Source organism: Bradyrhizobium sp. SZCCHNRI3043, from assembly GCF_032377735.1.
Taxonomy (GTDB): Bacteria; Pseudomonadota; Alphaproteobacteria; order Rhizobiales; family Xanthobacteraceae; genus Bradyrhizobium.
Genome location: NZ_JAUHID010000015.1, coordinates 1 through 54,360 on the forward strand (window position 1 = coordinate 1; position 54,360 = coordinate 54,360).

Below are 54,360 nucleotides of genomic sequence, written 5' to 3' on the forward strand. Positions count from 1 at the left end.
CCGCCATCAGGCTGGATAGAGGACTTCCACCTCCAAGCTGTCGTTCATACTCGGCACACCACCCATGGCCCGCCTGCAGAAAAAAAGCAGGCGGCAGTCACCACAGGTTCAACCGGGCAACCGGCATTCCCCGCGCGATGATCTTAACGGCTGCTTCGCGCGCTCCCCGGTGCGCCGGGCTTTCTGGTCACCGTGCACGACAACGCGCTTTGGGCGCGCCACCGTGGGGGCATCAGCGTCGGGATGCCAGGACCACGCGACTTGACCGTACGCGACATCAGCGTTCGTCGGCGCAAAGATGCGCTGCGCTGCCATCGCGTCCACCGCTCCTCCCGCTCCACGTCCGTGACGACCGCGATACGCCCCTTGTGTACGCCAGATCTGCCAGAATGCGCGAACGGGCGGTTCTCGCAAAACCGCCCGTCGCTGGATCTGAGCCCGGTACGCCCCAAACGCGGCAGAGCCTGTATCAGAGCGAGGGACAGCTCCGGTGATCTTCCTCAACCCGAACAGTTGCAAGGGCTTCGAGCCCATACAAGGCAAGGAAGGGAGTGGATGATGACACAGATCGCAAATGGTGTCGCTGGTATCGATGTGGCCAAGGACAAGGTGGACGGCTGCATTCGGAAACTCGGAGTACGGCAGACATTCCCGAGCAGTTCGCTTGGGCATCGCCAGCTGGTGGCCTTGCTTCGCAAGCACAAGGTGACCAAGGCCGTCATGGAGGCCAGCGGCGGCTATGAGCGCGAATGGGCCAAGGCGCTGCGCGAGGCCGGGATAGAGGTGCGGATCGTTGATCCCAAACGGGTTCGCAGCTTCGCCTTGTCGGCGGGTCGACTGGCGAAGAACGACACGATCGACGCAGAGATGATCGCCTGGTTCGCCGAGACGTTCGACGAGGCACCGAGCCAGACCTACGATGCTGCACGCGAGGAACTGGCGGGGCTGGTGAAAGCGCGCAAGCATCTGATGGATTTGAAAACCCGTTTGCAGAACCAGACCGAGCATGTTGTGCCGGGATTGGCGCAGAAGGCCCATTCCCAGGTGTTGAAGACGCTCGCGGCTCAGATTGCGAAGCTCGAGGCTGCGATCTTCGCCATGGTCAAGGCGACGCCGGAATTTGCCGAGCGCGCCGAGATCATTGAAAGTGTGCCGGGGCTTGCCGTCATGACCTCCGCGCTCCTCATCGCAGGAGCGCCGGAGCTCGGCAAGGTGAGTGACAGGATCGCCGCTGCCCTGATCGGTGTTGCCCCTTACGACGACGACAGCGGCAGGCGCCGAGGCGAGCGCCACATCAAGGGAGGTCGGCGCTGGGTGAGAAACGGCCTGTTCCTTCCCTGCCTCGGGGCAGCGACGCAGCATAATCCGGTGCTTAAGACCTACTATGAACGCCTCATCGCCAAGGGCAAAGAGCCGAAAGTTGCCCTCATCGCCTGTATGCGCAAGCTGATCATCATCCTGAACACGATGATCGCCCGCGGCGAAAAATGGAATCCCAAGCAGCCGCGCGTTGCGATGAACTGATCGAGCGCCACACTGCGCTCGGTCCACGACCGAGTGCATGCCAAGCCAACAGGACGGCGAGCGGACGGGGTCAAGGCCTTCAGCCGCCGAAGGCGGGGGCGCGTCTCGCGCCAGCCTTGAGGCCGGCCGTTCGCCGGCCTACCTCAACAGCACAGTTGCTCTTGCGAGCGAGAGATGGCACGACAAAAGCACTGAATCCGATTTAGGAAAAGCGGAATATTTCTGACGATGGGACTGGACAGGCCAAATCAGCTTGATGGGCCTGCTGAAAATCGCTTCTGCGCGCATCGCTCTTCTCGTCGATTCAGCCTCTGGAGCGACGCCGTCAGATGGAAATGCCGCTTGATTTGCCCGGCGGGCAGCCGGTTTCTTCGTTGCGATGATCGTTGTTCGACCGAGAGCCGCGATGCGAGCGTATTTGTTAGTCGCCCGGCGCAGGCCAATCGCGCAAGGAAGCCGCGCCATCCAAGGACGCAAGATCGTGGCGCAAGGTCTGCGGCTGGCTTGATCTTTGATGCGGCGGTCGCTGTGGCTACGGTCGACACCGCTGGCCGATCGCATGCGTATACCGCGGTGCACGCGCGGGGCCGTCCAACATCATTGCGCGTCAATGGATCGGCGAGGCCCAGGTCGGGCTGCCGTTGGAGCAGTTCTACGAAGGCGGCGAGTGACTCTCGCTGATGCTGCGGCGCGGCGGCAGTATCAGTCGGCCATCTCGGCGGCGTCGAGCGCGATCTCCTCGCGCTCGGCCTTCTCGGCTGTCGGAGCGTTGGCGGTCTCGGTCGTTTCGAAATCGTCCTCGGCGATCTCCTGGACCGCAGCTTCCTGGACCTCGGCCGTCTCGACCTGCTCGGCGGCGAGTTCGGCGGCCACGATGGCCTCCGGCTCGGCGTCGTCATTGGCCGGCGTCGAGAACAGGTTGGGGGCTGGGATGGTGGTGGGCACCACCGGCCGCTGCTTGGCCTTGTACCAGGACGAGAATTTCTGCGAGATGCCAGCTTCGAACTCGGCGAGCGGCAGGCTGTTGCCGTCCTCGTCGGTGATGACGACCTGCCAGCCTTCCGCCTCCATCACCTGTGCGTTGGCGAGAACGATGAGGGCGCTTTCGCGCTGCTTGCGGATTGTCTGCTGCTCCCGCTCAGCCACCATCGTGTACGCCATGAACCTGACTCCCACACCTAAACTCGGGACACGTGATGGTCCGAAGCACCATCAGCACGCCGCCACTACGCCGTGAGAGTGTGAGCGCGGCTGGGCCGGATTGCGTTCGCCTAATGACAATTTGGCGGCGTCTCACGGGGGCCGGCAGCGCAAAAGGAGTCGAAGATGCAACAGGCCGCAAAATTGTGGTGCAGGAACGAGAGCGCTTGTTGAAGGCGCGCCGCGACGTGTCATCATTTGATTCTGCGGCGGCAACTGCTTCGCGACATCAGCGAAAGCAGCGGGTGAACCGGACAAACAGCGGGCGAATTGGGGACGGCGATGCGAACTCATCTGTTCAGGATGCGGAATTGGAATGTGGCAATGGCAGGGCTTGCGCTGGCGATGGTCGCCAGCCCGCGCGCGGGCCATGCCTTCACGGAGGACGACCAGCGGCGGCTGTGCACCGGCGACGTGTTCCGGCTGTGCTCGTCGGAGATTCCCGATCGGGACCGTATCATTGCCTGCATGATGAAGCAGCGCGCCAGCCTCAGCGACGGTTGCCGCAGCGTGTTCGGCCGGCCATCCGAGCGCTCCGCTTCGGCCACGGTGACGCGCTGAGCGTGCCACGCCTCGTTTCCGCCAACCACGCGCCGCCGGTCGATCGATCCGCGGCGTGACCATAATGACCTCGATGGCAGTGCGGCGTGGTAGTCTGGCGCGGATCGTCCGGCCAGGAGTTGACGCGCCATGAGCTTCCGCATCCTCGTCCTCTACGGCTCCTATCGCTCCGACCGGATGGGCATCCGGCTCGCGCAATTCGTCGTGGACGGGTTGCGCGCCAAGGACCAGGACGTCGAGCTGATCGACGCCAGGGCGGTCGGCCTCCCGATGCTCGACCGCATGTACAAGGAATATCCGCCCGGCCAGGCGCCAGCGGCCATGGCCGAGCTTGCGGCCAAGATCCGTGCCGCCGACGGCTTCGTGTTCGTCACCGGCGAATATAATTGGGGCATGCAGCCGGGACTGAAGAACCTCACCGACCACTTTCTCGAGGAATGGTTCTGGCGTCCGGCGGCGATCGCGAGCTATTCCGCCGGCCGGCTCTCCGGGGCACGCGCCGCCACCGCGTGGCACGGCACGTTGTCGGAGATGGGGATGGTGGTGGTGTCGAGCACGCTTGCCGTCGGCCCGATCGGTCAGGCGCTATCTGCCGACGGCAAGCCGACCGGCGATTCCGGCCAGGCGCTGGAGCGCGCGTTTCCGCGCTTTGCCGACGATCTGTTGTGGTGGGTCGAGGCGGGCAGGGAGCAGCGGGCGCGCAGGGCGCCGCCCTACTGAGCGCGGCACCAGCGCAGGCCGGAGCGCAGGCGCTCCGGCTCTCGTGCCAAGTCCGCTAACCACAAGTCCGCTAACGTTGTTCCGCGCTGCCGGCCCCGTTGGTGACCGCGCGCTGACGCGCCGGCGCGCTTGCGCCCTGGCCCTGACAGGGCCGCTCCATCCATGTCCCGTCGGGAGCCTGCTGGTAGGCGCGGCACGGCAGGGACGATGTGGCCTGATCATCCGGTTTGGGCGTCTGGGAGCTTTTCGCCAGTGCGGGGGCGGCCGTCGCGACGAGGGCTGCCAGCGAACCGACGGAGATCATTTGGCTGATCCGCATCTTGGGGGTTCTCCTGCTCGAAGCACTGCCGATTCAAAGTCGAATTGTGGAAACTTTTTGGCAAACGGCGGACTGCCATGGCCGCAGGCTTAAGGATCGTTTGCGACGCGGCTTGCCACGTTAAGACGTCCGCGGAGGTCGCTCCCGCGAGTGTGGCTTTCTCTGGGCTGGCGTTGCGCCGATGCTGACGGTAAGAGCGGCATGACGCGCGCAAGCGCCCTCGTGACCGCGATGCGGCGCTCCGCCCGGAGCGCCTCGTGCGGTCAACGGACGCCGCCAAGGCAGCCGGCGCTCCGACATCAGCCGCGCGACAGACGGATCGTGGCGGTTCCCGCTTGAGGGCGGGGAGGGGGATCGCGCAGGCTGAGAACTGTGCGAGCATGACGAGACCTCGATTGCCCTCCCTGATCGCGCTGCGTGCCTTCGAGGCCGTCGGCCGCAAGGGCAGCGTGCGCGCCGCAGGCGACGAACTCGCCGTCAGCCACACCGTGGTCTCGCGTCATCTGCAGAATCTGCAACGCAGCCTGGGCGTGGCGCTGGTGCGTGCCGAGGGGCGGGGCCTCGCGCTGACCGAGGCCGGGCGCCAGTTTCATGCCGAGGTCAGCCAGGCCTTCGACATCATCGCCCGCGCGACAATTTCGGTGCGTCCCGCAGCGCGTCCGACCCTGAACATCTGGTGCATTCCAGGCCTCGCCAATCGCCGCCTGCTGGCGCGGCTGCCCGAGCTGAGCGGCCCGCCGCGCAACTGGGACATCAATCTGCAGCCGACGCTGGCGCACCCCGACCTGCAGCGCGGCGAAGCGGATGCGGAGATCGTCTATGCCGAGGCGATCGACCGGGGCGGCGGCGTGGTCGCCGAGGAGCTGGTGCGCCCACGTGTATTCCCGGTCGCAAGCCCGGCCTATCTGGCAAGGTTTCCGGCGATCGCGACACTCCCGGGCCTCGCCAGGACCTCGCTGATCCACGAGGAGTCCACCGCGCAATGGGAGCAATGGTTCGAGCTGGCGGGGTATCGGGAGCCGGTCACGTTGCGCGGCCAGCGGCTGTGGCACGCGCATCTCGCCATCGAAGCCGCCCGCTTCGGCCAGGGCGTCGCGCTCGCCAACGAGGTGCTGGTCGCCGATGATCTGCGCAGCGGTGCGCTGGTCGAGGTGATCCCCTCGGCACTCCACATGGGAGCCTATCAGCTCGTCGCGCTCCGGGAGCGCTGGGACGAGCCCGCGATCGTGGCGCTGCGGGCGTGGCTGAAGAAGGTGCTCGCCGCGTAGCCGCGCGCTCATCCCGCTGGGTCTGGTGCATTGCAGGCACTTGTCATCGGGAACAAGCTGATTGATCAAGACGGCTCTCGGCGTAGCCTTCTGCTCGATTTTTCCCACGAGGAGTTGAGCCATGGCTGTAATTTCGGCTGCAATTTCGGCTGCGAACGAAGACCTGCTGGCGCGACGACACGAGGCCGTCGTCAGGGGCGTGAGCTATGCGACGCCGCTGTTTGCTGATCGCGCCCTCAACAGCGAGGTGTGGGACGTCGAGGGCAAGCGCTATGTCGACTTTGCCGGCGGCATCGCGGTGCTCAACACCGGCCACTGCCATCCGCATGTCGTTGCCGCGATCCGGGCGCAGCTCGACCGCTTCACCCACACCTGCTTCCAGGTGCTGCAATACGAGCCGTATGTGCGGCTGAGCGAACGGCTCAACGCGCTGGCGCCGATTTCGGGGCCGGCCAAGTCGATCCTGCTGACGACCGGCGCGGAGGCGACCGAGAACGCGATCAAGATCGCGCGCGCGGCCACGGGGCGCAGCGGCATCATCGCCTTCACCGGCGCCTTCCACGGCCGCACCGCGCTCGCCAACGCCATGACCGGCAAGGTGATGCCGTACAAGAAGCATTTCGGACCGCCGCTGCCCGGCGTCTGGCACGCGCCGTTCCCGATCGCCGGCAGCAGCGTGTCGGTCGAGGACACGCTGTCCTACATCAACTTCATCTTCAAGGCCGACATCGACGCCTCGCAGGTCGCGGCCATCATCATCGAGCCGGTGCAGGGCGAGGGCGGTTTCCACCAGGCGCCGCCGGAGCTGATGCGGGGCCTGCGCCGGATCTGCGACGCCCATGGCATCGTGCTGATCGCAGACGAGGTGCAGACCGGCTTCGGCCGCACCGGCAAGATGTTCGCGATGGAGCACTACGACGTGCAGCCGGACCTGATCTGCGTCGCCAAGAGTCTCGCCGGCGGCATGCCGCTGTCCGGCGTGATTGGACGTGCCGCGATCATGGACGCCGCGGAGCCGGGCGGCCTCGGCGGCACCTATGGCGGCAATCCGCTGGCCTGCGCGGCGGCGCTCGCCGTGCTCGACGTGTTCGAGCAGGAGAAGCTGCTCGACCGCGCCAATGCGATCGGCGACCGATTGCGCGCGGCGATCGAGCGCTTCTCGCGCGCCAACAACCTGGTTCCGGTTTCCGGGCCGCGCGGTCCTGGCGCGATGGTTGCATTCGATATCCTCAAGCAGCGCGGCAGCGACGAGCCGGATTCCGAGATGACCAAGCGCGTGACCCGCGTCGCGCACGAGAACGGACTGATCCTGTTGTCCTGCGGCGTCACCGCGAGCACCATCCGCATTCTGGTGCCGCTGACCGCGTCCGACGAGATCGTGGACGAAGGGCTCGCGATCCTGGAGAAGTGCCTGGCCGCCTGACGCGCGGCCGAGGTGAATGGGAAGGCTGGAGGTTTGAGACGTGACTGACGCTGCGGCGGCTGTGCCGAATGACGTGATGGAGCGGCTCGCCGCCGCTGTTGATGCCAACTTCGCCAAGCAGGTCGCCTTCCTGCAGCAACTCGTCCAGTTCCGCAGCCTGCGCGGCGAAGAGGCGCCGGTGCAGGACTGGCTGGCCGGCGAGTTCGAGACCCGCGGCTATCAGGTCGACCGCTTCAGCCTTGAAGACGTCGACCTGATGCGCCATCCCAAGGCGGCGCCGATGGACAGCATCGCACTCGACGGCTCCAAGCAGGTGGTGGCGACGCTGGACGGCGCGGGCAAGGGACGCAGCCTGATCCTGCAGGGCCACATCGACGTCGTGCCCGAGGGCCCGACCGATCTCTGGAACGATCCGCCCTATGAGGCGATCGTGCGCGACGGCTGGATGATCGGCCGCGGCGCGCAGGACATGAAGGCTGGTGTCTCCGCGATGATCTTCGCGCTCGATGCCATCAAGGCCGCCGGCTTCGTGCCGGACGGGCGCATCCATCTGGAGACCGTGACCGAGGAGGAGAGCACGGGCAACGGCGCGCTCTCGACTCTGATGCGCGGCTATACGGCCGACGCCTGCCTGATCCCGGAGCCGACCGGCCACACGCTGACCCGCGCGCAGGTTGGCGCGATCTGGTTCCGGCTGCGCGTGCGCGGCACGCCGGTGCACGTCGCCTATGCCGAGACCGGCACGAATGCGATCCTCTCGGCGATGCATCTGATCCGCGCCTTCCAGGAGCACACGAAAGAGATCAACGCGCGTGCCAAGTCGAACGCCTGGTTCGCTGCGGTCAAGGATCCGATCAAGTTCAACGTCGGCATCATCAAGGGCGGCGACTGGGCGAGCTCGACGCCGGCCTGGTGCGACCTCGATTGCCGGCTCGGCGTGCTGCCGGGCGAGACGCCGGCGCAGGCCATGGCCGGCATCGAGCAGTGTCTCGCGAAGGCGCAGGCCGCAGACAGCTTCCTGTCGGAGAATCCGGTCGAGCTGGTGTGGAGCGGCTTCCAGGCCGATCCTGCGGTGTGCGAGTCCGGCAGCGCCGCCGAGGCGGCGCTGGCCGAGGTACATGCACGGGTATTCGAGAAGCCGCTCGACGTGCGGCTCTCTACGGCGGTCAACGACACCCGCTACTATCAGGTCGACTATGGCATCCCGGCGCTGTGCTACGGGCCCTATGGCATCGGTCCGCACGCGTTCGACGAGCGTGTCGATCTCGACAGCGTGCGCAAGACCACGCTGTGCATTGCGATGTTCGTCGCGCAATGGTGCGGACTGCGGCCGGCATGATCACGGTCGCGCTTCTCAGCCGTCCCGGACTGATGGATCCGATGCAGGCGCTGCTCGCGCGCGAGCTGCCGGGCGTGACCGTCGCGTCATGGCCGGAGTCGGCGGCACGCGATGCCGAGCTTGCGGTGTGCTGGAAGCCGGAGCCCGGCGCGCTCGCGACGATGCCGAAGCTGAAGCTGATCCATTCGATCGCGGCGGGCGTCGACAACATCCTGTCCGATCCGACCGTGCCGGATGTGCCGCTGTGCCGGATCGTCGATCCCGATATCTCCGCGGCCATGACCGAGTTCGTGCTGTGGGGGACGCTGTATTTCCACCGCGACTTCGATCGCGTGGTCAGCAATGGGCGCAACGGCGTGTGGCGTCGGTACGAGCAGCGTGCCGCGAAGGACCGTCGGGTCGGCATTCTCGGGCTCGGCGAACTCGGCTCCGCGGCGGCGATCCGTCTGGTCGAGCTGGGCTTCGCGGTGAGCGCGTGGTCGCGCTCGCCCAAGGCGCTCGCCGGCGTGCGGACCTATAGCGGCGCCGATGCGCTCGACGACTTCCTGGGGGAGACGGAGATCCTGGTCTCGCTGCTGCCGCTGACGGCCTCGACCGTGGGCCTGCTCAATGCCGGGCGCCTGGGCCGGCTGCCCAAGGGTGCCGCGCTGATCCTGTGCAGCCGCGGCGAGCATCTGGCAACGGAGGATCTGGTCGCGCTGCTCCGCAGCGGCCATCTGCGCGGCGCCGTGCTCGACGTCTTCGAGCATGAGCCATTGCCCGCGGACCATGCGCTGTGGCGCGAGCCGGGCGTGCTGGTGACGCCGCACATGGCGGCGATCGCCTCCTGGCAGGTGATCGCGCAACAGGTGGCGGAGAATGCGCGGCGTCTGCTGCGCGGAGAGACGTTGCTGAACGTCGTCGATCGCGCCCGCGGCTACTGATTTACCAGCGGGTCTACTCGAGTGTCTGCACCGGCGGTGCCACCGGGCCGCGCGGCGCCGGCGGAGCGACAGCAATGGTCCGTGCAGGCGGTGGTGCGCTGCGCGGCGCGGCCTGCGGCTGCTGCTGAGGCTCGGTCATCGCAGCCTGGCTGTCCCTGACTGGACGCCGGACCTGCTGCGACCGGGCTGCACGCGAGCGGCGGAAGCCCCAGGAGCGCGCGATCGAAGGACCTGCGGTATAGCCGACGACGGCACCGGCAACGGCTCCCACCGGTCCGAATACGACGGCGCCCGACAAGGCGCCCAGTGCGGCATCGCCGCCGCGGTGCTCGTCGGCCATCGCCGCCGATGCCGTCAGTGTCAGCGCCAAGGCCGCGGTCGCCAGCAGTCTGGTCATGAGATGTCCCCTCCGTCGCATCAGCGCCGAAATGGCGGACAAATGTGGCGATAAGAATGCGAGGAGCGGAACCTGTGAGGGAGCCAGTAACCCTAATGCGGACACAATGTCTCAGCGCTGCGGCAGGGCGCGCAGCTCCGTTCAATGCATCGGGCCGAGCACCGACGCGAACGGCATGGCGATGATTTCCTCGCCGAGATCGTCGGAAATGTGCAGCACCCAGTCGCGCCAATCCTCGTCGCTTTCGGAGGAGATCAGCGAATGCATGACGCGCTCGGCGTGATCACAGGCCTCGGCGAGATCTATGACCGCGGTTCCACGCCGATCGACGAGGAACTCATCGGGATTGGAGCAGTGGAAGAAGACCTGCGTCATGTCCGTCTCCTCAAATCGCCATCCGGCGAATCTCAGTCAGAAGTAACAGTGCGGCGGCGTGCGCGAAATCGGATTGATCACGTAAGGTAAATTACGGGGCGCAGTCTGAACCGGTGGAACCGGACGTGCAGTGATCCAGCTCACGGAACGCATCGGTGTAGAGAAAGTTGTCGCGGACCATTCGATCCGGCGACAGGAGCTCGACATGATGTCTGAAGTCCAGATCCACGCGATCGCCCGGCAGATGCTCGAGGTGCACGGCGCCTCGGCTGTCGCACAAGCTGCGCAGAAGGCGCAGCAATGCGAGGCCAGTGGCGAGGCCGAGGAGGCCCGCGAATGGCGCCACATCTCGGACGCCATGAGGATGATGCGCGGTCCCCATCAGAGCTGACATCGGATCCCAATTTTAGAATATGCCGCGCGTTCCGGCGGCCTCGCTCGACTCTGCCCGGCCGCAGCCGGCGGTGGATACGTTTCGTCAAGGGGAACGTGTGCCGCATCTCATCCTGGTTTCCGACCCATTTTCCACGCAAGAATCGGGCAACATGATTCGGCAGTGGATTCGCCGCTGACCAACGTTGCCGGCGCGCCCGCCGTCCAGGGATTATTGCCATGGTCTTTTTCAAGCGTGAGCTGAGCCCCGTCGAGATCTTCGAGCGTGCGCTGAAGGACAAGCAGGCCGCGCGGCGGCGGCTGACGGATCGTCTCCGGGTGGCCGAGGCGGCGCTGGACGAGAGGCGCGTCGCCGCGGAGCGGCTCGCCAAGGCAGGCGCCAGCAACGGGCAGCTCGATCGTGCCGAATCGAAGATGCAGGCGGTCGAGCAGAAGGCCAAGGCGCTGCGCGCATCGGTCGCCGAATGCGACGAGCAGATCATCCTGGCGGAGCGCGCCTTCGCCGACGCGGTGGCACAGCGCGACCGCGACCGCGCCGCCAACGACATCGAGGCCGTCGCCACCGCAATCGAGCAGGCGGTTCCTCGCTTCGAGATCGGTGCGGCGGCGCTCGTCGATGCGGTCACGCGCGGCCGTGCGGCGCTGAGCGAGGCCAGCCGCTTCGCGTCCGATGTCGATGACATCCGACGCGAGGTGCTGTCCGCCGCGGAGCTGATCTGCTGGGAGCTGCGCGCGGCCGCGAGCCGCACGCGGGCCGGCAACATCAATGTGGCCCTGCTGGCGCCGCCCGAGGTGAGGCAACTGCCTGCGCCCGAGACCGACCGTCAGATGATCTACACGCTGAGTCCGCTGACCTGGCGTGAGGGTGAGGAGGTGAAGCGCGTCGCCGCGTTCACCATGACCGCGCTGCCGAAGGCCCTGTTGCCGCTGGCGCTGGCGCATCAGCACGTCGACTATCTCAACGCGCGCCGGGTGCAGACGCTGATGCACGTCCATGGCGGCGGACAGCAGCAGAGCGAGCCGATGCCGGACGATCCGGCGCTGGTCGATCTCGATGCGCTGGGTGTGCAGGCGGAGGAAAGCCCGCAGGCTGATGTCGCCTGAGCGCGTCCACGCGCGCGGGCGCGCCGGGGCGCGGCTGGGGATTGTTGGATCGGCCGCGCTGCTGCTGATTGTCATCAGCAGTGCACAGGCGGAAGATCTCGATGCCGGCAAATCCGGCGCGCGGCTGTTTGCGGACAGCTGCGCCACCTGTCATCGCTCGGCACGTGGGCTCGCCAAGGGGCGCTTTCGCCTGACGCTCTATTTGTTCCTGCAGAAGCACTACACCAGCAGCGACGACTCCGCGTCGGCCTTGAGCACCTATCTGCAGTCAGTCGATGCGCCGGCAGCCGCGCCGGCCCGCCGTTCCCCTTCGCGGCGACCGGCCTATCGCGGCGAGACACGACCGCCGCGGCCGCCGCTGCCGGTGCGGGGACGTTAGCGATCGACCTCGATCGCGTCAGATTCAGTCGCTTGGCCCGCAGTTTTCCGGTGTGTGCTCGTCCGGGTGTGGCCGATATCCGCAACCTGGGCTATGCTCGTCGGCCAAGGTGCTCGAACGCTCCGGGGGGCCGATCTCGCGCGTGTCCGTGCGAAGCTGGCCGTCCTGAGCCGTGTCGTCCTGACGTCTCAGTCGTGCCGCGAGCCGCGTTATCGTGATTGTGTTTTCGGGCGTTATGTCTTTTGACGTTGTGTTTGGGCTGTCTGAGGCGGGGCAGCGGCGATGATGACCTTACCGGAGCTCGCGGCAGCGGCGTTGGAGCGTTTCCTCAGCTCCTATATGCGGCGCCGTTTCGGATCGTCTCATACCCAGTTGACGGAGATGCTTCCGGCGGCTGCGCGCATCGCGCTGGAATGCATCGGCAACAGCGATGCGCTGTATCACAACGTCGAGCACACCTTGCTGGTCACGCTGGCCGGCCACGAGATCCTGCGCGGCCGCGCGCTGCACAGCCACATGACGGCGGACGACTACGTCCACGTCATCTTGGCCTGCCTGCTCCACGACATCGGCTATGTCCGCGGCTTGTTCAGGGAAGACGACGTCAACGGCTTCGTCATCGATCGCGGCGGCCGCAAGATCTGCCTGCCGCGCGGCGCCTCCGACGCCAGCCTGATGCCGTATCACGTCGACCGCTCGAAGCTGTACGTGATCAATCGCATCGAAGGCATGGCGCCGCTGGACAAGGATCGCATCGCCCGCGCCATCGAGGGCACCCGCTTTCCGCCGCTCGCCGGCCAGCAGTTCGACGAGGAGCAGTCGATCGTGCGCGCCGCCGATCTGATCGGACAGCTCGGCGACCCCAACTACATCCGCAAGGCCAACGCGCTGTATTACGAGTTCGAGGAGGTCGGCATCAACCGGCAGCTCGGCTATGAGTCACCGGCCGATATCGTCAACCGCTATCCGCAGTTCTATTGGAACAGCGTCGCCCCGCACATCCAGACCGAGATCCGCTATCTCAACATGACATCGACGGGGCGCCAGTGGATCGCCAACCTCTATGCCAACGTGTTCCGCGCCGAACGCGACATCTCGCTGTCGGGCCCGCAGAGTTGACCGGCTGAGTTAGCGCCGGCCGCCGACCTCGTCGATGTGGCCGAGCAGGTCGGCCGGATCCTCGTAGACGCGGATGGCGCCGGACTGGCGCAGTTCCTCCGAACCATAGCCGCCGCTCAACAGGCCGACGCCGAGCGCCCGGCAGCGGGTTGCGGCGAGCATGTCCCAGATGCTGTCGCCGATCACGACCGCGCGCTCGATCGGCGCGTCGAGGCGGGCGGCGGCCGCGAGAAACAGATCGGGATCAGGCTTGGCGTAGCGGACCTCGTCGCGTGTCACGACAGTGTTGGTCTTGGGATCGACGCCGAGCGCGGCGAGATTGACGGCCGCCGTTTCCATTCTCCCGCTGGTCGCGATCGCCCAGGGGATACCGGCATCGGTCAAGAAGCCGAGCAGCTCGCGTGCGCCGGGCAGGGGCCGAACCTGGCCTCCGAGCTTCTGATAGGCCGCGGCATGCGCTTTCCGCAGCCGCTCGATCCGATCGGGCTCGATGGCAAAACCCGTCTCGCGCAGCAGCTGGTTGGTGAACAGGCCGCCGCTCATGCCGATCTTGCGGTGGATGCGCCAGACCGAGAGCTCGATGTTCTCGGCATCCAGCGCCGTTTTCCAGGCGAGCACATGCTGATAGACGCTGTCGACCAGCGTGCCGTCGAGGTCGAACAGGAAAGCGGTTTCGATTCGCATGGCTCGCTCCGGGCCGGATGTCTGCTGCATAGCAGCTGCAAGGCCAAGCGGCAGCGGTCATCCGGGTTCCTGCTCGCCGCGGGGCTGTGCCATGCCCGCTATGGCGGTGCGCAGACCGACGAACGGTGCGTCGTTCGGCCATGGCCGGCAAACGTGCCGTGCGGTCTTTCCACTCCGTCGGCAGCCCCGAGGCCGCTCCCGGGTCAGCCCTTGGGACGGATGAAGCCGGCCAGCGTCTTCTTCTGCTCCTCGCACCAGTTCGTCATGCCGAGGCGGCGCTGATCCATGTCGATGGCCTGCGTGGCGACGGCCACCTCCGCCATCAGATCGTCGTCCTGCTTCTCGCCCATCTTGCCGCCGGTGTGCATGTAGGCGATCGCCTTGCGCACCTTCTCGGTCGTGCCGTCAGGCATCTTCATGTCCTGCGCCTTCTGGACCAGATCCTGATAGACGACATCGACGCCGGGACATTCGACCTTGGTGGCGAACGCCTCCAGCACCATGGTGGTATACATATGGCGTGGCTCGGCGCTGCCCGGTGTCAGGGGCGCCAGCAATGCCGCAGTGGTCAATGCCGCAAGGGTTGACGTGTAAAGCAGACCGTTTCGCATCCTCTGGCTACCTCCCGCTTGTTTTCGGCGAGGCTAGCCTGTGGGCGACGCGCGGGCAACAACGAGCGCAGTGCAGCACGCGCGAAATGATCGAAGGGGCCGGCCGGCTATTTGTTCAGCCGCCGCTCCTGCTCCTTGAGCAGAACGTCGAGCTCCTCGCTCTGCTGCGCGAGGCGGTCGGCGTTGCGCTCCTCGTCGGCCGCACCCGACTGCGAAGCGGCCTGCTCGGTGATCTGGCGGATGTTGTCGCGCAGGATCGCGATGCGGTCTGCGAGGTCGGAGGCGGACAGGACGGTCGGATCGGTCAGGCTCATGAACCCCTCGGCGATGCGCATTGTCAGGCGCAGTTCCTTAGCTCGGAAAGCCGCGTCGCGACAAGTAGATCGACGACATCGATCACCGCCATGTCGATCGGCGCGGACCAGCGCGGGCGCCTGTGCGGATCCCTCAGCGCACCGGCATTGGCGGACGCACCACGGGCTGGTCCGGATCGACCGGCGCCGACGGCAGCGGCATCGGAGCAGGCGGCGGAGGAGCCATGCCGGCTGCGGCCGGCGGCGGCGTGCGCGGCCGGTGCACAGCTGCTGCACCAGGCAGTGCCGGGGTCACGGCCGCGGTCGCAGGGCGTGCGGCCGGGCGCGGCCGGATCGTCTGCTCGATGGCGCGCGGATCGAACGACCGTGCTTCCGCGGTCCGCTCGCTCGGCCGCTCGGCGGGCCTGTCGCTGGGCTTGGCCTCGGCGACCCGCGCCATGTCGCGGACCATCTGCTCCTGCCCGGCCTTCAACTGTGCGAGGCTCGTCTTCAGCTCGCCGATCTGCTGGCTCAAGGCAGCGAGGTCGTGGGCCATCGATTGCAGCAACTGCTCCTGCGACGCGGTCGCGCCAACCGCGCTCGTTGCGTGCTCCTGCGCCTCAGCCGGCGCTTCGGCGGCCGTCTGCTGGGGCGCGGTCGCGGCTGGCTGTGCCGCGGCGTCCTTGTCGGCGTTGGATGCCAGCGTGATCCGCGGCATCCAATGCGCGATCATCTCCTGGGCTTGGTCTCCATAGCTCTGCCAGGCGGCCGCGGCGACCGCGCTGCCGACGGCGAACAGCACCGCCAGAATGGTGCGCACGGCCCAGGTGGCGAACGTGCTGCGCTCTCCGGTGACCGCGAGGTCGCTCGTCGCCTGCGTCCTGTAGTCAGGGTCGATCTTCGGCAAGGGGACATCCGGCGGCCGTTGCGAGCTGCGCCTGTCCGCTTCGGCGGCGGTGCGATCCGCGCGGGCCGCCAGCACGATCTCGGGATCGATCATGGCATGAGGCTGCTGATCGCCGTCTTTGGTCGTCGTTGCAAGCATTGACGCTCCGTCCTCCGTTGTCGTCCGCCTCGCAGGCGGCGCTCGGCTCTGTACCGATGTGTCGTCCTAACCAACGCCCTCGTGCACCAATGCTCCGCGTACTCACGCTGCATCGTACCTACGCTTCGTGACACCAACGTCGGATGACGACGGCGCCACAGGACGCTCGGCCTCTCGGCCGCATCAGCACAGAACCTGGATACCGGTTGTCCCTCGTGCCCACGTACCTGCATGTTCACGGTGATTCATCTTGGCCAGAGCCGCATGCTCAGGAACGTCCCATCATCGTTCCGTCGCGTCGACGTTCGGCCGATTCCCAATCTCATCGACACTTGGTCATATCCGCCCAAACCAAGGCGAAGACATGGCGGTTGCGCGACCCATGCGACCTCCACCTCTGGCCGCAGGCGGAGCATACCCCGAATGCACCGCGAAGGCTATGCCGACGGCGTTTCTCCGCGCCGACGAGATCCCGGCCATTGTTGCCGACCGGTGCCGCGAAATGAAGCTTCGATCGGCCCGTCAACGCTTGAGAATGTCGTCGGTGGGCAGCCGGATCTCGCAGCAGAGGCCGCTCGGCTCGAAGCGCCGCACGACGCGGGCACCGACCTCGTACGGCAGCATCTGTTCCAGCAGCACGGTTCCAAAGCCCTGGCGCTGCGCACTCAGCGTGCGTCCGGACATGCCGGTCTCGGTCCAGTCGATGACCAGCCAGTCGACCGCGTCGTGCTTGTCGAGCCGCCATTCGATCCTGATGAAGCCCCGCGGCACCGTCAGCGCGCCATATTTCAGCGCATTGGTCGCGAGCTCGTGCATGGCAAGCCCGATGCTCTCGGCCGCCTTCGGCTTCAGCCGCACCTGGGGGCCCAACAGCGAGAATTGCCTGTCCTCGCGCGCGGCTCCGGCGCGCAGCTCATCGGCGATCAGCTCGGCCAGATCGAAACCGGCGAGGGGATCGCGCGTGACGACCGCCTGGATGCGCGACAGCGCCGTGATGCGGCCTTCGAGGTGACTGGCGAAATCCTCGACACTGTCGCTCGAGTCGCCCGTGCGGCGGATGATCGAGCGGATCACGGCGAGCATGTTGCGGACGCGGTGCTGCAACTCGGCGAGCAGCAGCTTCTGGTGCTCGGAGGCCGAGACCAGCGCCGTGATGTCCTGGGTGATGCCGCCGATGCGCTGCACCTGCCCCACCTCGTCGACCATGGGAAAACTACGGATGCGCAGCCAGCGCGTGACGCCGTCCGGCTGCCTGATGATACGGACGTCCAGGCTGTCGCGCTGGCCGCGCCGGGCGCGCTCCAGGCTCTCGAGGGCGCGGGGCCGGTCCTCCGGCAGCATGAGCTCGGTCCACGATGCGAGATGGTCGCCGCGGAGCACAGCGGTGCGCGGGACGCCATAGATCGTCTCGAATGCGGGGCTGAGATATTCCCATTGCAGGGTCTCGGCATCGCGGATCCACACCACGTCGGAGGACGCTTCGCCGAATTGGCGGAAGCGCGCCTCGCTGTCGCGCAGCGCGGCCTCGGTGCGCTTGCGGTCGTCGATGTTCATCACGAGCTCGACGAGGGTGCCGTCGCCGAGGTCACGGCCGGCGAACATCATCCAGGCGCGTTCGCCGTTCTTGCGAAAATACTGCTTCTCATAGGGACCGAGCCGGCCGGTCTGCCGCAGCAGCTCGATCTGGTCGCTCGAAGTGCGCATCCATTCCGGGGGGGTCAGGCTCTTCCAGGTCAGCTCGCCGCTGTTGATCTCCTGGCGCGAATAGCCTGTCATCGCCAAGAAGGCCTCGTTGGCGTCGATCAGGGTGCCGGCTGCATGATCGAAGAACAGCACGCCGACCGAATCGATCTCGAGGAGGCGGCGCAGTCGATGATCGCTGGCATCGCCGCCATTCGAATGCGGCTGCTGTGCGGGCGGCCCAGCGTCCGGCAGCTCGCTGCAGCCGAGGCAGACGGCGAGCTCAGGATCGGCCTGTGCGAGGGCAAGCACATCGGAATCGATCGTGAGCAGGTGAGCATCGGCCCAGAAATGCGCTGTGCGCAGATAGGCGAGGAAGGCCGCCAGCAGATCGAACCTGGTGTTGCCGAACGCGTGTCGGATCGCGCGCCGCGAGCGGTCGGAATCAGCACTTTGCATGAACAGCACCGACGCTGCCTCGAACAGGTCCGCCTCGCCGTCGCTGCCCGGCTCCGGGATGTCGAGCGGGGGCTGGAGAATCTCAAGCCGGCCCAGCGCCGCCGCGGTGCGCACGGGATCCGCGAGCGGCCGCGCGAGCAGTTGACGCGCCCGATCGATCGTCTCGGGGCGGGATGCCGAGTCGCCCGCGGGCTTGCCCAATCCGACCAGAAAACCGAAATGCCGGGTCAGACAATAAGGCGAATGGTTGAGGCGCGACAGATGGACGGCGAGCCGCTCCTTGAACAGGGCCGGCAGCGGGGTGTCGAGATAGGCGGATTTGGCGAACTGCCAGAGCTGTCGGGTCGCCTCAGGCGCTGACGGCGCCGACCTGAACAGGTTGGGCATCAGCCCGAGGCGCTGCACGATCTCCTGCTCGAAGGGTCCGTCAACCATGCGCTGTTCGACCATCGCCGTTTCCCCGGCAGAGTGCCGAGCCGGTCAGCATAGCGCAAGCGCCGCTCCGAACCTCTCACTCATTCGCGTCGAGCTGACGGCCTTCGCGGTCCAAATGCAAGTAATTCGCGTTGAACAGGCCTGCGCTCATCAGGCGCTCGAGGTCCGGAAGTACCAGCATCTTGCCCTTGAGCACGATCAGGTTGCTGGCGCGCAGTTCCTGCAGCGTGCGGTTGACGTGGACCTTCGACAGGCCGGTCGCCTCGGCGAGATCGGCCTGGGTGAGCGGGAAGCTGCAGCTGCTGTCGTCGGCGAGACCCGCCAGGCGCAGCCGGAAGAACAGTTCGCACAACAGGTGCGCCATGCGTTCGGACGCGGTGCGCTGCCCGAGATTCATGGTCCATTCGCGCTGGATCGCGGCATTGACCAGCGTTTCCCACCAGAATGCCGTCGCAATGCGCGGATAACCGGCGCTGATCTCGTCGAAGAACTCGCGCGGCAGATCGGCGATCGACACCGGCGTGATGGTGCCGATCGAATGGTCCATCTCGCGCAGAATGAAGATGTTGAGATCGCAGATATCGCCAGGAAGGAAGAACGAGACGATCTGGCGGCGGCCGTCCTCGAGCTGCTTGTAGCGGCAGGCCCAGCCATTCAGGATCAGATGCACGTCCTTGGGCTTCTCGCCTTCGCGCGCGATGTCGGTGCGTGGCGCGAAGGTCCTTACCCGCTGAGCCGCAGCGCGGTTGAGCATCAGGCGGTCGGCCGCAGAGAGGCGGACGAAATTCTCGAGCTTGCGTACCAGATGACTCAAAGAGCGGTTCCCCCGAATTAGTTTATTGGGGTTCCATGTGGTGCGACTTCAATAACTTATGTTAGCATTGTACCGCGTTGACCGCTGGATCTTTCTACACTTGCATGAGGACTGCATGAGGAACCAGCGCGGGCCCGGAGTCGGAGAGATCGCCGCGGCTTCTTGCGCTGCCCGTGCTCCCAAGCGATGCTCGAAGCACGAGCAACATCGCGCGATCCCGACCAACCCTTCGCGCCTCCGTCGTGGAACTCTCACGAAAGCTGATGAGGACCACCGTCGAAGTCCGTTGATTTACGGGAATCGACGCGTGGTGGCGACGATCTGGCGCCACGCCAGGTCCGCGGACTTAAGACCCCCTCAGGCTCCGCTTCCTAAGTTGATCAAAACAATCAACTGGAAATGCATCATGCGAGTCGGTCAGCTCTTTGCGCTGTCGATGCTCTCGGTCACGGCGCTTGCCTGTGTTCTCGGGGCCCCGGCGATCGGCGCCAAGCGCCCGCTGGCTGCCGCCGAGTAATCCAGTATCGATCGCGCGCAAGGCCGGATCGAGGTCGATCGCGAACGCGATCGAATCGAGCATTGATCAACTCGGAAATCCTCCGAAAGTCGCGCAGGCGATGAGGCGGTCGAGGCGTATTTCACCAATGCAGCGGGACTGATCGAGAAGGAGACCGCGGCGTGGCGCAGCAATGCCGGCTGATGGCGACCTGCTTGACGAAGTCCTCCGTGCTCGGCGCAATGCCGAGCGCCGAATTCACCCCGGTCTTTTCGCAGACTGATTGGGCGAGGGCAGGGCCGGCGAGTACCAGGCAGCCAAGCGTGCTGAGTGTGCGTCGCATGGGCGGTTCCTCTCGTTGGTTGCGGCCTAAACCGAGAGATGTCCACGATGTTCTGTCGACCTCGCGCGCGCCGCGCCGTGTGTCCGGTGAGGGGACGCCGCGAGCAACCGGCGCAGCCGCAAAGCGTCGGCGGGCGCCGCGCTCTTCTGGTCGTTGTCGAAATAGACGTAGACGTCGATCCCGTGCGTCGCCCAGGCGCGAATGCGTTTGGCCCAGGTCGCGAGCGTTGCGTCGGTATAGTTGTCCTTGTAGCGGCCGCCGGGGCCGTGTCCGCGCACATAGACGAAATCGGCCGTGCGCTTCCACGGCGCCGGGGCGTCGTGATGGTCCGACAGGCAGAGCGAGATGTTCGCGTCCCTCAGCAGGCGCATGATGGCCGGCGTGTACCAGCTCGGGTGACGGAATTCGAAACTGTAGCGCCGGTGCCTCGGCAGCAGCGGCAGAAAGGACTCGAGGCGCTCGGGATTCGCTTCGAATTGCGGCGGCAGCTGGAACAACACGGGGCCGGCCTTGTCGCCGAGCAGCGACAGCCGGCTCTCCATCAGCGCAATGCTGTTGACCGAGCGCGCGGACAGGCGCTTCCAATGCGTGATGAACTTGGAGGCCTTCCAGGCAAAAACGAAATCGGGGCCGGTCTGATCGCGCCAGCCGCGGACGGCGGCTTCCGTCGGCGTCCGGTAGAACACGCCGTTCAGCTCGGTGGTCTCGAACTGGCTGGCGTAGTAGGGCAGCTGGTGCCTGATCAGAAGGCCCTGCGGAAAGAAGGCGCCGCGCCAGGATCCGTAGTGCCATCCCGATGTGCCGACCACGACCCGGGCCATCATCGTCCTCTCGCCGAGACAAGAACTCGAGAGCAAAGCGTCGTGCCGGCGTTCGGGTTCCTTTCACAGTTGCGACAGATGACGAGGCGAGTGTCCTAACGCCCCGCGGCGTGCAGCACGGGCGCACTCAACAGCTCGTTGATATGCGCCGCCGTCTCGGCCTGCATCGCCTTCTTCAGCATGATGTCGCGTTCGGGGCCCACGGGAAGACGCGCTGCCGCCTCGCGGGCAGCGGTTGCAGCCTGCTGCAGCCGCTGGCCGAACGACGCTGTCTGCTTGCGCCGGTTCCGGTTGACCTTCATGGCGAAACTCCTGTTCCTTTTGAACAGAAGTGTGCGGCGACGAGCCTGTGACGTCGCTAACACACGTTACCGTGCAATTCACTATCCCTGGAGGTCATTTTGGAACCAACAACAAGGATGCCGTGCTGATTAGTTATTTGATCGATCGGTGTCGTTCCCCGGAACGCTGAGATGCACCTCATGACCCTGCTTGATGGCAAGCGTCGCGGCTGATGCCGCCGATTCGAACGCTGCTTCCTTGGTGGCATAGTCGCCGTGCGCGTTGCCGTCGTGCAGCACGCTCCAATGATCGTCCACTGCTACGATGGCGTATTGTGCCAGTCCCATGTCGTCCTCCGTTTCTCCGCGTCCAATTCGAGGAAGTCGATGAGGCCGGCGATGCCGGCCAGCACGCCCATGATCAGTCCGGCCAGCAGCAGCCAGGCGGAAATATCCGCCCACATGATTTCGGCGGTCCGCCAATAGGCGATGTCGGTGACGAGCGCTCCGATGAAGCAGACGATAGGGAGTGGCACCAGCATCGGGTGGATCGGACGCCGTGCGATCTGCGCCGTCGGCTGCAGGGAAGGTCGGGTGGTTTCGGCGGTCGCCACGGGGGTCTCCTCGATTGGGCACGGCCTGTTGCTGCGTGGAGAACCGTCGGCCTGACCGGGCGTTCCGATGACGACGACGGATTTGGCGTGGCGCTCACGCGTGACACGCGACGGCGGGTCGACGGCCCGGTCACCCGTGCCTGCGTATCGGTCAGTGGCTCCTGTTCAGCGGTCCGCTGCCGCGCCCGGCGCGGCTCATCTCGCCGAGCACGAGTCCAACCAGAGCAAGTTGCATCCGTTCCTGCGCATGCGGACGAACCTCGGGTGACGCGTCCGCTTCCAGACGCCGGCGAGCCGTGGGGCAACCGGCCCGGTCTGGCTCGTCGTGGTTGGGTCTACCCGGCCGGGCGATAGCCTGTTAAGCAACGGCGCAGGACGGGGCGGTCCCCGCGGATACGAGACTGAGAGGAAGCGGCAATGATTCAGACGGTCGGCATCATCGGAGCAGGCACCATGGGCAACGGCATCGCGCAGGTTTGCGCCGCCGCGGGCGTTCCGGTCGTCATGGTCGACATCTCGGAGCAGGCGGTGGCGCGCGGGCTCGCGACCGTAGGCTCCAGCCTCGACCGCCTGGTCAAGAAGGAGAAGATGACGGCCGCCGACAAGGACAGGGCGCTGTCGCTCATCACCGGCACTGCCGACAAGGCAAAGCTGGCGAGCTGTGACCTGGTCATCGAGGCCGCGACGGAGAACGAGGAGCTGAAGCTCAAGATCCTCAAGGACCTCTGTGCCGGCCTGAAGCCCGAGGCGCTGATCGCGACCAACACCTCTTCCATCTCGATCACCAAGCTCGCCACCGCCACCGACCGGCCCGATCGCTTCATCGGCATGCACTTCTTCAATCCGGTGCCGATGATGGCGCTGCTCGAACTGATCCGCGGCCTGCAGACCTCGGATGCGACCCATGCGGCCGCCGCCGAATTCGCCAAGCGGATCGGCAAGGTCGCGATCACCGCGAAGAACAGCCCGGGCTTTGCCGTGAACCGCATCCTGTGCCCGATGATCAACGAGGCGATCTTCGCATATTCGGAAGGCATCGCGACCGCCGCCGACATCGACGAGGGCATGAAGCTCGGTTGCAATCACCCTATCGGTCCGCTGGCGCTGGCGGATCTGATCGGTCTCGACACGATGCTGTCGGTGATGGAGGTGTTCTACAACGGCTTCAACGATCCGAAGTATCGTCCGGCGCCGTTGCTGAAGGAAATGGTGGCTGCAGGCCAGCTTGGCCGCAAGACCGGCAAGGGCTTCTACGACTACAGCAAGTAGCTGCGGCAGATTGCTTCGGCGGCGGGTGACGCCTGCGCCCGCCGCGCATCAGCCGATGATGGATTTCGTTTCGGGGACATTGAGAATGCGGCGACGCCGCGAGCCGATATCTCGATCTCGGCTGGCATTGGTCACCTAATCGCTGCACGCGATCGGCTGATCACACGTTCCAATGTTCGCGTTGCGCAGTATCAGCCCGAGCGTTGGGTCTCGAGCCGCAGCTCCCGAATGATAGCTACCAGGCTCGCGCTAGAGTGATCCAGATGGACGGCACAGCGCCGGGTGGGCAAGGGGCCATGCCTCGCTGATGCAGCCCACTAAGCCGCGACCCGGCGTGCCGTTCGTGATTTGCCGCTATGCGATGGTCCGAAGCGAGTCCCGTCGCACTCAGCGGATCTGGTACGGAGGTGGAGTCATAGAACCTCCCTGCAATCAGATGGGTTGTTGTCGTTCGAACATGACCGGCACCATGATGAGCGGCCACCGGAAATGCACGACGGGGTGATCGTCCTCCCGGCTGTCTGCGCTGTCAAGGTGCATCCTGACGCATTGATGAATTCGGCGTTACAGGTCGTCGATACTGCGAGTGCAGGAAAACTTTGATCACGCGCTGGTCTGATGACAAATCCGCGCAAATCACTACATGAGGGCGGCCGAGCCGTGTCGGTCGAAGAAGGTTCGCGATTGCGCCCGGTCGAGCGCGCGTCGTCCGCAGGGCGGAGACGATCAGGATCTTGTATGTAGGCGTAGTGCTTGGGGGCAACAAAAAAGCTGCACGGCGCAGCGACATTGATTGCGGTGCGTCAAACGGCCCAAGATCGTCAGCGACGAAGCTGAAGGTTCCGGGAACCAAAGAATTCGTGGTGTTTTGTTTGCCGCGAAAAGCAAGGCAGGAGAACAGCGATGAGAGCAGTTGGCATTACTCTGGCGACGGCCGCCCTGTTTGCGGGGACTCTGCCCGCTCTCGCAGCGGAGCAGGGCACGGCGGGCATGGTCACGGGGATCAACCGTCTCAACGGCACGATCGCGATCAAGCGCGTTCCCAACGGGACCGTCGGCGCCAACACGGCGGGAGCGGACCAGGAGTTCAAGATCAAGGACAGCGCCATGATCGAGAACATCCACGCCGGCGATCGGGTGACGTTCTCGACGTCCGACGCCGCCACACCGACGATCATCAAGCTCGATCGGCAGAAATAGCCGACATAGCCGGATCGAGGGCGCGATGCAGCAGTACGGTGTTCTCCGCGGGCTGGGCGCTTGGCGTCTCGGGCTCTGGGTGATGATGACGGTCGGGGCCTGCACTGTTGCGAATGCGGCCTCGACCGACCTGTACCAGGCGCAGACGGTCGTGACCGGTCAGGGCGAGGACAATCGCCGGGCAGCCTTTGCAGCATGTCTGGAGGACGTGCTGATCAAGGTATCCGGTGCATTTCAGCTTAGGAACGACGCAAGGCTCGCGCCACTCGAGGCGCGGGCGGCGGAGTTCGTCACCGGCTTCGATTATCACGATCAGATGTCGGGCAAGCCGAAGCACGACGAGCAGGGCACGCGCGACCGGCCGTATGACCTGACCGTGTCATTCGATCGCGCGCGGATCGATCAGTTGCTGGCGAGCTTGAACGTCAAGCCGTGGCCGGGGCCGCGCCCGTCGATTGCCGTGATCGTGGCGATGACGGCAGGCGGCCGCACGTTCCTCGTTGCATCCGACGACCGGACGTCCGATCTGCAGCGCGACGCATTGCGCGCGGCTGCCGTCAAGCGTGGACTCGAGATCGCTCTGCCAAGCGCCGCCGAGATCTCGAAGGCCGCTATTGAGAAGACCAAGCTGAACGATGTCCAGCCCGTGGCCGTCGCGTCATGGTTTCCCGGAGCTGAGGTCATGCTCTTCGGTGATCTCACCTGGGACGACGCCGAACTGGGCTGGGTCACGCGATGGCGCCTCGATCGCGCGGGCAAGCAATATCGGTGGCAATTCCGTGGCGTGACGTTCGACGAAGCATTTCGCCGCGCTCTCGGTGGAGCCGCGCAGCTTCTCTCCGACAACGGAACGCCGTGAGGTTGCCGCGATAGTCTGCAACCATCCCTGTCGAGTGCATGCCGGAGCCGCGCATGCGGGCGCGAGAGTCTCGCGCCCGAGCTCGCTCCGGCAAACAGACAGGAGGGTGTCCGTGGTGAAACTCAGAACGTGTCTCGTTGCTGCGCTGTTGATTGCCACGCCCGCCTCGCTGGCGGTGGCTGCGCCGGGCCTGGTGCGCACCGCGGCCGCCATGCGCGCAGGACCTGGCCCGGGTTTTCCCATCGTCGAGCGTATTCCGGCCGGGGCCCGGATCACCATCCATGGCTGCATTCAAGGCGGCGCGTGGTGCGATGTCAGCTTCGGAGGCGAACGCGGCTGGGTCGCGGCGCGGACGCTCGCCTATCTGTACCGTGAGCAGTACGTCTACCTGCCCGAATATGTCGAGTACGTGCCGACTGTCGGCTTCACGCTGACCACCTATTGGAGCAGCTTCTATTTCGGACGGCCCTGGTATCATCGGCACGCGTTCTGGAACCGCTACTGGCATCGCCATCCGCCGGTCATGGCGCAAAATCCGCCTCAGCCTGGCATGACCCCGGGAATGCCGGGTCGTGGTCCCGGCGGAACGATCCAGCCTGGCGCCGGAGCGGGCGCGGTCGCCGGCACAGGCCAACAATCCGGACCGCCTCTGGGCATGCAAGGTCGTGTGCCACCTGCCACTGCCGCCGGCCCCGCCGCACCTCCAGCCGTGGCTGGTGCTCCCGCTCGAGCTGGAACACCACCCATGGTGCAGCCTCTGATGAGCCGGAGCGGCGGTGCGCCGCAGAGCGCCCGCGCGCAGATGGGCGGCATGCGCATGGTCGGGACTTCGCCGCAAATCGGCTTGGCGCATATCGGGGGCGGCCCCGCCATGGGTGCTGCGCGTGTCGGCGTCAGTGGCCCTCGCGGCGGCGGCGGGCGTTCCGGTCCGGGCGGTGGTTTCCGCCGGCACTGAGTCTTCAGCGTTGGCGTGGTGTCCGGATCGTGAAGGTGGCGTGCCGGCCGGCGCTGGCGACGGCGGGCGCTGAAATTTCCCGGCATCGGCCGCCTCGGCATGCCACCGGCCTGAGGCCCGCGATCTGCCTGTCGGGCACTCCTGGCTGGCATGCTGCTTGCTGCGAGCCTCTTCAGCGCGCCTGCGATGTCGCGGATGCGCCAAACGCCGGGCGAGGCGAAAAGAGGCGGATGATGAGCACGCTGTTTGCGATCTGCGCGACCTATGAGGTGGACGATGGCGCGGCGCGGGGCTTCGTTCTCCAGCGCCGCGAGCCCGATGGCAGCGCCAAGCCCTGGCCGATCCTGGTCACGCGCAAGGGCAACAATTTCTACGGCTTCGAGAATGCCTGCCCACATCAGGGCGCTCGCCTCGACAAGCATCCTGGCGAGTTCATGGACGAGGAAGGCAATTTCCTCGTCTGTGGCGAGCATGGCGCGCAGTTCGACCTCGATACCGGACAATGCTTCATCGGGCCCTGCCAGGGCCGGACGCTGTCTCCGGTCGAGCTCGTGATCGATGACGGTGACATCTGCCTCTCCGGGATCGATCTGGATGAGGAGGACGGCCTCGACATCGACGATCCCGAGGATGACGTGCCCGAGGTGCAGATCACATCGGACTGAGGCTGAGGGCCGGCCGCCGCTGCCGGGTTAGCGCTTCTTCCGTTCGGCGCGGCTGTAGTTGCTGAAATGCCCCTCGCGCGCTGCCTGGCTGCGCGCGGCCTTGATCAGGCCGGGGCTGCGCGCTGGCGGCGCCGGCAGCGAGGGCAGGCGGGTCAGCTTGCGACTGCCACAGGTCGGACAGACCGGCCTTTCAGAAATCCCGATCAGCAACTCGAAATCCTCTGCGCAAGCTGCGCAATGGAAGCTGTAGAACGGCATGACGTCATCCCCCATTGTCGCGAGGGGCATTGCACGAAGCGGGCCAGCGTCATTGCGGGTCGAATCGCCGATTCCGGGCTCGTTGGCACGCTAACGGCAGCATTCTCTTTGCTGTGCGTGTCCCGAATGCGACGCGGCTGGGGTCGAACATTCGACAGCAGCGCAGAGGTCCTGCGCCCGGCCGGCCGGTCCCGGATACCCGGGCGCCAGCCGGACGGGCAAAGCGGATCAGGCGTTGGTCTTCGGCACGTACTTGCCGGCGACACACTTGTAACTCTGCAGACGCCACTCGTGATAGGGACCCTTGGACATCCAGTCTGCGATTCCGATCTGCGCGCTGACGGCGCAGGATGTCATCGTGATGCCGGACATCTCGCTGTTGGTGACGACCTTCTCCATGCAGAGCTGGCCGTTGCATAGCATTGCGACGAGAGTGACGAGCACGTTGATTCTGCCTCCATAGAGTGGGACCCGGTCAGGATCGAGAAAGCAGGGTTCATGCCAAGTTATGAATCTGGGCCGTGCTCCTACGGAACGGATTGCTACGGGTGTCACTTCATGGCTACAGAAGCGTGATGGATTCACTGCTTGGATCACGCAGCGTTCGGCAACGGACCCGCGCGGGCTGGCCGATGAATTCGGGATTTGCTTGTGTGCGGTGCCTTCGGCCTGATGGTCGAGGCTGACCCGGGTCTGCCGTGCCAAACAACAGGCACCGCCTGCGCAGTCCTGCGGCGCTCGTGGCCATTGGACGGCCGGTCCCTTGATGAACGCCGGGGCCGAACACGTAGACTTGCGCGACCAACATCCGATGCCCAGGACACGAGAATCGGTCGGAAGCCCGTCTTATTTGGCGGGCTGATATCAACGCCTTGATGCAGATGCCGGGGCCCTTCGGTCGTCCGTGGCGTCAGGCCTCGTTCAATCCGGCACCTCGATCGGTCAGGATCTTCTGCCCCTTCGCCGTCAGCTCGTAGATGTCGCCGTCCTTGGCGACATAGCCTTCGCGGATCAGTCCATCGAGCTCGTCCTGCCGGTCGGGCGAGAAGGCGATCGCCTGGCCGATATCCGAAAGCGTCGCGATCTGGTCGTCCGTCAGCATGGCCATCCTCCCGTTGTTGATCCGAACGTCATAGCGTCGCGAATGTTCCGGGAGCACTCGGTCCTACGCCTTGCGCACGAACTCCGACTTCAGGTTCATCTGGCCGATGCCGTCGATCTTGCAAGCGATGTTGTGGCCGTCGCTCGCTTCTTGCAGGCGGATGTTGCGGACCTTGGTGCCGCCCTTCACCACCGAGGACGATCCCTTCACTTTCAGGTCCTTGATGACGATGACGCTGTCACCGTCGGCCAGAACGTTGCCGTTGGCGTCGCGGATGCTGGCATCGTCGCTGGACGCTGCCGCGACCGCGGCGTCGCCGCTCCATTCATGGCCGCATTCCGGACAGACCCATAGCGCGCCGTCCTGATAGGCGTGCTCGGAGCGGCATTGCGGGCAGGTCATTGCGTCGGTCATCTCATCCTCGGGCGCGGGCAGGAGTGTAGCGCAGCGTTAGAGGCTCGGACGGAACCGGGCAAGAAAAATCCCGGGGGAGGGCAGCGCGCGGCACAGATCGGCAGCGCGCCGCCATCGTCGGTCGGCAGCGTGTCACGCCGCCTTGCGCTCGGGGGTTTTGCTGGCCGGCCCGGTCTCGGCCGCTTCCATCGCCCGGAGGTAGGTATCGAGCAGCGTCTCGTGCTCGTCCCGCTCGTCCTGGTCCTGCTTCCTGAGCTTGATGATCTCCTTCAGGATCTTGACGTCGAAGCCTTCGCCCTTGGCCTCGGCGAACACTTCCTTCTTCTGCTCGTTCAGTTCCGCCAATTCGCCATCGAGGTGCTCGATCCGCTCTATGAAGGACCGGATGCGCGCGCCGGGAATGCCGATCTCTGACATGGTGACTCCTGTACTAATGGGATGGAGAAAATGCGCGGCAGTTCGTTGCCAATGTCTTAACGCGTGCGCCTTGCACACACCCGCAAATCCGACGTGCTTAACGCGGAACCGGGTGGGCTGCCGATGTTGCCGAGCGGGCGCCATGCGCTAACTTCGCTCCGCTGCCGAGAGCTTCTGAAACTGCTTCTTCATCGCATTGACGCGGCCGAGATAGCCGGCGACCGAATGGTCGCCGCAGCGCTCGCCATCCGTCGGCTTGAAGCCGCGGCGCACGAATCCGGCCGCCGGCCCGGCGCCGCACAGATGAATGACGGCCGCGAGATCCTGCCGCTGCTGCGCGGTCGGCTTGCCGGAGGGCTGCCGTGCGAGCGCGGCGGCGACTTGGCGGTCGAGCGAGATCACCGTGAGCGCCACCGCGTGCGCCGGCCAGGCGCGAACGTACAGGCTCGGCGAGCCGCAGCCGTCGCTGACCACCTCGTGATCCCGAATGCAGAACCGTGCGGCGTCGGCAAAGGCGCCGTCGGTCATCTGGAACAAGCCGACGGCGCTGGAGGCCGGCTGATAGAGCGCGAACGGATTCCACGCGAACCGCCAGCGCCAGTAGGTGCGCGCCACCGGATTACCCGAGCTCTCGGTCTGCGCCAAGGCGGCGAGCAGCTCCGGCGTGATCGATCGCGTCGCGCTCTCACGGAACAGCGCGCCATATTGACGCCAGGTCTCCTCCGGCTCCTTGTCGAGCGAATGACCCGTCACCACGAACAGCTCGGTCGGCTTGCGCACGACATGATAGGCCAGATTGACCAGCGCGAAGGTCACGAGCAGCACCAAGGCGCCGCAGGTGATCTTGATCCACCGCGGCGCCGCGCCCACCGTCCGGCCCAGCCACTGCGCACCACGCCCTGCGATTCGCTTCGCATCGCGCCGCAGCGCGCGCCAACGGCTGCCGCGTTGCGGCTTGCGCATTTTTTGTTGTCGTGGAGCAGGGGGATTCGGCAACTGATTACCTCGGTCGCCGGTGTGCCGGTCCATGGTTAAGGAAGAATTTGTGCAATGGCGTCATCCTGCCACTTTCCGGTGTGGGGCGGTGCGTGATGAGGAAATCGGTCAGTACGCTGCTGATGGTGCTGCTGTCGGTGCTGGCGGCGGGCATCCTGGTGTCCACGGCGATCCTGATGAGCGGTGCCGCGGGCCGCTATCGCGAGAGCGTCGCGACCGAGCAACTGACCGCGGCCGACAAGGCGATCTTCCAGAACGTCCTCGTCATGCGCGCCCACCGCGGCGACATCCAGAGCGTGCTGCTGAGCGAGGACGATCCGCGCGCCAAGCTCACCGAATATCAGGGCATCGAGGCCAAGGGCTATGACGGCATCGTCACAGCGCTCGCCGGCGTCGACATGCCTGAGCGCGACGACCTCATGGCGAGGCTGAAGTCGAGCTGGGACGCCACGGTTCCGCAGTTCAAGCTGCTGTTCGACGTGGCCGCGAAGCCGCGCGCCGAACGCGTGCTGGCGCGTACGCAGGCCTGGTATGAGGCAATGACCAAGACGCTGGACGTCGCCAACGCCGCCTCGCTCGCCGTCTCCAACCGCGCCTGGATGACCGATCCGGCGATCGCCAAGATGGTGCAGGCGCGGCGGCTGGCCTGGCAGGTCCGCGACCGCTACGGCCTGCAATGCTCGGCGCTGCGTCCCAACATCAACGCCTCCAAGCCGCTCGACGACGCCCAGAAGGGCGCGATCGCGCAGTGGCGCGGCACCGTCGCGGCCGGCTGGTCCGGGCTCGACGACCTCCTGGCGGGGGGCGGCAGCACCGCGCTCGCCGGTGCCGTGAAGACCTCGCGTGCCGAGGTCGAGGCCGCGCATCAGCGCATGGACCAGCTCGCCAAGGGGTTTGACGGCAGCGGCAAGCCGGCGATGCCGGCGCCGGAATGGAACGCGTTCTGCCAAGGCCCGTTCGCCGGCATCATCGCGATCGGCATGACCGCGCTCGACGGCTCGATCGCCCGCGCCGAGGAGATCAAGACCGCGGCGCTGAGCAGCCTGATCGTACAGTCGCTCGCCTTCATCGCCGCGCTCGTGGTGGCCGGCCTGGCGCTGCGCGCGGTGCGCGTCCGCCTGATGCGCCCGGTCGGCGTCCTGATGCAGGCGATCCAGCGCATCGGCCAGCGCGACTACCAGACGCCGGTGCCGCAGTTCGCTCATGCCGACGAGTTCGGCGCCATGGCTGCCGCCCTCGAGGGCTTGCGCGAGAGCGCCGCCACCGCCGAGCAGCTGTCGCACGAGCGCGAGCTCGACCAGGGCCGCCGGCTGGAGCGCTCGCAGGCGATCGACAGCGCCTGCAAGAGCTTCGACGACACCGTGCAGGCGGTCATCGTCAGCATGGGCAACTCGACCGGCCAGCTCGATTCCAGCGCCGGCGACGTCCGCAAGCTGGTCGATGAGTCCACCGAGCAGACGGCCGCGGTCGCCAGCGCCGCGGAGACCGCGACCACCAATCTCGAGACCATCGCCGCCGCCACCGAGGAGCTGACCGCCTCGGTCTCCGAGATCGCGGCGCAGGTGCAGGCCTCGGCAGCCGATGCCCGCCAGGCGGTGGAGAAGGCGGTGCAGACCAACGCCACCGTCGAGATGCTCGACCGCGCCGCCAACCGCATCGGCGAGGTGGTCAAGATGATCACCGCGATCGCCGCGCAGACCAACCTGCTGGCGCTCAACGCGACCATCGAGGCCGCGCGCGCCGGCGATGCCGGCCGCGGCTTCGCCGTGGTCGCCGGCGAGGTCAAGAATCTCGCGGCGCAGACGGCGACCGCGACCGACGACATCACCCGGCAGATCGCCGAGATCCAGGCCGCCACCGGCGAGTCGGTCGAGGCGATCCACGCCATCAGCCACAACATCTCCAGCATCGACGAGAAGATGACGGCGATCGCCGCGGCGGTCGAAGAGCAGCGCGCCGCCACCACCGAGATCTCGCGCAACTTCCAGCACGCCGCGCAGGGCACCCGCGCCGTGACCGACACGATCGGCTCGGTCGCAGCCCTCAACCGCCAGACCGGCAATGCGGGCGCGGCGATGGTCGACTCCGTCCGCCGCATGTCGACGGATGCCGATCGTTTCCGCGTGGCGGTCGAGGGCTTCCTCGGGACCGTGCGCAAGGCTTGAAGCCGGTGCCTGCATCGTGGCGGCGACGCTGCCTCGCGTCGTCGTCAGGACATGCGCTGAAACGTTGTCAAACAGCCCGTGAGCGGATGAGTTCGGCGCACGATATGCGCTGACGATCCCGCGACGCAGATTGCGCCCGAGTCTTGCTCTTTGTTTGCCCTCCGAAGCAGAGAGGGCGCGGGGAATGCCGGGCGCTGGCCGCACCCATGGCCCGCCTGCGAAAGAAATGCAGGCGGCAGGAACCACAGGTTCAGCCGAGGCATCCCGGCATTCCCCGCGCGATGGTTTTCACGCTTATGTCGCGATCTCCTCGGTGTCCGGCTTTTTAGCCACCGTCGCCCTCGGGATCATCAGCCCCTCGGACTTGGCGCCAGCATCGGGGCGCCAGGACCACGCGTCTTCACGTCCGCAAGCGTGCCGTTCGTCGGCGGGCATCAAGCCCGCTGCGGCACACTCACAGCCACCGCATCTCCGGCCCACGTCTCGTGACGATCGCGATGCGCCCCTCTCGGCGGGCCGGGATGGGCGTAGACAACCATGATTTTTGAAAAAGCGAAAGTGATTTATTTTTCACCGAAGGACTGGACAGGCCAAATCAGCTTGAGACCAAACACGAATTGGCTGGTGACGCGCACGGGCCTCTCCCGGCGTCATTGCGCTCGCGATGACGGCAGATGAGGCGGTCGGGTGGGCAAAGGCGCCCGGCTGGACATTGTCTGACGGCATGTTTCGCGCGCCGCGCCCACCGTCCGCATCCGCCGGTACCGATGGTGGGCACGCGCCGCCTCGCGGCGTCGCTTTGCCCACCCTACGACAGCGTCCGCGTGGAGGTACGTTCCGGAACACTTCCCCGAGCCACAGGTTGAAAATGCTTCCACATCGGACACGGAGCCCTTCATCATGCAGGACATCAAGGAACACATGGAGATCATCGGCGCCGACGGCGTGCATGTCGGCACCGTCGACCACGTCGAAGGCAATCGCATCAAGCTGACGAAGAAGGACAGCGGCGAGGGCAGCCACAAGGGGCATCATCACTTCATCGACAAGGGCCTCGTCGCCGACGTCGAAGGCGACAAGGTGCGGCTGTCGGCCATCGGCGCCGTCGCGGTGACGATGGAGGAGGAGAAGTAGGACTGGGCCATTCCTGTCTGCGTCATCGCGAGCGCAGCTAAGCAATCCTGGGCTCAGCAAGGACTCTGGATGGCTTCGCTGCGCTCGCAATGACGATGAGTGACAACCGTAGGGTGGGAAAAGCGGCGCCGTCGGGCGGCGCGTGCCCACCATCAAGGCGGGCGGGTGCGGCCGGTGGGCACGGCGCGGAATACATCATGTCCCATATCAACGTGAGGGGCGCGCCTTTGCCCACCCTGCGCTTCTACGCCTACTCCGCGTAGCCGACGATCGTCTTCAACAATTTCGGGAACCTTGCGTTGAGGTCGGCCTCGCGCACGACGTTGCGGTGCTCGACGCCCTTTTTCGTGGTCTGGATCAGGCCGGCCTCGCGCAGGATCCGGAAATGGTTCGAGAGCGTCGATTTGGCCATGTCGGGGCAGGGCGCCGCCGCCGAGCAGGACATGCAGTCGTTCTGCTGCATCAGGCTCTTGACGATGCGCAGCCGCATCGGGTCGGCGAGCGCCGAGAGCACGCCGGCCAACGTGATGTCCTCCCGCGACGGATGAAACAATGGCGCCATGAAAAAACATATAGCGACGGCCTTGCGCCCGTTCAATAGTTCACTAGTTCTGAACTATTGAACAGAGCGCCGCGGCGCAAGGAGAGCAGGATGAGCAGGAGATTCGAAGGCAAGGTGGCGCTGGTGACCGGCGCATCCAAGGGGATCGGCGCGGAGATCGCCGCCAGACTTGCCGCGGAAGGCGCCGCGGTCGCCGTCAACTACAGCTCCAGCCGCGAGGGCGCCGACCGCGTCGTGGCCGCGATCACCGGCAAGGGCGGCAAGGCGGTGGCCGTGCACGGCAATCTCGCCAATCCCGGTGACGTCAAGACCGTCGTCGCCGAGACCGTCAAGGCGCTGGGCCCGATCGACATCCTCGTCAACAATGCCGGCGTCTACGCGTTCGCGCCGCTCGACGGCATCACGCCGGAGCACTTCCACAGCCAGTTCGACGTCAACGTGCTCGGCCTGCTCCTGGTGTCGCAGGAGGCTGCGCGGCATTTCAATCCGGCCGGCGGCAGCATCGTCAACATCTCCTCCGGCGTGTCGACCCTGACGCCGCCGAACACCGCCGTCTACACCGCGACCAAGGCCGCCGTCGATGCCATCTCGTCGGTGCTGTCGAAGGAGCTCGCGCCGCGCAAGATCCGCGTCAACACCATCAATCCCGGCATGATCGTGACCGAGGGCGTCGTCGCTGCCGGCCTGCACGAGGGCGACATGCGCAACTGGATCGAAACGACCACGCCGCTCGCCCGTGTCGGCAAGGCCGAGGAGATCGCCGCCGCGGTCGCGTTCTTTGCGTCGGATGATGCGTCCTACGTGACCGGCGAGACGCTGCACGTCACCGGCGGTTTGCGCTGAGCGTCACGTCGCTCCGCTCGTAACAACGGCCGGCGAACCGTAGGGTGGGCAAAGCGCCGCCGCAAGGCGGCGCGTGCCCACCATCGGTGCCGGAGGGTGTGGGCGGTGGGCACGGCGCGTGAGATATTGGGCCTAACAACGTCGTGCGGTGCGCGCGCCTTTGCCCACCCTACGCGCCGGAAACCGGCTCTGGCGAATGGGCCGTCATTGCCTCCGCCAGTGCGGTCGAAGACGAATGGCGACAACAACTATAGATTGATTATCTATTTGATATCGGATCAAATTGGGCTCGCCGAATCCGTGATGCGCGCATCGCGGACAAGATCAGCGTTTCAACCTCCGGCCGGCCGGACGATGGCGTTTTGCCATCTATTCACCTCCCCGCCTGCTGCATTTCGAATGACCAAGGAGTTTCCATGCGCATTGGCATTGCACTTTCGACCCTCTCCGTCGTCGTGGGATCGGCGGTTCTCGGCTGGGGGCTGACCGCGCCGCGCACCGCGCACGCGTTCCTGGAGGACATCTGCGTCCCGCGCGTGAAGGGCGGTCTGAGGAATTGTCTCGCGCCGGCCAGCGCGTGCCGCAATCCGGCGGAAGCGCTCAACCGCGGCTGCCTGCTCGAGGCGGTGCAGTTCGCCGTCATTCCGCCCGGCCGCAGCATGGTCCACGCCGATTCGACCTATTTCATCGCCCAGGCGCTCGGCTATCGCGCCGACGTGGCCTATTGGATCGCCGCCTACAACGAGAACTCCGACTACGCGCAATATGCGCCGATCGACCAGTGCGGCGGGCAGGCGACATCGACCAATTCGGGCGCCGGCTACATCACCGCCAAGTTCAACGGCTTCCAGCGCACCAACAACACCACCGACGGGCCGCTCTATCATTATCTCCTGAACTTCTCGCCGAACGGGCAGGGCACCGACGTGCACGGCGCCAGCGGCGTGCAGGCGGTGTATCCGTTCCACTATCCGCCGCCCGGCTATCCCGTGACCATCGACAGCGTCTATCAGGGCACGCTGTACGATCTCCGGCAATGGGCCATGAAGGGCGACGAGGCCCCGGGTCTGCTGTGCACCGCCGGATTCACGACGCCGAACGGGTCATCGAATTTCAGCGGCCCGCAATGTCTGGCGAACGTGCCGATCAGCGGCAACGTGCCGCTATTGGAGAACTACGCGATCGGACCGGCCATCAACATCACCTCGGGACCGAAGGTGCTCGACAACAGCAACGGCGTCGTCGACTATACCCAGCTCAAGTCCTGGCTGGACGACAAGAGCCGGACCACCGGCGTGCTGTTCGACGACCCCAGGAAGCCGCCGGTGCCGGTGCAGATCGCCCGGATCGGGCTCTATCTGCACTCCTTGCAGGATGCCTCCTCGCACGGCACCTTCTGCGGCGACGACGCGCCGTCGCCGCCGGGCGGATCGGACGTCGGCAGCTACATGGCCATGAGTTCCGGCAGCGTGAAGCTCGCGTTCGGCACCTATTGCGCCACCGGCCCGCATCTGGCGAGCCACGTCCAGGAGACCGGCACGGGTGACGCCAGCCTGCCGCTGCGCGACTATGTAGCGCTGAACAACACGCTCGACGAGCTGATCCTGTTCGGCAACAACGTCGCCAAGCCGCGCGGCTGGATCGTCAACCCCAGCCTGCTGCCGCCGAACGTCGTCGGGGCTAAGAGCGCGGCCGGCGACAGCGCCGCCGATTTGAAGTCGCGCCTCGTCGGCCGCATCGTGCAGGGCCAGCAATGGTCCCGCGCCGAGGTCTATGCGTCCGGCATCATCACCCTGCCGCTGCAGCGCACCGACGCCCAGGACCGGCTGAACACTATGAACGCTGCGCTCGGCGCCTATTCGAAGCGACTGACGAATGCCAACCCCAAGCTGACCCCGCTGCGGCCGATGCCGGGGAATTCGTTCGTGGCGGGCGATACGTCGGTGTGTTTCCGCTAAGTAGCCATGTCGCTTCGCTCATCCGGGCTACGCGCTGATCATCGCGGTGCGTGGAAGAAAACACGCAGCGCCCATGAATGCGCCCTCTCCCCTTGTGGGAGAGGGCGTGTCAGGAAGGTCGGCAAGCTCGGTCGGGTGAGGGGTATGCCTCCACGCGCATCGTTTGCGGAGAGATACCCCTCACCCAACCGAGTCCGTGGACGGAGATGCCCTCTCCCACAAGGGGGGAGGGCGCTATATCGCTCAGCGCGAGTCGATGGGATGCGCAAAGCGCCGCCGTCGGCGTGCCAGCAATGTCACCCGTTCGGGCCGCGGTGGGTACGATGCGACGCGGCGTCGCGAGGCAGCAGGGCGCGATCCGCCTATCCGGGCGCGTGGCGTGGTCGGCCGATCAGCACCATCCCTTCTTCCAGTGGCCCGGCGGACAGTGATGACCGCGCCAACCCACCTTTCGGCCGCGACTCCAGCCGAAGGCCCGGTGACCGCCGCCGCGGCCCCAGCCATGACCATGACCATGGCCATGACCGCCTCTCACCTCGATGAGATCAGATGCGCCGCGATCGACCTGAAGGGGAGCGCGAGGCAACGCGCTGGCGGGCACGACCAGCGCGGTTGAAATCGATGTTGCCAGGATGAAGATCGCTTTGCGCATGTGACTCCCTCGGATGTCTGACGATGAACTGAGAGGCTTACGGCTTTTCTGTGTCTTCACGCGAAAGGGGGGCGGGAAGCGGGATCGTATCCCGTTCGCGCGCCCATTACTTCCTATGCGTGCTGGAGCCGGTGGTCGTCATGCGCTGGCCGGGAGCGCTCTCGGAATGCCCCGGGCCGGCGGCGGTGTTGCTCTGATGACCGGGCGCGTACTCCGAAGCGCCGGGCGCCGTCGACGTCTTGCTACGCTGCATCTGCTGACCGGGCGCCTTCTTCGACGCGCCGTGCGAGCTTGCGCCGGTCTCTGCGGCGAACACCGGCGAAGCGGCGAACAGAGCCGCCGTCAAAACGATTGCCATCTTCATGAACGAACCTCCTTCGTTGTTGGGTTCGTAGTAAACTGCGGCGTGTCGGCGATCGTTCCGCTGCACCGGGAAATCCTGGGGATCGTGTAGCGGACGCGGTATGATGTTCGGGCGGCCTGAGAGTGCATCCGTCTCGGCAGCCGCGATCCCGGATGTCGCTCTCGCTCATCCGGGTTACGAACGCTCGTTCATGACAGGACCATCACCATGTCCCGCCTGCACTGGATCGACTTGCCCATCGCCGGCCGGCTCGCCATCGCGGCGCGGCCGCGGGCGGAAGACTGGCTGGCAGACGACATCGCGGCCTGGGTGGGCGAGGGCATCGCCGTCGTCGTCAGCCTGCTGGAGCCGGTTGAGATTCATGACCTCGGCCTTCAGCGCGAGGCCGCGCTGTGCCAGTCACACGGCATGGCCTTCCTGTCGTTCCCGGTCCTCGACCGCGGCCTGCCCGACAGCCGCAGTGCGGCGGTGCGGCTTGCTGAGGGCCTCGCGGTGCGGCTGACGGGGGGCGAGACGGTCCTGATCCATTGCCGGGCCGGTATCGGCCGCTCGGCCGTCATCGCAGCGTGTGTAATGATTCGGCTGGGCATTCATGGAGCTGAGGCATTCGACCGGATCGCCGCCGCACGCGGCGTGCGCGTGCCGGATACGGAAGATCAGCGGGAGTGGGGGAGGGCGTTCGAGCGCAAACAGATCGAGTAAAGTGCAGCGTCACCGTAACCCCGCGAGCACGACCGCCTCGTTCTCCAGCAGATGCACGCCGAACCGCGCCGCCTCGGCACGCGCCAGCTTCAGCTCCTCAGGGTAGGTGCGGTGATAGTATTCATGGTTGCCCATCACCATGACGATCGGCACGTCCTCCGCCACACGATCTCGCGCAGCTGCACAAACCCGTTCACCGCCTCCTCGCAGACATCGCCGGCGACGACCACCACATCGACCCCGGGCAGGGCCTCGATCGGCTTGATGTCGGCCATGTCGGCGTGGAGATCGGAGGAGATGTGGAGGTGCATTGGAGACATCAATCTAGTAAGTAAATCTACTTCGCTAATCCGACCGAAATTTTGATATAATTCAGGCAACGCAAATCGGTGTCCCTATGGTCAACGACGTCACAAATCACCTGCTGGCGCACTTGCCTCAATTTAAAGAAGCAATCGATGCACTAGCTACATTGAATAAGTATTTTGAGTCCCGTGAAACAAAGTCTGCTGCCTTAGGTGAGTTGTCAGAGGTAGTCATGGCCAGCTATGTCGGGGGCAAACGTCGCTCTCCCGGGACAAGAGGTCACGACATTCTCGCTGGCCATTACCTCATTGAGGTCAAGTCACGTCTGATCGGCCAATGGAAAGACGCTCTAATGTTTGATTTTAGTAAGCACTCGGCCGAAGCCCATGTCGCATATTGTTTGGCTTGGGATATTGGGGAAGACGGTCGGCCGATTATGCAGCACGCATTTGAGCTAGATATCCCATTCCTGTTGAAGACATGGGGTACGCCGGCTCAGCGCAACTATTCTGCAAGGACCACGTTGGGAAAACTAAAAACAGCAGTATCAGCTATTAGCCAATCGGAAATGTCTGTTCTCCAGCGAAATATAAAGACAGCGTAGTCCTCCGACGGGAGCTTTAGCGATGAGAAATACGTGAGTGCGACGGTGCAACGTTTAATCCCGTCTACGCCTTCTTCGGCTTCGCCAAATCTCTCTTCTCAATTGCTTGCAACTTGGTTGGCGGAAGGCTGCTATAAAGTTCAGCAATCTGCTTCGGTCGAGATATCATCGCTTCAGCAATGATGTTGATCAGGCGGAATAGCTTCAGCGCGGTATCTCGGTCGTCCCGCAGGTCTATTTGCCCAGGGTGAACCGCCTCGTTACCTATTACCCGAACGATGTCGAGTGCCTGCTGAACTGCCGGCTCTAGTCCCTTTTTGACCAGACTGCTGATGTCTGTATCGATGTTCTTGCCGGGCTCGCCGAGCTGAATGCAGATCTTCTGAACACATAGCCTCAGCAATGCCGCCGCGCCTCGCGGTGAGAGATCGACAATTTTGGCAGCTTCTAGGAAGTCAAGCTTTATGTCGTCGTCCAAGTCAAAATTTGGTTCTGACGCGAATCTCGTATGAGGGAAGGCCAACTGGTCATAGACCCAGATTGCCAACGAATTGCAGCTATAACATCTGCTTACTTCGCAGTTCTCCAGCCGCAGATTTAGATAAGCATGCGTTTCTTTCTGTTCGAAGAAGGGCTTTTTGCTTAGTCGCTTTCGAAAGAACTCCTCGGCGGTTCTCTTCATCTCCGAATCGTAAATCGCATTTGAGCGGATTTGATCGAGGACGTCGCTCGCAAGAGTGTATGGCTTCTGATCTTTTGTATAGTGGTCGCAAAACGGCTTAAACCAAAACTGTTGGGCGAGAGCGCCGCACGTAGGACAATTGAAGGAAGCAAGACCAAGGGCAGGCTCGATGTGTTGAGGTGCCATTGACTTCTGCTCCTAGCGTTGTGCGAAAGAGCGGACGACCTTGCGGTTCCGTGTCGCGGCTCTTCTACAAAGACTCCCGCGCAGATTCTGCGCGGGAGTTACTCGGCTGTGAGATCCAGATTGCTTAAGATATTGAGGATTGCATCTCGAAGCAGCACCGCCGCTACTTTTTAGATGGACGACTACGAGCACCCCGTCGTGCTGCCGCACGTATCGCACTTCATACACGTCCCATTCCGCACCAGCGTGAAGTTGCCGCACTCCGAGCACATCTCGCCTTCGTAGCCCTTGGCCTTGGCTTCGGCGCGGCGTTCGGCCTTGGAGGCCACTTGCGTGTTCGCCGTGCCGGACTTGCTCCATTGCAGCGCCTCGAGCTTCTCGGTGGGCGAGAGGTCGTGTTGCGGCTCCTGCTTCAGGGCGGTGGCGCCTTCGACGGAATCGCCGGCGCGGGCATGGGAGAGGGCGGTGACAGTCACCCCACCCCGATCGGAAGCTCCGCTTCCGATCGACCCTCCCCCTGCAGGGGAGGGTGACGAGGAGCCGCCGCGCATCACGACGAGATTGTCGGTGCGGGAGCGGGTCAGGCCGCGCGACACGTACTTCGCGGCCTGCTGGCTCCCGTCCTCCGACGGCTTGCCTTCGTCGACGCCGCGGCCGAGCGCGTCAAAGTTGCTCTCGGAGGGGTCGACATGGGCGAGGTCGAAGCGCGACATGTAGCTGACGGCGAGCTCGCGGAACACGTAGTCGAGGATCGACGTCGCGTATTTGATCGAGTCGTTGCCCTGCACGGGACCTGCCGGCTCGAAGCGGGTGAAGGTGAAGGCGTCGACATACTCCTCCAGCGGCACGCCGTACTGGAGGCCCAGCGACACCGCGATGGCGAAGTTGTTGATGAAGGAGCGCAGTGCCGCGCCTTCCTTGTGCATGTCGATGAAGATCTCGCCGAGACGGCCGTCGTCGTACTCGCCGGTGCGCAAGTACACCTTGTGGCCGCCGACGACCGCCTTCTGGGTGTAGCCCTTGCGGCGATCCGGCATCTTCTCGCGCTCGCGCATCACCACGATGCGCTCGACCAGCTTCTCGACGATCTTCTCCGAGACCTGCGTGGCGCGCGCGGCCATCGGCTTCTCGTAGAAGGACTCGACCGCATCGTCCTCGTCCTCGTCGTCGGCGATGAGCTGCGAGTTCAGTGGCTGCGACAGCTTCGAGCCGTCGCGGTAGAGCGCGTTGGCCTTCAGCGCGAGCTTCCAGGACAGCAGGTATGCCGCCTTGCAGTCCTCGACCGTGGCGTCGTTCGGCATGTTGATGGTCTTGGAGATCGCGCCCGAGATGAACGGCTGCGCCGCCGCCATCATGCGGATGTGGCTCTCGACCGAGAGATAGCGCTTGCCGATCTTGCCGCAGGGGTTGGCGCAGTCGAACACCGCGTAGTGCTCGGCCTTCAAATGCGGGGCGCCCTCGACCGTCATCGCGCCGCAGATGTGCACGTTGGCGGCCTCGATCTCGCGCTTGGTGAAGCCGATCGCCGTGAGCAGGTCGAAGGTGGGGGCGGCGATCGCATCAGTGGTGACGCCGAGCTGCTTGACGATGAAGTCCTCGCCCAGCGTCCACTTGTTGAACACGAACTTGATGTCGAACGCGGTCGGCAGCGCCTTCTCGACCTTGGCGATGGCCTCGTCCGTAAAGCCCTTGGCCTTCAGGGTCGTGGCGTTGACGCCGGGGGCGTTCGACAGCGAGCCGTGACCGACGGCATAGGCCTCGATCTCGGCGATCTCGCTCTCGCGATAGCCGAGCACGCGCAGCGCCGCCGGCACGGCGCGGTTGATGATCTTGAAGTAACCGCCGCCGGCCAGCTTCTTGAACTTCACCAGCGCGAAATCAGGCTCGATGCCGGTGGTGTCGCAATCCATCACCAGGCCGATGGTGCCGGTCGGGGCGACCACGGTGACCTGGGCGTTGCGATAGCCGTTGGTCTCGCCGAGCGCGAGCGCGTCGTCCCAGGCCTGGATGGCGTGGCTGACCAGCGAGACCTGCGGGCAGTGGGCGTGATCGAGCGGCACGGGCGCGACCGAGAGCGCCTCATAGCCGGTCGCCTCGCCGCGCGCGGCGCGGCGATGGTTCTTGATGACGCGCAGCATGTGCGCGGCGTTCTTCTTGTAGCCGGGGAAGGGGCCGAGCTCGCCGGCCATCTCGGCCGAGGTCTTGTAAGCGATGCCGGTCATGATCGCCGACAGCGCGCCGCACAGCGCGCGGCCTTCCTTCGAGTCGTAGGGCAGGCCCATGGTCATCAACAGGCCGCCGATATTGGCGTAGCCGAGGCCGAGCGTGCGGAACTCGTAGGACAGCTCGGCGATCGCCTTCGACGGGAACTGCGCCATCAGCACGGAGACCTCGAGCACGACCGTCCAGAGACGGCAGAGATGCTCATAGGCGCCGACGTCGAAGTGCTTCGTTTCCGTGTTGTAGAAGGTCAGCAGGTTGGCCGAGGCCAGGTTGCACGCCGTGTCGTCCAGGAACATGTATTCCGAGCACGGATTGGACGCGCGGATGTCGCCGGACGCCTTGCAGGTGTGCCAGTCGTTCATCGTGGTGTTGAAGTGCAGGCCGGGATCGGCGCTCGCCCAGGCGGCGTGGCCGATCTTCTCCCAGAGGTCCCTGGCCTTCAGCGTCTTGACGACCTTCTTGTTGGTGCGGCCGATCAGGTTCCAGTCGCCGTCGGTCTCGACCGCGCGCAGGAAGTCGTCCTTCAGCGACACCGAGTTGTTGGAGTTCTGGCCGGACACCGTGAGATAGGCTTCCGAGTCCCAGTCCGTATCGTAGATCGGGAAGTCGATGTCCTTGTAGCCCTGCTTGGCGAACTGGATGACCCGCTTGATGTAGTTGTCGGGCACCAGCGCGCGGCGCGCGAGCTTGATCTCGCGGCGCAGGGCAGGGTTCTTCTCGGGATCGAAGCAGTCGTCGCCGGAGCCTTCGCAATTGACGCAGGCCTTCATCACGGCCTTGAGGTGCTTCTGGTTGATCTTGGAGCCGGTGACCAGCGCGGCGACCTTCTGCTCCTCCTTCACCTTCCAGTCGATATAGGCCTCGATGTCCGGATGGTCGGCGTCGACCACGACCATCTTGGCGGCGCGGCGGGTGGTGCCGCCCGACTTGATGGCGCCGGCGGCGCGGTCGCCGATCTTGAGGAAGCTCATCAGGCCGGACGAGCGGCCGCCGCCCGACAGCCTCTCGCCTTCGCCGCGCAGCCGCGAGAAGTTGGAGCCGGTGCCGGAGCCGTATTTGAACAGGCGCGCCTCGCGCACCCACAGGTCCATGATGCCGCCGTCATTGACGAGGTCGTCCTCGACGCCCTGGATGAAGCAGGCGTGCGGCTGCGGATGCTCGTAGGACGACTTCGACTTGGTCAGCTTGCCGGTCTTGTAGTCGACGTAATAGTGGCCCTGGCCGGGGCCGTCGATGCCGTAGGCCCAATGGAGGCCGGTGTTGAACCATTGCGGCGAGTTCGGCGCGACCATCTGCTTGGCCAGCATGAAGCGCAGCTCGTCGTAGAACGCCACCGCATCCTCCTCCGACGAGAAGTAGTTGCCCTTCCAGCCCCAATAGGTCCAGCAGCCGGCGAGGCGATCGAACACCTGCTTGGCCGAGCGCTCGCTGCCGTAGCGCTCGTTCTCGGGCAGCGCAGCCAGCGCCTCGGTGTCCGGCACCGAGCGCCACAGCCAGGACGGCACGGTCTCTTCCTCGACCTTCTTCAGGCGCGCGGCGACGCCGGCCTTGCGGAAATACTTCTGCGCCAGCACGTCGGAGGCGACCTGCGACCAGAACTCGGGCACCTCGACATTCTCGAGCCGGAACACCACGGAGCCATCCGGATTCTTGATCTCGGACGTGGTCAGGCGGAAGTCGATCCCTGCATAGGGCGACTGTCCTTCGGTGGTGTTGCGCCGTTCAATCCGCATCGCGAGCCCCAATAGTTCTTGCCGGACCGCGCTTGGCGGCCGGGATCATTGCATCCAAGGGCGACGGCTGGAAGTCCCCGGACGCTGCCGGAAAATTCGTCTGCCGCCGCAGTTCAACCGGTTGCCCGGTCCGCATCTGTTCAGCCTCGAAGGCGAAGGCCTTGCGCCGTTGACCGGCGTCTCGCCCCGTCTTTCCTCGCCGGCCCGTGCAGCCCGTCCGCTGCCCGCGCCGCCGTCTCAACGCATCACGCTCTCAACGCATCACGCCCGCCATCCGGCTCCGTCATCACCGCAGGGGAGCCCCCACATCTAGTGGGGTTCCCTTAAGGGGACACCGGCTGCCACCGTCCCAGCCTGGGACAGACGAGGCCCCGCACGCCGGGCCGACTGGCCAAAGAGCGTGATTGTCCTCGAACCCTGCTGGGAAGCGGCCGGCCAGACCCGAAACTGACTGTGTGCCGAACCGGGCCGGAAGCTAGGACGACTCCGCTTCCCACGTCAAGGACTAGTGGGAGTTCCCTAACCAAACACTAAATATGGGGGAAAGTACGGGAAAACCAGGGCGCGTGCCGGTACCGTGATGGCCGTAACTATCGGCGAGTCCTCGCGGATTCGAAACCGAAAAAATTTGCCCGGAGCGCTGTCCACAGAGCTTCGTCCCGCTGTTCACAGGGGCAGATTTATTCGCGTGCGGACGACGTGTTTTGCTTGCATCGGCGGGACTCACGGGCGCCTACGGAGCGTTCGCGGGGCAGGCATGCCCCACAATCCCTGGTGTGGCCGGAAAAGCGCCGGCAAGCTCATCGTCCAACGGACGGTGCCGGTGATTCCATGACAGACAAGCCAGTGGCCAGCGGGCGGATCACGCCCGCCGGGCTGATGTTCCTCGCCATCACCTCGCTTGGCTGGGGCTTCAACTGGCCGGTCACCAAGCACCTGGTCGGCGTGCTGCCGCCCCTGACCCTGCGCGGCACCACCGGGGTGGTCGGCGCGCTGCTGTTGGCGCTGCTGGCCGTCATCCGCAGCCAGAGCCTTGACGTGCCGCGCGAGGTCTGGCCGCGGCTCATCCTGGCCGGGATGCTCAACGTCACCGCCTGGATGGTGCTGATGGGGCTGGCGCTGCTGTGGCTGCCGGCCAGCGAGGCGGCGCTGATCGCCTACACCATGCCGGTGTGGGCCTCGCTGCTGGCGTGGCCGATCCTGGGCGAGCGGCCGACGCTCTTGCGCGTGCTCGCGCTGGTGCTGGCGTTCGCGGGGCTGGCCTCGATCATGGGCAGCAACGGGCTCACCGCCAGCCGCGACAAGCTGCCGGGCATCCTGATGGTGCTCGGCGGCGCGTTCGGCTTCGCGCTCGGCACGGTCATGGCCAAGAAGCTCCCGATCAGGCTGCCGCCGCTGTCGGCGGCGGCCTGGCAGATCGGCATCGGCTGCGTGCCGATCGTGATCGTCGGATTCGCGGTCGAGCACTCCGACTGGACGAAGCTCGACCAGCTCGACTGGGCGCTGATGTTCTATTCCACCGTGATCCAGTTCTGCGTCGCCTATGTCGCGTGGTTCGCGGCGCTGTCGCGGCTGCCGGCTTCCGTCGCGGCGATCGGCACCATGGCGGTGCCGGTAATCGGTGTCTTGGCCTCCGCGATCGCGCTGCGCGAGCCGCTCGGGGCAGGGCAGGTGGCCGCGTTGGCCTTCACGCTGGCTGCGGTGGCGATGGCGACCCGCGGCTAGCGTCAGCCGGCCTGCCGTCCAGCGCGTGCCGCACCATCTGCGCGAGCTCGGCGCGGCGATAGGGCTTGGTCAGCAACAGCGCGTCCGGCACGAACTGCCGATGCTCGGTGATCGCATCGTCGGTATAGCCGGAGGTGTAGAGCACCCGGAGCGCGGGGCGCGTCGTCATCATGGTTTCGGCCAGCTGCCGGCCGCTGATGCCGCCGGGCATGATGACGTCGGTGAACAGCAGGTCGAAGGGCTGGCTCTGCGCGGCGATGGCCAGCGCCTCCGTGGCCTGCGAGGCGACGAGGGTGGTGTAGCCGAGGCCCTGCAACTGGGCGAGCACGAAGTCGCGCACCAGCGGATCGTCCTCGACCACCAGGATCGTCTCGCGGCCATGCGGCAGAGCCTGCTCGTGCTCCGGCTCGATCTGCTGCACCGCCTGAGCCGCCGGCAGATAGAGCCGGATCGTCGTGCCGCGGTTCTGCTCGCTCTGAAGCTTGAGGTGGCCGCCGGACTGCCTGACGAAGCCATAGACCATGCTGAGGCCGAGACCGGAGCCCTTGCCGGCATCCTTGGTGGTGAAGAACGGCTCGAAGGCGCGATCCTTCACCTCCCGCGGCATGCCGCTGCCGGTGTCGCTGACCGCGACCATGACGTAGGAGCCGGGCACGATGCCGGGATTGGCGGCTGCGTCGGCCTCGTCGAGCGCGGTCTTCATCGTCTCCAGGCGCAGCCTGCCGCCGTCGGGCATCGCATCGCGCGCGTTGATCGCCATGTTGACCAGCGCGTTCGCGAGCTGCGCGGAATCGACATGAGCGATGAGATCCTCGTCGGCGAGAACGGTCCTGATCTCGACCTGCTCGCCGAGGGTCGGCCGCAGCAGCTTGGCGATGTCCTCCACCGTGGCGTTGACGTCGATGTCGCGCGGACGTAGCGGCTGCTTGCGGGCGAAGGCGAGCAGATGCCGGATCAGCTCGGTGCAGCGATCGGTGGCTCTGCCGATCAGGGCCGCGAACTCGGCCGCCGCCGGCCGGTCCTGCACCGCGTCGATCAGGACCTCGATCGACCCGGTGATGATCGTCAGCATGTTGTTGAAGTCGTGCGCGACGCCGCCGGTGAGCTTGCCGATGGCATCGAGCTTCTGCGCCTGCTGCAGCAGGCGCTCGGTCTCATGCACGTCGGTGACGTCTTGATACACCAGCGCCGCGCCGCTGATCGCGCCTGCGGAATTGCGCAGCGGCCGCCCGCTGACCATCAGGCGAAACTGCGGCCGGCCGTCGGTCGGCTTGACCACGACCTCGCGGCGGTCGAACGACAGCCCGCGCAAGGCGCACGCGATCGGGAGCTCCTCGTCGACGACGCGGGTGACGGCGTCGCTCTCGTAGAACTGGTTTGCGGCCAGCATCTCGACGAAGGTCTCGCCCACATTCGTTCCCAAGAAACGTCCCACCGCCTGGTTCGACAGCATGATCGTGCCTTCGGGATCGACGACGAGGACGCCCTCGGCCATGCTGTTGAAGGTGTTTGTGAGAATGGCGGAGAAGCGGCGCAGCTCGTCATAGGCGGCGGCGAGATCGCCGCGCTGCTGCACGGCCTGGGCTTCCAGCGAGGTCGCGGTCTCCTGCGACCGGGTGAGGGACGAGCGCAGCGCCCGGTCGGAAAGTTGAGCGCGCCGGACGAGATAGGCCGACATCAGGAGCAGCAGGCCGACGCCGGCGAGGTCGATCGCCAGCAGCCAGGATCCGGTCCGTCGCGAGATCGTGGCGCGGTCCGCCAGCAGCCGGCGCTCGTCGTCGGTGAAGGCGTCGAGTGCCTGGTTGATCGTCGTCATCGCCGCCGGACCGGCCGCGCTCGCCGCCGCCGCCTGCAGGCCGTCGCGATCGTTCGCCGCGTGACGACGGATCAACTCGCCGGCAAGCTGGATGCGCCGCTGCACGATGCCGTCAATCGATCGCAGCCGCTCGCGCTGCGAGGAATTATCCCGGACGAGCCCCTGCAGGTCCGCCCAGGCCGCAGGGATAAATCCGCTCGTCTCCCGAAGCTCGGTGATGAACCGGTCGGCTCCGGACAATGCGAAGCCGCGCGAGGCCGCTTCTGCCTGCCGCAGCAGGACGCGGAGCTCGGAGGATTTCTCCAGCACCTCCATCGTGTGCTCGACCAGGGCGGTGTCGTTGCGCGCCTTGATGTCCAGCCCCGTCGACGCGGCGCCGATCGCGAGCAGAGTTCCAAGGCCGAGCCTGATGACCACGCGCCGGCGGATCATCGGTGGCTTCCAATGGCGCGGGATGCGCTCGGTCGATCAAGCAGCATCGTGACTATGACTTGCCCTATCGTGTATGGCGAATAGTTCGGTCAGCCAATGTCGTGAGTTGTAAGCAGCGCGTCGCGTCCTGCCAATTGCATGGGGTAGGTTTCCATCGGAATTTGTGGCGCCGAGCTCCGTGATGATTGCAGTTCCAATCCGCGCGATGGTCAAGTCAGGAGAAGTGAGCGCGCGTCGGCGCGTCCTCGGAAAAGGCGTTCTCGGCCAAGGCATCATCGGCCAAGGCGTCCGCGGCGGCGCCGGCCAGCGCGAGCCGCACCATCTTGGCGAGCTCCGACTTGCGATAGGGCTTGGTGAGCAGCAGCGCCGCCTGGTCGAGGCGGCCGTGCTCGACCATCGCATTGTCGGTATAGCCGGACGTGTACAGCACCTTGGTGCCGGGCCGCTGCCGCAGCGCCTCCTCGGCGAGCTCCTTGCCGTTGACGCCGCCGGGCATGATGACGTCGGTGAAGAGGAGATCGAAGCTTTGGCCGGAGTCGATCTTGGCCAGCGCCTCGACCCCGGTCGATGCGGTGATGGTCTTGTAGCCGAGGCTCTGCAACTGCGTGACGACGAAATCCTGCACCAGTGGATCGTCCTCGACGATGAAGATCGTCTCCTCGCCGCGCGGCGGCGGCGGCTCGGGCGGAGCGGGGCTCGCAGCCTGTCCCTTGGGTGTGGGGATGTAGAGCCGGATCGTGGTGCCCCGTCCTTCCTCGCTGTAGATCTTGATGTGGCCGTCGGATTGCTTGACGAAGCCGTAGACCATGCTGAGACCGAGGCCGGAGCCCTTGCTGGCTTCCTTCGTCGTGAAGAAGGGCTCGAAGGCGCGGTCGCGGACCTCCGGCGACATGCCAGTACCCGTGTCGCTGACGGCGACCATGACATAGGATCCGGGCGTCACGCCGGCGTTGGCTGAGGCATAGGCCTCATCGAGCTCCACCCGGCGCGATTCCAGCAGCAGCTTGCCGCCATTGGGCATCGCGTCGCGGGCGTTGATCGCCATGTTGACCAGCGAGTTGGCGAGCTGCGCCGAATCGATATGCGTGATCAGCGTCTCCTCTTCGAGGATCGAGTTGATCTCGATCTGCTCGCCAAGCGTCGGACGCAGCAGCTTTGCGATGTCGAGGATCGTGCTGTTGACGTCGCTGTCGCGCGGATGCAGCGGCTGCTTGCGGGCGAAGGCGAGCAGATGCCGGATCAGCTCGGTGCAGCGGTCTGCCGCCTGTCCGATCAGCGCGGCGGTCGCCGCGGCTGCGGGGCGGTCTTTCACCTCGTCGGCCAGCGTCTCGATGGTGCCGGTAATGATCGTCAGCATGTTGTTGAAGTCGTGTGCGACGCCGCCGGTGAGCTTGCCGATCGCATCGAGCTTCTGCGCCTGCTGCAGCAGCCGCTCGGTCTCGTGCGCCGTAGTGATGTCGTGATAGACCATCGCCGCGCCGGTAATGCCGCCGGCGGCGTCGCGCAGCGGGCGGCCGGAGATCATCAGCCGCAGCGTCTCGTCCCGGTCGGGCCGGTAGACGATCAGCTCGCGGCGGTCGAAGCTCTCGCCCCGCAAGGCTCGCGGCGTCGGCAGGTCGTGCGCGGCGACCGGCGTCACGCCGTCGCTTTCGTAGACGCGGAGGTGCGCGCGGACGTCGGTCAGATTCTTTCCCGGGCTGTAGCCGAGCAGATGTTCGACCGCGGGGTTCGAGAATACCACGGTGTCCGCGGCATCGATGACGAGCACGCCCTCTGCCATGCTGTTGAACGTGCTCTGCAGGATGTCGGCGGAATGGCGCAGCCTCTCATGGGCGGCGATCAAGTCGAGATGCTGCTGCTCGGCCTTTTCCGCCAGCGAGATGGCCTCGGCTTCGGAGCGGACCAGGGACGCGCGCAGCGCACGATCGTGCAGATACGTCCGCCGGATGAGGTAGAAGGCGATGATCAGCAGCAGCGCGAGGCCGCACAGGTCGATCGTGAGCAGCAGCGATCCGGTGGCCTTCGACGTCATCGAACGCTGCGTCAGCAGCTTGCGCTGATCGGCAACGAAACGGTCGAGATGGGCCGTGATCTCGCTCATGGTCGCCGGGCCTTCGGCGCGGCTTCTGAGCGCTTCGAGCCCCGCACGATCCGAGGCGGCGCGCAACCGGATCAGCTCCGCAGCGAGCTCGACCCTGCGGGCAATCAGGGCTTCGGTCTCGGTCAGAAGCTCCAGCGGTTCGGGATTGTCGGCCACGGCGCGCCGCAGCTCGGCCACAGCGACCGGGATTCTCGTGCTGACATCGGCAAACTCCGTCCTGAACTGATCGTCAGCGATGAGCGCGTAGCCGCGAGAGGTCGCTTCCGCTTCGCGGAGCAGCAGGCGCAGATCGGAGGTCTTCTGCAAGATGTCCAGCGAGGAATTCACCCAGGCCGCGTCGTGGCGCGACTTGATGTCGAGCGCCGTGGACGCAGCGCCGATCGCCAGCAGCGTTCCAAGACCGAGCCCCAATGCGAGGCGCTGATAGGTCATCTGCGTTTCTCAATCATCGACATGTCCGCCAGCTGGGCCGGGGATCACCGCGGCCAGCCACATGCATCCGAGTTGCGATGCAGCTGCGTCCAAGCAGTGAAGATATGTCGGCAAGGCGCGCCTCCTTGTTCGAAGTTCCTGGCGCGTTCGCGGGCGGCAGGCCCAAGCCGCTCACCCGCGGCGTTTGCACTGCGCGAGTCCCGCGAAAATCCATGTGCCCATCGACAGATATCAACCCAGCCTGCGAAACGGCCCGTACGGGCAGAATCACGAGCTCAAACGATATTGGACCGGAACGGGCGGATCATCTGCATGTCGCGGGGCACATTTTGGAATATGGGCGAAAATCAGCCTGCAACGTGGCGCTTCAGACACAGAACAAACAACAATGCGGCGCGAAAAAGGCGGCGAGCATGGCCTCGCCGCCTTATTGTCGCAGCTACTACGTCAGATTCTTACGGGCATGGATGGCGAAAACCGTCATAGCCGAGATAGGTTCCCGAAGCCGGATCATACGAGCGGTACCGGCGTGCGCAATAGCTCGGGTCGACGCCTTCGGTTCCGATGACGGCGACAGGCGCAGAGTCGTCATAGTACGAGTAGTCGGAGTAATAGTCGGGCCCGTAATAATACGGGTCATTGTAGTAGGCGTAGCTGCTACCCAATCCGATCCCGACGCCAACGCCGACACCCGGCCAGAAGCCGCCGCCGCGGCGATGCCAGCCGCCACGGTGACCGCCCTGCCAGCCGCCGCCACTCCAATTGCCGCCGCTCCAGTTGCCGCGGCCGCCACCAGTGTTGATGGCGACGTTGGCGCCGGCCGCCGGGCCGCGACCCGCCAGGGCTGCGCCGCCAACGGCTGCGCGTCCGGCGAAGCTGCCGCCGCTCATGCCGCCGCCACCCGGGCCGGCCGCAAAGCCGCCGCGTCCGCCGGCGCCGATCGCGCCGCCGCCGCCACCACCGATAGCCGCGCCACCGCCACCGCCCCCGCCACCGCCGATGGCGGCACCACCACCGCCCGGACCACGACCGCCGCCGCCGGGACCCTGGGCAAAGCTCGTCGTCGCTGCCGCCAGCGGCAGAATCAGCGCCACTGCCGCCGCAGTGCTCCATGTCTTCAGTCTGGTCATCGCTATCGCTCCATCAGGGGAAAATGACCTAACCGCAGGCCGCGGATGTCGTTCCCCGCCGCGAACCGATACATCGTCGCGGGCGGAGGCGGTGCAACACTGGACAAGATGCGGGCGGGGTGGCATCAGAGCCGGGACCTTCACAGAACCGGCCCCAAGCCCATGAAACAGTTCTTTCTCAAGCTCTTCACGTGGTGGAACGGCCAGACTTTCGGCACGCAATTGTGGACCTGGCGGTTCGGCGAGCTCGTGGGGCAGGATGCACAAGGCAACCGCTATTACCGGACCGCCGGCGGCAAGATCGATCCGGTGCTGCATTTCGAGCGCAGGTGGGTGATCTACAACGGCCTGGCCGAAGCCAGCCGCATTCCGCCCGAATGGCACGCCTGGATGCATCACATGGTCGACGTGCCGCCGACTCAGGACGGCTACAAGCCGCGCGAGTGGGAAAAGCCGCATCAGCCGAACCTGACGGGGACTGCTCTGGCGTATCGCCCGGCCGGCTCGACCTTGGCCAGCGGTCGCAGGCCAAAGGCCACCGGTGATTATCAGCCCTGGACTCCTGGCAGCTGATTCGATTTCGCTCAAGATGATCCGATCGGAAGAGGCCGCCCCCAGCTCCGGGCGGCCTCTTTGCTTTCGGGAGCCTGCCAAGCCTGCGCTACGTCGGGTTGGTCCTGAGGGCGGCCGCCGCATGCTCCGCCGCCGCAATCCGCCGCTTCCGGGACGGTGCGATCCGCTCCAGCATGCGTGACACCACTTCGGGCGGTGCCGTGTCGGGGGAACCGGCGGTGAAAGGGGGCGCCGGATTGTATTCGAGCCTGAGCTGGATCGCCTCCGCCGTCTGACGATCGACCAACTGCGCCACCAGGGTCAGCGCGAAGTCGATGCCGGCCGTGACGCCTCCGCCGGTGATCCGGTTGCGGTCGATGCAGACGCGCTCGGTGCTGACGGTCGCGCCGAACACCGGCAGGCACTCGCGCGCGCTCCAATGGGTCGCCGCGCGATAGCCATCCAGCAGGCCGGCGGCGCCGAGCGCGAGCGAGCCTGTGCAGACCGACGTGACGTACCTGGCCTTTTCGGCCAGGCGGCGGATGAAGCCGATGACCTCGTCGTCATCGAGGATGGCGTCGACGCCGAAGCCGCCGGGAACGCAGATCACGTCCGCCTGCGGACAGTCGGCGAAGGTCGTGGTCGGCATCAGAGTGAGAACCGAGTCTGTCGGAATGGGCTCGATCCTCTTCCACGCCAGATGCAGCGTCGCGCCGGGCACGCTGGAGAACACCTGCACCGGACCGGTGAGATCGAGCTGGGTCAGATGTGGAAACAGGACGAGAGCGATCGAGAGCGGTTGGGCCATGGCGGTGCTCGCAGGGTCTGGTGCTTGACGGCCGTCATTCTGCATGGTCCGCTGGATGGCTGATATGCCAAAGTTCCCTCGTTTCCGGACAGACTTGGATTTCACACCTGGGATCGCGGACTTGGGATCACGGACTTGAGATCACGGAGCCATCCACCATGATCGGCGTGCTCATCTATCCCGATTTTCAGTTGCTCGACGCCGCCGGGCCGATCTCGGTGTTCGAGATCGCTTCGCGCTATGCGCGCGCCACGCCATCGATCAGGGTCGTCGCCGCCACGCCCGGACCCGTGCGGTCGTCGTCGGGGGCCGAGATGTTGGCGCGCAAATTCGGTCCGGTGTCGGCGCTGACCACGCTGCTGATCGCCGGCGGCGAGGGCGTGGAAGCGGCGAGCCGCAACGCATGCACGCTGAACTTCGTCCGTAAGGTCGCGCAGCGCGGCACCCGTCTTGCCAGCATCTGCTCCGGCGCCTTCGTGCTGGCCGAAGCGGGCCTGCTGGACGGGCGGCGCGCGACGACGCATTGGCAGCGCACGCGGCAGTTCCTGCGCGCCTACCCCCATGTGAAGCTCGAGCCTGACAGCATCTATGTCCGCGACGGCAATGTCTGGAGCTCGGCTGGGATCACTGCCGGCATCGATCTCGCGCTTGCCATGGTCGCCGACGACCACGGCGAGGAGATCGCGCAGAAGACGGCACGGCAGCTCGTACTATATCATCGCCGCAGCGGCGGGCAGTCGCAGTTCTCCTCGCTGCTGGAGCTGAAGGCGCCGAGCGGCCGTTTTGCGGATCTGCTCACCTGGGCGCGGGAGCACCTCGATGCCCCGCTGACCGTCGACGATCTCGCCGAGCGTGCCGGCATGAGCACGCGGCATTTCACCCGCGCCTTCGTCGCCGAGACCGGCACCACGCCGTCGAAGGCGATCGAGCGTCTGCGGCTGGAAGTGGCGCGCGATCGGGTGCAGGCCTCGCATCAGCCGATCGAGCTGGTGGCGGAAGCGACCGGCTTTCGCGATCCTGAGCGGATGCGTCGCGCCTTCATTCGCGCCTTCGGCCAGCCGCCGCAGGCCCTGCGGCGCGCGGCACGCGTCACCACCTGACCTGCATCATTGGACGAGGAGCCGCGGGCAGAGATCCTCGTCGGCTATTGAAACAATTTAAAGTTGTGCAACATGCAGGAAGCGCTCATAGTGAGGGCATTGCCACTGTTCATGGAGGATACGATGCGCGTATTGCTTTACCTGATTTTATTCGTTGCTGCCGCGGTCGGCGGTCTCGACAGCGCTTTTGCGGCGAAGGCCGAACTCACCGGAATGTGCGTCTGCAAGAAGGGCGGCAGCGTGCTGAGCACCTATAGCGAGACGCAATGTGTGAAGAACGATCATGCGGGCTGCACGTCGGTGAAGGTGGCCTGCGTGAACGCCAATGCCGCCGCATGCCGCACGGCCGGCGGCACGATCTCCCAGTCGACCAAGACGTGCAGCGTCGGCGCCAA

General features: G+C 65.6%; 56 protein-coding genes and 2 pseudogenes (1 of these 58 only partly in view). 26 read left to right on the top strand and 32 right to left on the bottom strand.

What is annotated here, in order from left to right; translation table 11 throughout:
• Window positions 1-558: 558 nt before the first annotated feature.
• Window positions 559-1,524, top strand: a complete 966-nt coding sequence (locus QX124_RS24170) for an IS110 family transposase (protein WP_315798485.1) — start codon at window positions 559-561, stop codon at window positions 1,522-1,524.
• Between the two features lie 702 nt (window positions 1,525-2,226).
• On the opposite strand, the gene QX124_RS24175 is transcribed toward QX124_RS24170, so the two are convergent.
• On the bottom strand, window positions 2,227-2,685 hold the full coding sequence (locus tag QX124_RS24175) for a hypothetical protein (protein WP_315798486.1): 459 nt from the start codon (window positions 2,683-2,685) through the stop codon (window positions 2,227-2,229).
• A 363-nt stretch (window positions 2,686-3,048) separates the two neighbouring features.
• On the opposite strand from QX124_RS24175, the gene QX124_RS24180 reads away from it, so the two are divergent.
• Complete coding sequence (locus QX124_RS24180) at window positions 3,049-3,285, top strand: hypothetical protein (RefSeq protein WP_315712310.1); 237 nt, start codon at window positions 3,049-3,051, stop codon at window positions 3,283-3,285.
• A gap of 129 nt (window positions 3,286-3,414) precedes the next feature.
• The gene (locus tag QX124_RS24185; protein ID WP_315798487.1) at window positions 3,415-4,005 is read left to right on the top strand and encodes an NAD(P)H-dependent oxidoreductase; all 591 of its coding nucleotides are present in this window, start codon (window positions 3,415-3,417) and stop codon (window positions 4,003-4,005) included.
• A 70-nt stretch (window positions 4,006-4,075) separates the two neighbouring features.
• On the opposite strand, the gene QX124_RS24190 is transcribed toward QX124_RS24185, so the two are convergent.
• Window positions 4,076-4,324 carry a hypothetical protein gene (locus QX124_RS24190; RefSeq protein ID WP_315741135.1) on the bottom strand — a complete coding sequence of 83 codons (249 nt, stop codon included), beginning with the start codon at window positions 4,322-4,324 and terminating at the stop codon, window positions 4,076-4,078.
• Between the two features lie 380 nt (window positions 4,325-4,704).
• Between QX124_RS24190 and QX124_RS24195 the strand changes: the two genes are divergently transcribed.
• The 4 genes from QX124_RS24195 to QX124_RS24210 all read left to right on the top strand — a co-directional run bounded on the left by QX124_RS24195 (window position 4,705) and on the right by QX124_RS24210 (window position 9,277).
• A complete protein-coding gene (locus QX124_RS24195) occupies window positions 4,705-5,592 on the top strand; it encodes a LysR substrate-binding domain-containing protein (protein WP_315798488.1) in 888 nt (295 codons plus the stop codon).
• A 121-nt stretch (window positions 5,593-5,713) separates the two neighbouring features.
• Window positions 5,714-7,015, top strand: a complete 1,302-nt coding sequence (gene gabT, locus QX124_RS24200) for a 4-aminobutyrate--2-oxoglutarate transaminase (RefSeq protein WP_315798489.1) — start codon at window positions 5,714-5,716, stop codon at window positions 7,013-7,015.
• Between the two features lie 40 nt (window positions 7,016-7,055).
• Window positions 7,056-8,354: an ArgE/DapE family deacylase gene (locus tag QX124_RS24205; protein WP_315798490.1), complete on the top strand. Its 1,299-nt coding sequence runs from the start codon at window positions 7,056-7,058 to the stop codon at window positions 8,352-8,354.
• Window positions 8,351-9,277 carry a glyoxylate/hydroxypyruvate reductase A gene (locus QX124_RS24210; protein ID WP_315798559.1) on the top strand — a complete coding sequence of 309 codons (927 nt, stop codon included), beginning with the start codon at window positions 8,351-8,353 and terminating at the stop codon, window positions 9,275-9,277. Before QX124_RS24205 ends, QX124_RS24210 begins: the two co-directional genes overlap by 4 nt.
• Window positions 9,278-9,290: 13 nt before the next feature.
• Here QX124_RS24210 and QX124_RS24215 read toward each other — a convergent pair whose 3' ends face one another.
• A complete protein-coding gene (locus tag QX124_RS24215; RefSeq protein ID WP_315741139.1) occupies window positions 9,291-9,674 on the bottom strand; it encodes a hypothetical protein in 384 nt (127 codons plus the stop codon).
• Window positions 9,675-9,815: 141 nt separating this feature from the next.
• Complete coding sequence (locus QX124_RS24220) at window positions 9,816-10,049, bottom strand: DUF6894 family protein (protein WP_315741140.1); 234 nt, start codon at window positions 10,047-10,049, stop codon at window positions 9,816-9,818.
• 208 nt (window positions 10,050-10,257) lie between these two features.
• Here QX124_RS24220 and QX124_RS24225 point away from each other — a divergent pair, with 208 nt between their 5' ends.
• The 4 genes from QX124_RS24225 to QX124_RS24240 all read left to right on the top strand — a co-directional run bounded on the left by QX124_RS24225 (window position 10,258) and on the right by QX124_RS24240 (window position 13,044).
• On the top strand, window positions 10,258-10,440 hold the full coding sequence (locus QX124_RS24225) for a hypothetical protein (protein ID WP_315775288.1): 183 nt from the start codon (window positions 10,258-10,260) through the stop codon (window positions 10,438-10,440).
• 221 nt (window positions 10,441-10,661) lie between these two features.
• Window positions 10,662-11,546: a hypothetical protein gene (locus QX124_RS24230; RefSeq protein WP_315798491.1), complete on the top strand. Its 885-nt coding sequence runs from the start codon at window positions 10,662-10,664 to the stop codon at window positions 11,544-11,546.
• The gene (locus tag QX124_RS24235) at window positions 11,536-11,925 is read left to right on the top strand and encodes a cytochrome C (protein ID WP_315798492.1); all 390 of its coding nucleotides are present in this window, start codon (window positions 11,536-11,538) and stop codon (window positions 11,923-11,925) included. The genes QX124_RS24230 and QX124_RS24235 overlap by 11 nt, the downstream gene beginning before the upstream one ends.
• Before the next feature lie 282 nt (window positions 11,926-12,207).
• Complete coding sequence (locus tag QX124_RS24240; RefSeq protein ID WP_315798493.1) at window positions 12,208-13,044, top strand: HD domain-containing protein; 837 nt, start codon at window positions 12,208-12,210, stop codon at window positions 13,042-13,044.
• A 9-nt stretch (window positions 13,045-13,053) separates the two neighbouring features.
• Here QX124_RS24240 and QX124_RS24245 read toward each other — a convergent pair whose 3' ends face one another.
• The 11 genes and pseudogenes from QX124_RS24245 to QX124_RS24295 form a co-directional block, all read right to left on the bottom strand.
• The gene (locus QX124_RS24245) at window positions 13,054-13,728 is read right to left on the bottom strand and encodes an HAD family hydrolase (RefSeq protein WP_315780537.1); all 675 of its coding nucleotides are present in this window, start codon (window positions 13,726-13,728) and stop codon (window positions 13,054-13,056) included.
• Between the two features lie 203 nt (window positions 13,729-13,931).
• On the bottom strand, window positions 13,932-14,339 hold the full coding sequence (locus QX124_RS24250) for a hypothetical protein (protein WP_315798494.1): 408 nt from the start codon (window positions 14,337-14,339) through the stop codon (window positions 13,932-13,934).
• A 107-nt stretch (window positions 14,340-14,446) separates the two neighbouring features.
• Window positions 14,447-14,653, bottom strand: a complete 207-nt coding sequence (locus QX124_RS24255) for a hypothetical protein (protein WP_315712292.1) — start codon at window positions 14,651-14,653, stop codon at window positions 14,447-14,449.
• A gap of 133 nt (window positions 14,654-14,786) precedes the next feature.
• Window positions 14,787-15,677, bottom strand: coding sequence for a hypothetical protein (locus QX124_RS24260; RefSeq protein ID WP_315798495.1), 891 nt, complete (start codon window positions 15,675-15,677; stop codon window positions 14,787-14,789).
• A gap of 522 nt (window positions 15,678-16,199) precedes the next feature.
• The gene (locus tag QX124_RS24265; RefSeq protein WP_315741147.1) at window positions 16,200-18,266 is read right to left on the bottom strand and encodes a PAS domain S-box protein; all 2,067 of its coding nucleotides are present in this window, start codon (window positions 18,264-18,266) and stop codon (window positions 16,200-16,202) included.
• Window positions 18,267-18,327: 61 nt separating this feature from the next.
• Complete coding sequence (locus tag QX124_RS24270) at window positions 18,328-19,065, bottom strand: Crp/Fnr family transcriptional regulator (protein WP_315712288.1); 738 nt, start codon at window positions 19,063-19,065, stop codon at window positions 18,328-18,330.
• Window positions 19,066-19,760: 695 nt separating this feature from the next.
• Window positions 19,761-19,904 (bottom strand): annotated as a pseudogene (locus tag QX124_RS24275) (DUF305 domain-containing protein); the annotation flags it as partial.
• A gap of 26 nt (window positions 19,905-19,930) precedes the next feature.
• Window positions 19,931-20,725, bottom strand: coding sequence for a DUF72 domain-containing protein (locus QX124_RS24280; protein ID WP_315755813.1), 795 nt, complete (start codon window positions 20,723-20,725; stop codon window positions 19,931-19,933).
• A gap of 95 nt (window positions 20,726-20,820) precedes the next feature.
• On the bottom strand, window positions 20,821-21,027 hold the full coding sequence (locus QX124_RS24285) for a hypothetical protein (RefSeq protein ID WP_315755673.1): 207 nt from the start codon (window positions 21,025-21,027) through the stop codon (window positions 20,821-20,823).
• Between the two features lie 129 nt (window positions 21,028-21,156).
• Window positions 21,157-21,354 carry a hypothetical protein gene (locus tag QX124_RS24290; RefSeq protein ID WP_315798496.1) on the bottom strand — a complete coding sequence of 66 codons (198 nt, stop codon included), beginning with the start codon at window positions 21,352-21,354 and terminating at the stop codon, window positions 21,157-21,159.
• 29 nt (window positions 21,355-21,383) lie between these two features.
• A pseudogene (locus QX124_RS24295) lies at window positions 21,384-21,548 on the bottom strand (DUF2231 domain-containing protein); the annotation flags it as partial.
• A gap of 489 nt (window positions 21,549-22,037) precedes the next feature.
• On the opposite strand from QX124_RS24295, the gene QX124_RS24300 reads away from it, so the two are divergent.
• The 5 genes from QX124_RS24300 (at window position 22,038) to QX124_RS24320 (ending at window position 26,568) form a co-directional block, all read left to right on the top strand.
• Complete coding sequence (locus QX124_RS24300) at window positions 22,038-22,889, top strand: 3-hydroxybutyryl-CoA dehydrogenase (RefSeq protein WP_315741150.1); 852 nt, start codon at window positions 22,038-22,040, stop codon at window positions 22,887-22,889.
• 903 nt (window positions 22,890-23,792) lie between these two features.
• On the top strand, window positions 23,793-24,089 hold the full coding sequence (locus QX124_RS24305) for a copper-binding protein (RefSeq protein WP_315798497.1): 297 nt from the start codon (window positions 23,793-23,795) through the stop codon (window positions 24,087-24,089).
• A gap of 25 nt (window positions 24,090-24,114) precedes the next feature.
• Window positions 24,115-24,948, top strand: a complete 834-nt coding sequence (locus tag QX124_RS24310) for a DUF2066 domain-containing protein (RefSeq protein WP_315798498.1) — start codon at window positions 24,115-24,117, stop codon at window positions 24,946-24,948.
• 112 nt (window positions 24,949-25,060) lie between these two features.
• The gene (locus QX124_RS24315; protein WP_315798499.1) at window positions 25,061-25,903 is read left to right on the top strand and encodes an SH3 domain-containing protein; all 843 of its coding nucleotides are present in this window, start codon (window positions 25,061-25,063) and stop codon (window positions 25,901-25,903) included.
• A gap of 230 nt (window positions 25,904-26,133) precedes the next feature.
• Complete coding sequence (locus QX124_RS24320; RefSeq protein ID WP_315712272.1) at window positions 26,134-26,568, top strand: Rieske (2Fe-2S) protein; 435 nt, start codon at window positions 26,134-26,136, stop codon at window positions 26,566-26,568.
• Window positions 26,569-26,595: 27 nt separating this feature from the next.
• On the opposite strand, the gene QX124_RS24325 is transcribed toward QX124_RS24320, so the two are convergent.
• The 6 genes from QX124_RS24325 to QX124_RS24350 all read right to left on the bottom strand — a co-directional run bounded on the left by QX124_RS24325 (window position 26,596) and on the right by QX124_RS24350 (window position 29,722).
• Window positions 26,596-26,826 carry a zinc ribbon domain-containing protein gene (locus tag QX124_RS24325; RefSeq protein WP_315755665.1) on the bottom strand — a complete coding sequence of 77 codons (231 nt, stop codon included), beginning with the start codon at window positions 26,824-26,826 and terminating at the stop codon, window positions 26,596-26,598.
• A gap of 228 nt (window positions 26,827-27,054) precedes the next feature.
• Window positions 27,055-27,270, bottom strand: coding sequence for a hypothetical protein (locus QX124_RS24330; protein WP_315741157.1), 216 nt, complete (start codon window positions 27,268-27,270; stop codon window positions 27,055-27,057).
• Between the two features lie 466 nt (window positions 27,271-27,736).
• Window positions 27,737-27,928, bottom strand: coding sequence for a hypothetical protein (locus QX124_RS24335; protein ID WP_315712266.1), 192 nt, complete (start codon window positions 27,926-27,928; stop codon window positions 27,737-27,739).
• 63 nt (window positions 27,929-27,991) lie between these two features.
• On the bottom strand, window positions 27,992-28,342 hold the full coding sequence (locus QX124_RS24340) for a zinc ribbon domain-containing protein YjdM (RefSeq protein WP_315741159.1): 351 nt from the start codon (window positions 28,340-28,342) through the stop codon (window positions 27,992-27,994).
• Between the two features lie 132 nt (window positions 28,343-28,474).
• Window positions 28,475-28,759, bottom strand: a complete 285-nt coding sequence (locus QX124_RS24345) for a DUF2312 domain-containing protein (protein WP_315712263.1) — start codon at window positions 28,757-28,759, stop codon at window positions 28,475-28,477.
• Window positions 28,760-28,906: 147 nt separating this feature from the next.
• Window positions 28,907-29,722, bottom strand: coding sequence for a transglycosylase SLT domain-containing protein (locus tag QX124_RS24350; RefSeq protein WP_409997744.1), 816 nt, complete (start codon window positions 29,720-29,722; stop codon window positions 28,907-28,909).
• A gap of 128 nt (window positions 29,723-29,850) precedes the next feature.
• Here QX124_RS24350 and QX124_RS24355 point away from each other — a divergent pair, with 128 nt between their 5' ends.
• Window positions 29,851-31,920, top strand: coding sequence for a methyl-accepting chemotaxis protein (locus QX124_RS24355; protein WP_315798500.1), 2,070 nt, complete (start codon window positions 29,851-29,853; stop codon window positions 31,918-31,920).
• 900 nt (window positions 31,921-32,820) lie between these two features.
• Window positions 32,821-33,054: a DUF2171 domain-containing protein gene (locus tag QX124_RS24360; protein WP_315798501.1), complete on the top strand. Its 234-nt coding sequence runs from the start codon at window positions 32,821-32,823 to the stop codon at window positions 33,052-33,054.
• A gap of 250 nt (window positions 33,055-33,304) precedes the next feature.
• On the opposite strand, the gene QX124_RS24365 is transcribed toward QX124_RS24360, so the two are convergent.
• Window positions 33,305-33,616, bottom strand: coding sequence for a helix-turn-helix domain-containing protein (locus QX124_RS24365; RefSeq protein ID WP_315737741.1), 312 nt, complete (start codon window positions 33,614-33,616; stop codon window positions 33,305-33,307).
• Window positions 33,617-33,706: 90 nt separating this feature from the next.
• Here QX124_RS24365 and QX124_RS24370 point away from each other — a divergent pair, with 90 nt between their 5' ends.
• Both QX124_RS24370 and QX124_RS24375 read left to right on the top strand, forming a co-directional pair.
• Window positions 33,707-34,459 carry a glucose 1-dehydrogenase gene (locus tag QX124_RS24370; protein ID WP_315737742.1) on the top strand — a complete coding sequence of 251 codons (753 nt, stop codon included), beginning with the start codon at window positions 33,707-33,709 and terminating at the stop codon, window positions 34,457-34,459.
• Between the two features lie 416 nt (window positions 34,460-34,875).
• Window positions 34,876-36,417: a hypothetical protein gene (locus QX124_RS24375; RefSeq protein ID WP_315798502.1), complete on the top strand. Its 1,542-nt coding sequence runs from the start codon at window positions 34,876-34,878 to the stop codon at window positions 36,415-36,417.
• A 391-nt stretch (window positions 36,418-36,808) separates the two neighbouring features.
• Here QX124_RS24375 and QX124_RS24380 read toward each other — a convergent pair whose 3' ends face one another.
• Together QX124_RS24380 and QX124_RS24385 are read right to left on the bottom strand one after the other, a co-directional pair.
• Window positions 36,809-37,069, bottom strand: a complete 261-nt coding sequence (locus tag QX124_RS24380) for a hypothetical protein (RefSeq protein ID WP_315798503.1) — start codon at window positions 37,067-37,069, stop codon at window positions 36,809-36,811.
• 106 nt (window positions 37,070-37,175) lie between these two features.
• Complete coding sequence (locus QX124_RS24385; RefSeq protein WP_315751721.1) at window positions 37,176-37,433, bottom strand: hypothetical protein; 258 nt, start codon at window positions 37,431-37,433, stop codon at window positions 37,176-37,178.
• 207 nt (window positions 37,434-37,640) lie between these two features.
• On the opposite strand from QX124_RS24385, the gene QX124_RS24390 reads away from it, so the two are divergent.
• Window positions 37,641-38,135, top strand: a complete 495-nt coding sequence (locus QX124_RS24390; RefSeq protein ID WP_315798504.1) for a hypothetical protein — start codon at window positions 37,641-37,643, stop codon at window positions 38,133-38,135.
• A 9-nt stretch (window positions 38,136-38,144) separates the two neighbouring features.
• Here the strand turns inward: QX124_RS24390 and QX124_RS24395 are convergent, their stop codons facing one another.
• Window positions 38,145-38,288 (bottom strand): hypothetical protein, encoded by a 144-nt coding sequence (locus tag QX124_RS24395; protein WP_315798505.1) that lies wholly within the window; start codon window positions 38,286-38,288, stop codon window positions 38,145-38,147.
• Window positions 38,270-38,410 carry a hypothetical protein gene (locus tag QX124_RS24400; protein WP_315798506.1) on the bottom strand — a complete coding sequence of 47 codons (141 nt, stop codon included), beginning with the start codon at window positions 38,408-38,410 and terminating at the stop codon, window positions 38,270-38,272. Before QX124_RS24400 ends, QX124_RS24395 begins: the two co-directional genes overlap by 19 nt.
• A gap of 122 nt (window positions 38,411-38,532) precedes the next feature.
• Here QX124_RS24400 and QX124_RS24405 point away from each other — a divergent pair, with 122 nt between their 5' ends.
• Window positions 38,533-39,045: a hypothetical protein gene (locus tag QX124_RS24405; protein ID WP_315798507.1), complete on the top strand. Its 513-nt coding sequence runs from the start codon at window positions 38,533-38,535 to the stop codon at window positions 39,043-39,045.
• 64 nt (window positions 39,046-39,109) lie between these two features.
• On the opposite strand, the gene QX124_RS24410 is transcribed toward QX124_RS24405, so the two are convergent.
• Together QX124_RS24410 and QX124_RS24415 are read right to left on the bottom strand one after the other, a co-directional pair.
• The gene (locus QX124_RS24410) at window positions 39,110-39,913 is read right to left on the bottom strand and encodes a DUF4145 domain-containing protein (protein ID WP_315798508.1); all 804 of its coding nucleotides are present in this window, start codon (window positions 39,911-39,913) and stop codon (window positions 39,110-39,112) included.
• A 182-nt stretch (window positions 39,914-40,095) separates the two neighbouring features.
• Window positions 40,096-43,869: a vitamin B12-dependent ribonucleotide reductase gene (locus QX124_RS24415; RefSeq protein WP_315798509.1), complete on the bottom strand. Its 3,774-nt coding sequence runs from the start codon at window positions 43,867-43,869 to the stop codon at window positions 40,096-40,098.
• A gap of 831 nt (window positions 43,870-44,700) precedes the next feature.
• On the opposite strand from QX124_RS24415, the gene QX124_RS24420 reads away from it, so the two are divergent.
• Entirely contained in the window at window positions 44,701-45,594 is an 894-nt protein-coding gene (locus QX124_RS24420; RefSeq protein ID WP_315737749.1) for a DMT family transporter, read from the top strand.
• Here the strand turns inward: QX124_RS24420 and QX124_RS24425 are convergent.
• The 3 genes from QX124_RS24425 to QX124_RS24435 form a co-directional block, all read right to left on the bottom strand.
• Window positions 45,557-47,842 (bottom strand): CHASE3 domain-containing protein, encoded by a 2,286-nt coding sequence (locus tag QX124_RS24425; protein ID WP_315798510.1) that lies wholly within the window; start codon window positions 47,840-47,842, stop codon window positions 45,557-45,559. The two genes, QX124_RS24420 and QX124_RS24425, sit on opposite strands and share 38 nt — an antisense overlap.
• A gap of 214 nt (window positions 47,843-48,056) precedes the next feature.
• Window positions 48,057-50,375, bottom strand: a complete 2,319-nt coding sequence (locus tag QX124_RS24430) for a CHASE3 domain-containing protein (RefSeq protein WP_315798511.1) — start codon at window positions 50,373-50,375, stop codon at window positions 48,057-48,059.
• Window positions 50,376-50,830: 455 nt separating this feature from the next.
• On the bottom strand, window positions 50,831-51,505 hold the full coding sequence (locus QX124_RS24435) for a BA14K family protein (protein WP_315798512.1): 675 nt from the start codon (window positions 51,503-51,505) through the stop codon (window positions 50,831-50,833).
• Window positions 51,506-51,667: 162 nt separating this feature from the next.
• Here QX124_RS24435 and QX124_RS24440 point away from each other — a divergent pair, with 162 nt between their 5' ends.
• Window positions 51,668-52,078 carry an NADH:ubiquinone oxidoreductase subunit NDUFA12 gene (locus QX124_RS24440; RefSeq protein WP_315755810.1) on the top strand — a complete coding sequence of 137 codons (411 nt, stop codon included), beginning with the start codon at window positions 51,668-51,670 and terminating at the stop codon, window positions 52,076-52,078.
• An 88-nt stretch (window positions 52,079-52,166) separates the two neighbouring features.
• Here the strand turns inward: QX124_RS24440 and QX124_RS24445 are convergent, their stop codons facing one another.
• The gene (locus tag QX124_RS24445; protein ID WP_315798513.1) at window positions 52,167-52,865 is read right to left on the bottom strand and encodes a DJ-1/PfpI family protein; all 699 of its coding nucleotides are present in this window, start codon (window positions 52,863-52,865) and stop codon (window positions 52,167-52,169) included.
• A gap of 158 nt (window positions 52,866-53,023) precedes the next feature.
• Here QX124_RS24445 and QX124_RS24450 point away from each other — a divergent pair, with 158 nt between their 5' ends.
• Together QX124_RS24450 and QX124_RS24455 are read left to right on the top strand one after the other, a co-directional pair.
• Window positions 53,024-53,965: a GlxA family transcriptional regulator gene (locus QX124_RS24450; RefSeq protein WP_315780574.1), complete on the top strand. Its 942-nt coding sequence runs from the start codon at window positions 53,024-53,026 to the stop codon at window positions 53,963-53,965.
• A 72-nt stretch (window positions 53,966-54,037) separates the two neighbouring features.
• On the top strand, window positions 54,038-54,360 hold the 5' portion of the coding sequence (locus QX124_RS24455; RefSeq protein WP_315798514.1) for a hypothetical protein. It continues 7 nt past the right edge of the window; the window shows 323 of its 330 coding nt (coding positions 1-323); its start codon is at window positions 54,038-54,040; the stop codon falls past the right edge of the window.

What these genes read in the sequence shown, in the direction of transcription:
- QX124_RS24355 (WP_315798500.1), top strand. Translation starts at nt 29,851, where the DNA reads ATGAGGAAATCGGTCAGTACGCTGCTGATGGTGCTGCTGTCGGTGCTG.
- QX124_RS24440 (WP_315755810.1), top strand. Translation starts at nt 51,668, where the DNA reads ATGAAACAGTTCTTTCTCAAGCTCTTCACGTGGTGGAACGGCCAGACT.
- QX124_RS24265 (WP_315741147.1), bottom strand. Translation starts at nt 18,266, where the DNA reads ATGGTCGAACAGCGCATGGTTGACGGACCCTTCGAGCAGGAGATCGTG.
- QX124_RS24405 (WP_315798507.1), top strand. Translation starts at nt 38,533, where the DNA reads ATGGTCAACGACGTCACAAATCACCTGCTGGCGCACTTGCCTCAATTT.
- QX124_RS24345 (WP_315712263.1), bottom strand. Translation starts at nt 28,759, where the DNA reads ATGTCAGAGATCGGCATTCCCGGCGCGCGCATCCGGTCCTTCATAGAG.
- QX124_RS24245 (WP_315780537.1), bottom strand. Translation starts at nt 13,728, where the DNA reads ATGCGAATCGAAACCGCTTTCCTGTTCGACCTCGACGGCACGCTGGTC.
- QX124_RS24425 (WP_315798510.1), bottom strand. Translation starts at nt 47,842, where the DNA reads ATGATCCGCCGGCGCGTGGTCATCAGGCTCGGCCTTGGAACTCTGCTC.
- QX124_RS24180 (WP_315712310.1), top strand. Translation starts at nt 3,049, where the DNA reads ATGGCAGGGCTTGCGCTGGCGATGGTCGCCAGCCCGCGCGCGGGCCAT.
- QX124_RS24250 (WP_315798494.1), bottom strand. Translation starts at nt 14,339, where the DNA reads ATGCGAAACGGTCTGCTTTACACGTCAACCCTTGCGGCATTGACCACT.
- QX124_RS24450 (WP_315780574.1), top strand. Translation starts at nt 53,024, where the DNA reads ATGATCGGCGTGCTCATCTATCCCGATTTTCAGTTGCTCGACGCCGCC.
- QX124_RS24260 (WP_315798495.1), bottom strand. Translation starts at nt 15,677, where the DNA reads ATGCTTGCAACGACGACCAAAGACGGCGATCAGCAGCCTCATGCCATG.
- QX124_RS24185 (WP_315798487.1), top strand. Translation starts at nt 3,415, where the DNA reads ATGAGCTTCCGCATCCTCGTCCTCTACGGCTCCTATCGCTCCGACCGG.
- QX124_RS24320 (WP_315712272.1), top strand. Translation starts at nt 26,134, where the DNA reads ATGATGAGCACGCTGTTTGCGATCTGCGCGACCTATGAGGTGGACGAT.
- QX124_RS24360 (WP_315798501.1), top strand. Translation starts at nt 32,821, where the DNA reads ATGCAGGACATCAAGGAACACATGGAGATCATCGGCGCCGACGGCGTG.
- QX124_RS24240 (WP_315798493.1), top strand. Translation starts at nt 12,208, where the DNA reads ATGATGACCTTACCGGAGCTCGCGGCAGCGGCGTTGGAGCGTTTCCTC.
- QX124_RS24225 (WP_315775288.1), top strand. Translation starts at nt 10,258, where the DNA reads ATGTCTGAAGTCCAGATCCACGCGATCGCCCGGCAGATGCTCGAGGTG.
- QX124_RS24365 (WP_315737741.1), bottom strand. Translation starts at nt 33,616, where the DNA reads ATGGCGCCATTGTTTCATCCGTCGCGGGAGGACATCACGTTGGCCGGC.
- QX124_RS24350 (WP_409997744.1), bottom strand. Translation starts at nt 29,722, where the DNA reads ATGCGCAAGCCGCAACGCGGCAGCCGTTGGCGCGCGCTGCGGCGCGAT.
- QX124_RS24255 (WP_315712292.1), bottom strand. Translation starts at nt 14,653, where the DNA reads ATGAGCCTGACCGATCCGACCGTCCTGTCCGCCTCCGACCTCGCAGAC.
- QX124_RS24305 (WP_315798497.1), top strand. Translation starts at nt 23,793, where the DNA reads ATGAGAGCAGTTGGCATTACTCTGGCGACGGCCGCCCTGTTTGCGGGG.
- QX124_RS24290 (WP_315798496.1), bottom strand. Translation starts at nt 21,354, where the DNA reads ATGGGACTGGCACAATACGCCATCGTAGCAGTGGACGATCATTGGAGC.
- QX124_RS24400 (WP_315798506.1), bottom strand. Translation starts at nt 38,410, where the DNA reads ATGGCCGACATCAAGCCGATCGAGGCCCTGCCCGGGGTCGATGTGGTG.
- QX124_RS24300 (WP_315741150.1), top strand. Translation starts at nt 22,038, where the DNA reads ATGATTCAGACGGTCGGCATCATCGGAGCAGGCACCATGGGCAACGGC.
- QX124_RS24215 (WP_315741139.1), bottom strand. Translation starts at nt 9,674, where the DNA reads ATGACCAGACTGCTGGCGACCGCGGCCTTGGCGCTGACACTGACGGCA.
- QX124_RS24175 (WP_315798486.1), bottom strand. Translation starts at nt 2,685, where the DNA reads ATGGCGTACACGATGGTGGCTGAGCGGGAGCAGCAGACAATCCGCAAG.
- QX124_RS24380 (WP_315798503.1), bottom strand. Translation starts at nt 37,069, where the DNA reads ATGCGCAAAGCGATCTTCATCCTGGCAACATCGATTTCAACCGCGCTG.
- QX124_RS24210 (WP_315798559.1), top strand. Translation starts at nt 8,351, where the DNA reads ATGATCACGGTCGCGCTTCTCAGCCGTCCCGGACTGATGGATCCGATG.
- QX124_RS24325 (WP_315755665.1), bottom strand. Translation starts at nt 26,826, where the DNA reads ATGCCGTTCTACAGCTTCCATTGCGCAGCTTGCGCAGAGGATTTCGAG.
- QX124_RS24415 (WP_315798509.1), bottom strand. Translation starts at nt 43,869, where the DNA reads ATGCGGATTGAACGGCGCAACACCACCGAAGGACAGTCGCCCTATGCA.
- QX124_RS24170 (WP_315798485.1), top strand. Translation starts at nt 559, where the DNA reads ATGACACAGATCGCAAATGGTGTCGCTGGTATCGATGTGGCCAAGGAC.
- QX124_RS24430 (WP_315798511.1), bottom strand. Translation starts at nt 50,375, where the DNA reads ATGACCTATCAGCGCCTCGCATTGGGGCTCGGTCTTGGAACGCTGCTG.
- QX124_RS24230 (WP_315798491.1), top strand. Translation starts at nt 10,662, where the DNA reads ATGGTCTTTTTCAAGCGTGAGCTGAGCCCCGTCGAGATCTTCGAGCGT.
- QX124_RS24235 (WP_315798492.1), top strand. Translation starts at nt 11,536, where the DNA reads ATGTCGCCTGAGCGCGTCCACGCGCGCGGGCGCGCCGGGGCGCGGCTG.
- QX124_RS24335 (WP_315712266.1), bottom strand. Translation starts at nt 27,928, where the DNA reads ATGCTGACGGACGACCAGATCGCGACGCTTTCGGATATCGGCCAGGCG.
- QX124_RS24390 (WP_315798504.1), top strand. Translation starts at nt 37,641, where the DNA reads ATGTCCCGCCTGCACTGGATCGACTTGCCCATCGCCGGCCGGCTCGCC.
- QX124_RS24310 (WP_315798498.1), top strand. Translation starts at nt 24,115, where the DNA reads ATGCAGCAGTACGGTGTTCTCCGCGGGCTGGGCGCTTGGCGTCTCGGG.
- QX124_RS24410 (WP_315798508.1), bottom strand. Translation starts at nt 39,913, where the DNA reads ATGGCACCTCAACACATCGAGCCTGCCCTTGGTCTTGCTTCCTTCAAT.
- QX124_RS24285 (WP_315755673.1), bottom strand. Translation starts at nt 21,027, where the DNA reads ATGAAGGTCAACCGGAACCGGCGCAAGCAGACAGCGTCGTTCGGCCAG.
- QX124_RS24370 (WP_315737742.1), top strand. Translation starts at nt 33,707, where the DNA reads ATGAGCAGGAGATTCGAAGGCAAGGTGGCGCTGGTGACCGGCGCATCC.
- QX124_RS24435 (WP_315798512.1), bottom strand. Translation starts at nt 51,505, where the DNA reads ATGACCAGACTGAAGACATGGAGCACTGCGGCGGCAGTGGCGCTGATT.
- QX124_RS24220 (WP_315741140.1), bottom strand. Translation starts at nt 10,049, where the DNA reads ATGACGCAGGTCTTCTTCCACTGCTCCAATCCCGATGAGTTCCTCGTC.
- QX124_RS24420 (WP_315737749.1), top strand. Translation starts at nt 44,701, where the DNA reads ATGACAGACAAGCCAGTGGCCAGCGGGCGGATCACGCCCGCCGGGCTG.
- QX124_RS24280 (WP_315755813.1), bottom strand. Translation starts at nt 20,725, where the DNA reads ATGGCCCGGGTCGTGGTCGGCACATCGGGATGGCACTACGGATCCTGG.
- QX124_RS24445 (WP_315798513.1), bottom strand. Translation starts at nt 52,865, where the DNA reads ATGGCCCAACCGCTCTCGATCGCTCTCGTCCTGTTTCCACATCTGACC.
- QX124_RS24195 (WP_315798488.1), top strand. Translation starts at nt 4,705, where the DNA reads ATGACGAGACCTCGATTGCCCTCCCTGATCGCGCTGCGTGCCTTCGAG.
- QX124_RS24190 (WP_315741135.1), bottom strand. Translation starts at nt 4,324, where the DNA reads ATGCGGATCAGCCAAATGATCTCCGTCGGTTCGCTGGCAGCCCTCGTC.
- gabT (WP_315798489.1), top strand. Translation starts at nt 5,714, where the DNA reads ATGGCTGTAATTTCGGCTGCAATTTCGGCTGCGAACGAAGACCTGCTG.
- QX124_RS24385 (WP_315751721.1), bottom strand. Translation starts at nt 37,433, where the DNA reads ATGAAGATGGCAATCGTTTTGACGGCGGCTCTGTTCGCCGCTTCGCCG.
- QX124_RS24340 (WP_315741159.1), bottom strand. Translation starts at nt 28,342, where the DNA reads ATGACCGACGCAATGACCTGCCCGCAATGCCGCTCCGAGCACGCCTAT.
- QX124_RS24375 (WP_315798502.1), top strand. Translation starts at nt 34,876, where the DNA reads ATGCGCATTGGCATTGCACTTTCGACCCTCTCCGTCGTCGTGGGATCG.